The sequence below is a fragment of the Microbacterium sp. SWDP-B6 genome (assembly GCF_059803615.1).
In genome coordinates, this window is the sequence record NZ_JAPFGV010000009.1 from 56,957 (window position 1) to 112,932 (window position 55,976).

52 protein-coding genes (2 of these 52 running past the window's edge) are annotated in these 55,976 nt (G+C 68.7%); 26 read left to right on the forward strand and 26 right to left on the reverse strand.

The window, feature by feature from the left end; translation table 11 throughout:
• The 3 genes from OPU70_RS12525 to OPU70_RS12535 all read left to right on the forward strand — a co-directional run.
• Positions 1–322: the 3' end of a serine hydrolase domain-containing protein gene (locus OPU70_RS12525; RefSeq protein WP_498557938.1), read on the forward strand. 590 nt of this gene lie to the left of the window's left edge; 322 of the gene's 912 nt are visible here — the last part of the coding sequence; the start codon falls outside the window, past its left edge; its stop codon occupies positions 320–322.
• 68 nt (positions 323–390) lie between these two features.
• Positions 391–1,626, forward strand: a complete 1,236-nt coding sequence (locus tag OPU70_RS12530) for a sensor histidine kinase (protein WP_498557939.1) — start codon at positions 391–393, stop codon at positions 1,624–1,626.
• Positions 1,623–2,282: a response regulator gene (locus tag OPU70_RS12535; protein WP_042537151.1), complete on the forward strand. Its 660-nt coding sequence runs from the start codon at positions 1,623–1,625 to the stop codon at positions 2,280–2,282. The genes OPU70_RS12530 and OPU70_RS12535 overlap by 4 nt, the downstream gene beginning before the upstream one ends.
• 70 nt (positions 2,283–2,352) lie before the next feature.
• Here OPU70_RS12535 and OPU70_RS12540 read toward each other — a convergent pair whose 3' ends face one another.
• The 3 genes from OPU70_RS12540 to OPU70_RS12550 form a co-directional block, all read right to left on the reverse strand.
• Positions 2,353–2,793: a GNAT family N-acetyltransferase gene (locus OPU70_RS12540; RefSeq protein ID WP_042537206.1), complete on the reverse strand. Its 441-nt coding sequence runs from the start codon at positions 2,791–2,793 to the stop codon at positions 2,353–2,355.
• Between the two features lie 194 nt (positions 2,794–2,987).
• Positions 2,988–3,665 (reverse strand): LuxR C-terminal-related transcriptional regulator, encoded by a 678-nt coding sequence (locus tag OPU70_RS12545; protein ID WP_498557940.1) that lies wholly within the window; start codon positions 3,663–3,665, stop codon positions 2,988–2,990.
• Entirely contained in the window at positions 3,640–4,932 is a 1,293-nt protein-coding gene (locus tag OPU70_RS12550; RefSeq protein ID WP_498557941.1) for an ATP-binding protein, read from the reverse strand. Before OPU70_RS12550 ends, OPU70_RS12545 begins: the two co-directional genes overlap by 26 nt.
• A 114-nt stretch (positions 4,933–5,046) precedes the next feature.
• Between OPU70_RS12550 and OPU70_RS12555 the strand changes: the two genes are divergently transcribed.
• A complete protein-coding gene (locus OPU70_RS12555) occupies positions 5,047–6,591 on the forward strand; it encodes a PspC domain-containing protein (protein WP_475123464.1) in 1,545 nt (514 codons plus the stop codon).
• Positions 6,588–6,953 (forward strand): hypothetical protein, encoded by a 366-nt coding sequence (locus OPU70_RS12560; RefSeq protein WP_475123465.1) that lies wholly within the window; start codon positions 6,588–6,590, stop codon positions 6,951–6,953. The genes OPU70_RS12555 and OPU70_RS12560 overlap by 4 nt, the downstream gene beginning before the upstream one ends.
• 116 nt (positions 6,954–7,069) lie before the next feature.
• Here the strand turns inward: OPU70_RS12560 and OPU70_RS12565 are convergent, their stop codons facing one another.
• Genes OPU70_RS12565 through OPU70_RS12575 form a run of 3 tightly spaced genes read right to left on the reverse strand, consistent with a single transcriptional unit; the run spans position 7,070 to position 11,003 of the window.
• A complete protein-coding gene (locus tag OPU70_RS12565) occupies positions 7,070–8,290 on the reverse strand; it encodes an acyl-CoA dehydrogenase family protein (protein WP_498557942.1) in 1,221 nt (406 codons plus the stop codon).
• Positions 8,290–9,516, reverse strand: a complete 1,227-nt coding sequence (locus OPU70_RS12570) for an acyl-CoA dehydrogenase family protein (protein WP_455904310.1) — start codon at positions 9,514–9,516, stop codon at positions 8,290–8,292. The genes OPU70_RS12565 and OPU70_RS12570 overlap by 1 nt, the downstream gene beginning before the upstream one ends.
• Entirely contained in the window at positions 9,513–11,003 is a 1,491-nt protein-coding gene (locus OPU70_RS12575; protein ID WP_498557943.1) for an LLM class flavin-dependent oxidoreductase, read from the reverse strand. The genes OPU70_RS12570 and OPU70_RS12575 overlap by 4 nt, the downstream gene beginning before the upstream one ends.
• 182 nt (positions 11,004–11,185) lie before the next feature.
• On the opposite strand from OPU70_RS12575, the gene OPU70_RS12580 reads away from it, so the two are divergent.
• The 4 genes from OPU70_RS12580 to OPU70_RS12595 all read left to right on the forward strand — a co-directional run bounded on the left by OPU70_RS12580 (position 11,186) and on the right by OPU70_RS12595 (position 16,028).
• Positions 11,186–12,526: an ABC transporter substrate-binding protein gene (locus OPU70_RS12580; RefSeq protein ID WP_498557944.1), complete on the forward strand. Its 1,341-nt coding sequence runs from the start codon at positions 11,186–11,188 to the stop codon at positions 12,524–12,526.
• Positions 12,519–13,445 (forward strand): carbohydrate ABC transporter permease, encoded by a 927-nt coding sequence (locus OPU70_RS12585; protein WP_309686106.1) that lies wholly within the window; start codon positions 12,519–12,521, stop codon positions 13,443–13,445. Before OPU70_RS12580 ends, OPU70_RS12585 begins: the two co-directional genes overlap by 8 nt.
• Positions 13,438–14,256, forward strand: a complete 819-nt coding sequence (locus OPU70_RS12590; RefSeq protein ID WP_498557945.1) for a carbohydrate ABC transporter permease — start codon at positions 13,438–13,440, stop codon at positions 14,254–14,256. The genes OPU70_RS12585 and OPU70_RS12590 overlap by 8 nt, the downstream gene beginning before the upstream one ends.
• A gap of 137 nt (positions 14,257–14,393) precedes the next feature.
• On the forward strand, positions 14,394–16,028 hold the full coding sequence (locus OPU70_RS12595) for an Ig-like domain-containing protein (RefSeq protein ID WP_498557946.1): 1,635 nt from the start codon (positions 14,394–14,396) through the stop codon (positions 16,026–16,028).
• A gap of 72 nt (positions 16,029–16,100) precedes the next feature.
• Here the strand turns inward: OPU70_RS12595 and OPU70_RS12600 are convergent, their stop codons facing one another.
• A complete protein-coding gene (locus OPU70_RS12600; protein ID WP_042539404.1) occupies positions 16,101–16,643 on the reverse strand; it encodes a hypothetical protein in 543 nt (180 codons plus the stop codon).
• A 156-nt stretch (positions 16,644–16,799) separates the two neighbouring features.
• Between OPU70_RS12600 and OPU70_RS12605 the strand changes: the two genes are divergently transcribed.
• The gene (locus OPU70_RS12605) at positions 16,800–18,023 is read left to right on the forward strand and encodes a sensor histidine kinase (protein WP_042538904.1); all 1,224 of its coding nucleotides are present in this window, start codon (positions 16,800–16,802) and stop codon (positions 18,021–18,023) included.
• Positions 18,020–18,622: a response regulator transcription factor gene (locus tag OPU70_RS12610; protein WP_042538906.1), complete on the forward strand. Its 603-nt coding sequence runs from the start codon at positions 18,020–18,022 to the stop codon at positions 18,620–18,622. The genes OPU70_RS12605 and OPU70_RS12610 overlap by 4 nt, the downstream gene beginning before the upstream one ends.
• A 207-nt stretch (positions 18,623–18,829) precedes the next feature.
• Here the strand turns inward: OPU70_RS12610 and OPU70_RS12615 are convergent, their stop codons facing one another.
• Together OPU70_RS12615 and OPU70_RS12620 are read right to left on the reverse strand one after the other, a co-directional pair.
• On the reverse strand, positions 18,830–19,513 hold the full coding sequence (locus OPU70_RS12615; RefSeq protein WP_309686124.1) for a cation efflux transmembrane domain-containing protein: 684 nt from the start codon (positions 19,511–19,513) through the stop codon (positions 18,830–18,832).
• The gene (locus tag OPU70_RS12620) at positions 19,513–19,845 is read right to left on the reverse strand and encodes an ArsR/SmtB family transcription factor (protein WP_156145890.1); all 333 of its coding nucleotides are present in this window, start codon (positions 19,843–19,845) and stop codon (positions 19,513–19,515) included. Before OPU70_RS12620 ends, OPU70_RS12615 begins: the two co-directional genes overlap by 1 nt.
• A gap of 119 nt (positions 19,846–19,964) precedes the next feature.
• Between OPU70_RS12620 and OPU70_RS12625 the strand changes: the two genes are divergently transcribed.
• Complete coding sequence (locus tag OPU70_RS12625) at positions 19,965–20,441, forward strand: GNAT family N-acetyltransferase (RefSeq protein ID WP_498557947.1); 477 nt, start codon at positions 19,965–19,967, stop codon at positions 20,439–20,441.
• Between the two features lie 6 nt (positions 20,442–20,447).
• Here OPU70_RS12625 and treZ read toward each other — a convergent pair whose 3' ends face one another.
• Genes treZ through OPU70_RS12645 form a run of 4 tightly spaced genes read right to left on the reverse strand, consistent with a single transcriptional unit; the run spans position 20,448 to position 27,038 of the window.
• Entirely contained in the window at positions 20,448–22,205 is a 1,758-nt protein-coding gene (gene treZ, locus OPU70_RS12630; RefSeq protein ID WP_498557948.1) for a malto-oligosyltrehalose trehalohydrolase, read from the reverse strand.
• A complete protein-coding gene (treY, locus tag OPU70_RS12635; RefSeq protein WP_498557949.1) occupies positions 22,202–24,550 on the reverse strand; it encodes a malto-oligosyltrehalose synthase in 2,349 nt (782 codons plus the stop codon). The genes treZ and treY overlap by 4 nt, the downstream gene beginning before the upstream one ends.
• Positions 24,547–26,757, reverse strand: coding sequence for a glycogen debranching protein GlgX (glgX, locus tag OPU70_RS12640; RefSeq protein WP_042538916.1), 2,211 nt, complete (start codon positions 26,755–26,757; stop codon positions 24,547–24,549). The genes treY and glgX overlap by 4 nt, the downstream gene beginning before the upstream one ends.
• Positions 26,754–27,038: a hypothetical protein gene (locus OPU70_RS12645; protein ID WP_056375657.1), complete on the reverse strand. Its 285-nt coding sequence runs from the start codon at positions 27,036–27,038 to the stop codon at positions 26,754–26,756. Before OPU70_RS12645 ends, glgX begins: the two co-directional genes overlap by 4 nt.
• A 177-nt stretch (positions 27,039–27,215) precedes the next feature.
• Here OPU70_RS12645 and thrC point away from each other — a divergent pair, with 177 nt between their 5' ends.
• Positions 27,216–28,619 carry a threonine synthase gene (gene thrC, locus OPU70_RS12650; protein ID WP_079112290.1) on the forward strand — a complete coding sequence of 468 codons (1,404 nt, stop codon included), beginning with the start codon at positions 27,216–27,218 and terminating at the stop codon, positions 28,617–28,619.
• Positions 28,620–28,731: 112 nt separating this feature from the next.
• On the opposite strand, the gene OPU70_RS12655 is transcribed toward thrC, so the two are convergent.
• The 4 genes from OPU70_RS12655 to OPU70_RS12670 all read right to left on the reverse strand — a co-directional run bounded on the left by OPU70_RS12655 (position 28,732) and on the right by OPU70_RS12670 (position 31,014).
• Entirely contained in the window at positions 28,732–29,142 is a 411-nt protein-coding gene (locus OPU70_RS12655) for a VOC family protein (protein ID WP_042538920.1), read from the reverse strand.
• A 95-nt stretch (positions 29,143–29,237) separates the two neighbouring features.
• Entirely contained in the window at positions 29,238–29,504 is a 267-nt protein-coding gene (locus OPU70_RS12660) for a thioredoxin domain-containing protein (protein ID WP_498557950.1), read from the reverse strand.
• A 62-nt stretch (positions 29,505–29,566) separates the two neighbouring features.
• The gene (locus OPU70_RS12665) at positions 29,567–29,965 is read right to left on the reverse strand and encodes a DUF1801 domain-containing protein (protein WP_042538924.1); all 399 of its coding nucleotides are present in this window, start codon (positions 29,963–29,965) and stop codon (positions 29,567–29,569) included.
• Positions 29,966–30,003: 38 nt separating this feature from the next.
• Positions 30,004–31,014, reverse strand: a complete 1,011-nt coding sequence (locus OPU70_RS12670) for an FUSC family protein (RefSeq protein WP_498557951.1) — start codon at positions 31,012–31,014, stop codon at positions 30,004–30,006.
• Between the two features lie 98 nt (positions 31,015–31,112).
• Between OPU70_RS12670 and OPU70_RS12675 the strand changes: the two genes are divergently transcribed.
• Positions 31,113–32,456: a M20/M25/M40 family metallo-hydrolase gene (locus OPU70_RS12675; RefSeq protein WP_498557963.1), complete on the forward strand. Its 1,344-nt coding sequence runs from the start codon at positions 31,113–31,115 to the stop codon at positions 32,454–32,456.
• Between the two features lie 58 nt (positions 32,457–32,514).
• Positions 32,515–33,969, forward strand: coding sequence for an MFS transporter (locus tag OPU70_RS12680; protein WP_056375663.1), 1,455 nt, complete (start codon positions 32,515–32,517; stop codon positions 33,967–33,969).
• A 2-nt stretch (positions 33,970–33,971) separates the two neighbouring features.
• Here OPU70_RS12680 and OPU70_RS12685 read toward each other — a convergent pair whose 3' ends face one another.
• The 5 genes from OPU70_RS12685 to OPU70_RS12705 all read right to left on the reverse strand — a co-directional run bounded on the left by OPU70_RS12685 (position 33,972) and on the right by OPU70_RS12705 (position 37,904).
• A complete protein-coding gene (locus OPU70_RS12685; protein ID WP_498557952.1) occupies positions 33,972–34,787 on the reverse strand; it encodes an acyl-CoA thioester hydrolase/BAAT C-terminal domain-containing protein in 816 nt (271 codons plus the stop codon).
• A 17-nt stretch (positions 34,788–34,804) separates the two neighbouring features.
• Positions 34,805–35,095, reverse strand: a complete 291-nt coding sequence (locus tag OPU70_RS12690) for a hypothetical protein (protein WP_079113911.1) — start codon at positions 35,093–35,095, stop codon at positions 34,805–34,807.
• Positions 35,096–35,252: 157 nt separating this feature from the next.
• Positions 35,253–36,422, reverse strand: coding sequence for an RtcB family protein (locus tag OPU70_RS12695; RefSeq protein ID WP_079112295.1), 1,170 nt, complete (start codon positions 36,420–36,422; stop codon positions 35,253–35,255).
• Positions 36,423–36,698: 276 nt separating this feature from the next.
• Positions 36,699–37,103, reverse strand: a complete 405-nt coding sequence (locus OPU70_RS12700) for a VOC family protein (protein ID WP_042538932.1) — start codon at positions 37,101–37,103, stop codon at positions 36,699–36,701.
• Between the two features lie 33 nt (positions 37,104–37,136).
• The gene (locus OPU70_RS12705) at positions 37,137–37,904 is read right to left on the reverse strand and encodes a siderophore-interacting protein (protein WP_079112296.1); all 768 of its coding nucleotides are present in this window, start codon (positions 37,902–37,904) and stop codon (positions 37,137–37,139) included.
• Positions 37,905–38,006: 102 nt separating this feature from the next.
• Here OPU70_RS12705 and OPU70_RS12710 point away from each other — a divergent pair, with 102 nt between their 5' ends.
• From OPU70_RS12710 to OPU70_RS12725, 4 genes are read left to right on the forward strand one after another with little or no spacing between them, the layout of a single operon-like run.
• Positions 38,007–38,999 (forward strand): siderophore ABC transporter substrate-binding protein, encoded by a 993-nt coding sequence (locus OPU70_RS12710; protein WP_079112297.1) that lies wholly within the window; start codon positions 38,007–38,009, stop codon positions 38,997–38,999.
• Positions 39,000–39,051: 52 nt separating this feature from the next.
• Positions 39,052–40,041 carry an iron chelate uptake ABC transporter family permease subunit gene (locus OPU70_RS12715; protein ID WP_498557953.1) on the forward strand — a complete coding sequence of 330 codons (990 nt, stop codon included), beginning with the start codon at positions 39,052–39,054 and terminating at the stop codon, positions 40,039–40,041.
• Positions 40,034–41,059 (forward strand): iron chelate uptake ABC transporter family permease subunit, encoded by a 1,026-nt coding sequence (locus OPU70_RS12720; RefSeq protein ID WP_498557954.1) that lies wholly within the window; start codon positions 40,034–40,036, stop codon positions 41,057–41,059. Before OPU70_RS12715 ends, OPU70_RS12720 begins: the two co-directional genes overlap by 8 nt.
• On the forward strand, positions 41,056–41,811 hold the full coding sequence (locus OPU70_RS12725) for an iron ABC transporter ATP-binding protein (protein ID WP_042538942.1): 756 nt from the start codon (positions 41,056–41,058) through the stop codon (positions 41,809–41,811). Before OPU70_RS12720 ends, OPU70_RS12725 begins: the two co-directional genes overlap by 4 nt.
• 3 nt (positions 41,812–41,814) lie before the next feature.
• Here OPU70_RS12725 and OPU70_RS12730 read toward each other — a convergent pair whose 3' ends face one another.
• The 3 genes from OPU70_RS12730 to OPU70_RS12740 are packed head-to-tail and all read right to left on the reverse strand — an operon-like array spanning position 41,815 to position 43,749.
• Positions 41,815–42,012 (reverse strand): hypothetical protein, encoded by a 198-nt coding sequence (locus OPU70_RS12730; RefSeq protein WP_042538943.1) that lies wholly within the window; start codon positions 42,010–42,012, stop codon positions 41,815–41,817.
• A gap of 37 nt (positions 42,013–42,049) precedes the next feature.
• Positions 42,050–43,009 carry a DNA-3-methyladenine glycosylase family protein gene (locus OPU70_RS12735; RefSeq protein ID WP_498557955.1) on the reverse strand — a complete coding sequence of 320 codons (960 nt, stop codon included), beginning with the start codon at positions 43,007–43,009 and terminating at the stop codon, positions 42,050–42,052.
• A 35-nt stretch (positions 43,010–43,044) separates the two neighbouring features.
• Positions 43,045–43,749, reverse strand: a complete 705-nt coding sequence (locus tag OPU70_RS12740) for a winged helix-turn-helix domain-containing protein (protein ID WP_042538945.1) — start codon at positions 43,747–43,749, stop codon at positions 43,045–43,047.
• Positions 43,750–44,078: 329 nt separating this feature from the next.
• Here OPU70_RS12740 and OPU70_RS12745 point away from each other — a divergent pair, with 329 nt between their 5' ends.
• From OPU70_RS12745 to OPU70_RS12765, 5 genes are all read left to right on the forward strand, one after another.
• Complete coding sequence (locus OPU70_RS12745; RefSeq protein WP_056375674.1) at positions 44,079–44,387, forward strand: GNAT family N-acetyltransferase; 309 nt, start codon at positions 44,079–44,081, stop codon at positions 44,385–44,387.
• Positions 44,388–44,439: 52 nt separating this feature from the next.
• Positions 44,440–44,907, forward strand: coding sequence for a DIP1984 family protein (locus tag OPU70_RS12750; RefSeq protein ID WP_042538948.1), 468 nt, complete (start codon positions 44,440–44,442; stop codon positions 44,905–44,907).
• 329 nt (positions 44,908–45,236) lie between these two features.
• The gene (locus OPU70_RS12755) at positions 45,237–46,682 is read left to right on the forward strand and encodes an MFS transporter (protein WP_475433828.1); all 1,446 of its coding nucleotides are present in this window, start codon (positions 45,237–45,239) and stop codon (positions 46,680–46,682) included.
• 109 nt (positions 46,683–46,791) lie between these two features.
• Positions 46,792–47,946, forward strand: coding sequence for an exonuclease SbcCD subunit D (locus OPU70_RS12760; protein WP_042538950.1), 1,155 nt, complete (start codon positions 46,792–46,794; stop codon positions 47,944–47,946).
• A 72-nt stretch (positions 47,947–48,018) separates the two neighbouring features.
• Positions 48,019–51,015, forward strand: a complete 2,997-nt coding sequence (locus OPU70_RS12765; RefSeq protein WP_042538952.1) for an AAA family ATPase — start codon at positions 48,019–48,021, stop codon at positions 51,013–51,015.
• Positions 51,016–51,064: 49 nt separating this feature from the next.
• Here the strand turns inward: OPU70_RS12765 and OPU70_RS12770 are convergent, their stop codons facing one another.
• Complete coding sequence (locus OPU70_RS12770; RefSeq protein ID WP_042539416.1) at positions 51,065–51,622, reverse strand: phosphorylase family protein; 558 nt, start codon at positions 51,620–51,622, stop codon at positions 51,065–51,067.
• Between the two features lie 112 nt (positions 51,623–51,734).
• Here OPU70_RS12770 and nadE point away from each other — a divergent pair, with 112 nt between their 5' ends.
• Complete coding sequence (nadE, locus tag OPU70_RS12775) at positions 51,735–52,553, forward strand: NAD(+) synthase (RefSeq protein ID WP_042538954.1); 819 nt, start codon at positions 51,735–51,737, stop codon at positions 52,551–52,553.
• Positions 52,554–52,624: 71 nt separating this feature from the next.
• Positions 52,625–55,976, forward strand: partial view of a TM0106 family RecB-like putative nuclease gene (locus OPU70_RS12780; RefSeq protein WP_475433834.1) — the 5' portion only. The gene runs 119 nt beyond the window's last position; the window shows 3,352 of its 3,471 coding nt (coding positions 1–3,352); its start codon is at positions 52,625–52,627; its stop codon lies beyond the right edge, outside the window.

Below are 55,976 nucleotides of genomic sequence, written 5' to 3' on the forward strand. Positions count from 1 at the left end.
GCTGAACGGCGAGCTGCTGAGCGGTGCCGGGCTCGAGACGATGAAGACCACCGTGCCGGCAGGCGATGAGCTCTGGCCCGAGGCGGAGTACGGACTCGGTCTGCAGCGGTACCCGCTCAGCTGCGGAGGATTCGCCTGGGGGCACGGAGGCGACATCCCCGGCACCCAGACGCGCAACGCCGTCGCACCTGACGGCACCGCTGTCACGATCGCAGTGACCGCGCTTCCCTGGGCGGTGGTCTCCCCGGATGACGACGAGGTGCTGCTCGAGCAGTATCGGATCGTCGTCGAGGCGCTCGATGAGACACTGTGCGATCGGTGATCACACCTCGATCGATCCCGGGTCCTGCCTCCCGACGGGGGTGGGGCCCGGCGTGGTTGACTGGGTCCATGTCCCCTGCGGAGCCGCCCTCCCGGCGCGCCGAACGCGTGCGCCGCGCGATCCCGCCGATTCTCGTGCTCGCTGCGGCGGTCGGCTACATCGGAGCCGACCTGTGGATCGACGAGCTCCCCGCAGCGGTGCCGGGCGATGTGTCGCCGTTCGCCCACGCCGCTCTGGTCGCCCTGCAGGCCGTCCTGCTCGTCTTCCGCCAGCGCGCACCCATCAGCGTCTTCGCCGGCGCCGTGCTCCTCGATGCCGTGATCCTGGCGACCTCGGCGGGGGAGCTGGGGGTCGGCTCGCTAGGCGTGATCCTCGCCGCCTATGCGATGGCTCGGCGCAGCCCGCGCAACCCGGCGCTGACGGCGCTCGCCCTCGGCGCGCTCATGACCACCGGCGTCGGCGCGAGTGCGCTGCTCCTGGGGTCACGCGAATCGGCGCTCGTCCTGATCCTCACCGTGATCGCGCGCATCGCCCTGCAGTACGCGGCACCGGCGGCCGTCGCCGAGTACGTGCACGGGCGCGAGCGTCTCGCGGATGCGCTGCAGGAGCAGGCGAGGATGGCCGAGCACGAGCGGCGCGAGCGCGCCGAGCGCGAGGTGCGTGCCGAGCGCGAGGCCCTCGCGCGGGAACTGCACGACATCGCCGGGCATCACCTCTCGGGGATCATCGTGAGCGCCCAGGCCGCCACCGCTCTCACCCGCAGCGATCTCGACCGGGCGCGGGAGATGATGCAGACGGTCCAGGACGATGCCCGCATCGCGCTCGCCGACCTCCGACGGACGGTCGGGCTCCTGCGCAGCGATGACGACGCACCTTCAGGTGCCCCGAGCCCGGTGCCGACCATCGCCGGCATCCCTGCGCTCGTGGATATCGCGCGGGAACGGGGCCAGCGCGTCGCACTCGCCGCCGTCGGGGATGCGCGTCCGGTGGGTGCGCTCGCCGAGACAACCGCGTACCGGATGGTGCAGGAGTCGCTGGCGAACGTCGCCAGACATGCGCCCGGCGCGGCGGGAGCCGTGACCGTGCGGTTCGGAGCCGATGCCGTGGAGATCACGGTCGCCAACGAGCCCTCCGCCGAAGTCCGGACGCGGGAGACCACCGACAGTTCGGGCGCCGGCTACGGACTATCCGGCATGGCGGAGCGGGCCGAACTCATCAAGGCGCACCTGTCAACAGGGCCCGACGACGACGGCGGATGGACCAATCGCCTGAGCATCCCCTACGACGGACGGAGCACCCCATGATCCGTGTTCTCATCGCCGACGACCAGGCCGTCGTGCGCGCCGGGCTCGCCGTCATCCTCGGAGCCGAGGCCGACATCGAGGTGATCGGCGAAGCGGTCGACGGCGCCGACGCCGTGAGTCTCGCCCGCAGCCTCCGCCCCGACGTCGTCTGCATGGACATCCGGATGCCGGGAACAGACGGCATCGCAGCCACACGCGAGATCGTCGGAGACGCAGCCCTGGCGACCGACGTGCTCATCCTCACCACCTTCGACGTCGACGCCGATGTCTTCGCCGCTCTCGAGGCCGGCGCCGCCGGGTTCCTCCTCAAGGGCGCCGACGAGCACACGCTGCTCGCCGCGGTCCGCTCGGTGGCCGCCGGCGACGGAACCCTCGACCAACGCCTGACCCGACGCATCCTGCACGAGTTCGCCGACCGCCGTCGAGCGAGCAGCGCGCAGGTTCCGGCCGAGGGGCCTCCGCTCACCGAGAGGGAACTGGATGTGCTCCGACTCCTCGCCGAGGGGCTGTCGAATGCCGAGATCGCCGACCGTCTCTTCGTGGAACTGACGACCGTCAAGTATCACCTCGCCGGCATCCTCCAGAAGACCGGAGCCCGCGACCGCCTGCAGGCCGTGCTCTGGGGGATCAGGGCCGGGGTCGTCGAGGCGGGATGACTGGGGCCGCACCGTGGCCCTCAGATGAACGTGCTCAGCGCGTGCCGGTCGCTGTCCTGTCGTCCCGCGTCTATCCGTTCTGCCCATCGTCCCGCGGCGCTGGCTCGATGAGCCTGAACAGCCCGGTCATGTCGCCGGGGCCGAAACCGCGAGAGGTGTAGAGGTCGGTGCCCGCGGCGGTCGAGAACAGTCCGACGAAGGCCGTTGCCGGGGAGACCATGGCGATTCGCTCCGTCAGGCGGTCCAGCATGCGCGCCCCCAGGCCGGTCCCCTGAAAGGCCGGGAGGACGGCCAGATCCTGCACGTAGAAGTACTTCACGCCGTCTCCGACGACGCGCCCCATGCCTACAGCCGCGTCTCCGGCATACGCGACCACGCCGAACGTCGAGCCGGCCAGGGAATCCGCGATCGTCGCCCAGTCGAAGGCGTCGTGCCAGCCCACCGATTCAGCGATCGATCGATGCTCGGCAGCCGTCGCCACCCGGTCGAGGATTGTTGTCGCTTCAGCCATCTCTGTCCGTTCGCGTGTCGGGGCGTGACGATGTCGCACTCGGATCGACGTGATCGAGCATCGCCGAGCATTCTGCCACGGCCAGCGCTGCACGACCTCAGCGAGCTCGAGCGTCTGCTCGGAAAGCTCACGGCCGACCCCGGCATACGCTGAGTCGCACGCTGCCCGAGGCATCCCGAGGAACAGCCCCCCCGCTACAGCAGTCGACGCTGCGAGGCCCACACCGTGAGTTCGTGGCGCGACGACAGCTGCAGCTTCCTCAGCACCGATGAGACGTGCGTCTCGACCGTCTTGATCGAGATGAACAGCTCTGCGGCCACCTCCTTGTAGGCGTATCCGCGGGCTATCAGCCGCATCACCTCCTGCTCGCGTGCCGACAGTCGATCGAGTTCGTCGGTCGTCGTGGCGATCTCGCCGGCGACCGCGCCGAACGCGTCGAGCACGAACCCGGCGAGCCGCGGCGAGAACACCGCATCCCCGTCGGCGACGGCGTGCACGGCGCGGCTGACCTCCCCGCCGGATGAGCCCTTGGTGATGTAGCCGCGCGCACCGGTGCGGATCACCCGCACGACGTCGGCTGCGGCATCCGACACGCTCAGCGCCAGGAACCGGGCCGTCGTCGGCAGCGAGCCGCGGATCACCGACTCGCCGCCGGTGGAGTCGTCGCCGCTGCCCCCCGGAAGGTGCACGTCGAGCAGCACCACATCGGGCACGGTCTCGCGGATCATCGCGATGGCGGACGGCACGTCGGCTGCCTCCCCGACCACCTCGACGCTCGCATCGAGATCGGCGCGGAGCCCCGAGCGGAAGATCGAATGGTCGTCGACGATCACGATCCGGATGCTGTCAGCCACGAGCGTCCTCGCCTTCATCCGTGTTCGCCGGCGCGTTCGGCGCCTGCGCGTTCGCCGCGCCCCGCGGCACGGTCGACAGTCGCAGGTGCACCTCGGTGCCGCTCTCATCGCTGCGCACGGTGCCCGAGCCCCCGGCTCGACGCATCCGACCGATGATCGACTCCCGCACGCCCAGGCGGTCGCCCGGCACGTCGTCCAGTCGGAAGCCCGGACCCCGATCACGCACGAAGACGTCGACGTCGGTCGCGTTGCCCTCGATGTAGACAGACACCTCGCCCGTCGCGTGCCGTGCGGCATTCAGCATCGCCTCTCGCGCCGCCGCGGCGAGTTCCCCGCTCGCACGCTCGGTGGAGAGGCCCGCCGAGACCACCTCGATCCGCACCGGGTAGTCGAGCTCCAGGCCCCCGGCATAGTCGCGCAGGTCGGTCGCCAGATCGCTGTCGACCGGGGCATCGCCGTCGTACAGCCAGGCTCGCAGCTCACGCTCCTGCGCCCGTGCGAGTCGAGCCGCCTCGCTCGATGCGCCCGCCCTGTTCTGGATCAGCGCGAGGGTCTGCAGCACGGAGTCGTGCAGGTGCGCGGCCATCTCACTGCGCTGCTCCTCACGGATGCGCCGCACGCGTTCGCCCGCCAGGTCGCGCCACCGCGGAATCAGGGTCGACAGCAGCACGGCGAGGATGCCGGCGAGCGGGACGAGCACGAGTGCGACACCGGTGCTGCCGACAGGCCGGGTCAGGAGCAGGCCGAACAGCATCGCGAGGAGCGTGATCGAGAGGATCCTGACCAGCATCGTGTGTCGAGGTCCGCGGGCGGTGTCGGTGCGATCGATCAGGGTCGCCCACAGCCCGGCCCCGGTCGCCGCCCCCACGGTGCCGAACACGACCACGGCCGCCGCATCAGGCGGAATCGTTCCCGAGAGCCAGTCGCTGCCGCCGCGCCAGAAGAGCACGATGAGCATGCCGACGCTCGCAGGGGCGAGCAGCATCCAGGCCACGGGCACCCGTCGCGACGGGGTGCCGTCGCCGTCGGCCCAGGGCGTGAACGCCCAGCACCATGCGTAGAGCAGGATGCCGGCCCCGCCGCACATCGTGAGAGCGATGAAGAGCGCACGGACCATCCACACCCGCACGCCCAGGTGACGGGCGAGACCCGCGCTGACGCCTGCGACCAGGCAGTCTCTGTCGCGTGTCAGGGCCTGACGCGGCTCGGGCTGGAGGTCTCCTCCCGCTCGCGACGACACGGCGGAGCGAGAGGGTCGCGCAGACGCGGTCGCGGAAGAGGACATGTCGACATCCAATCATCCGGCGCGCGGATCCGTGACCTCCCCTGGAGAGAATCAGGGGTCGCTCAGGGGTTCACCCCATGGCAGGGATCCGACCGGGGGAGACAGGATTGACACATGACGATTCCGACCGCGCCACCGCCTCCCGCCGACCAGGCCAGCCCGCCGAGGACGGCCGTTCCGCACGGCGCCGAGCGATTCCTCCTGTGGGTCGCCGGTCTCGGAGTGGTCCGCTCCGACGGATGGCTCGGTGGGGTCGCCGCCGGCATCGCCGCCCGGTTGCGGATCGACCCGCTGATCGTGCGCGGCGTCCTCGTGGTCGCAGCGCTCTTCGGCCTGCCGGTGATCTTCCTCTACGCCCTCGCCTGGGCGCTGCTGCCGGATCTCGACGGCCGGGTCCACGTCCGCGACCTGCTGCGGCGGGACTACCAGCCCGTCCAGCTCGGTCTTCTGGGCATGGCCGTCGTCGGGCTGATCCCGACGGCTCCGCTCACCGGACGCCTGTTCGGGTTCGGATACGAGAGCTGGTCGGCGCTGGCGGTCTTCAGCTGGATCGTCGGGCTGGTCATCGTTGGAGGCCTGCTCTTCCTGATCGTGCGTGCTGCAAGCCGCACCCCGGGTGCTTCCGCGCCTGATCTGCCGGTGGCTTCCGCAGATCCGGCGGCCCCGGAGGCATCCGTCCCCCTCGGCGGTTCGGGTACCGCCGAGGGGGCGGATGCCACATCCGCCGCCTCGTCCGAGGTGTACGCCGCACCGGCCGCGTTCATCGACGACGCACCGCCCGCACCACCCGCGCCGCTTCCCTCCGGGGTGCAGGACCCGGCCGAGGTCGCCGCGTGGCGGATCCAGCACCGGGCGTGGAAGGAGCAGGACCAGGCGTGGCGCCGGCGGCAGCAGGATGCCGAACGCATGGCGCGCGATCAGGTCAGACGCGAGCGTCAGGCGGAGGCCGCCGTGTTCGCCGCCGAGGCCGCGGAGCGCCGCCGCATTCGTCGCGCCTCCCGCCCACGCGCGGGTCTCGCGATCGTCGCCTCGGTCATCGGCCTCGCCATCGTCGTCGGCGCTCTGGTCGGGCTCGGCACCGGCGACGCCGCAGTCGGCGGTGCCCTCGGCCTGCTGTCGGCCGCACTGGTGCTCGCGATCGGGATGATCGTCGCCGGTGCCCTCCGACGGCGCAGCGGCTTCCTCGCCTTCGCGACCGTGCTGACGCTCGTCGCCGGATTGGTGGCCGGCGGGTCCTCCGCCTTCCAGGGCGTGAGCATCGGCTGGGCATCGATCTCGAACAATGAGGCCGCGCACGTGCGCCAGCCGTTCGGTGACCTCTCCATCTCGCTCAACCGGCATGACGACGCTCCGCGGCCGATCGTCGTGGAGAAGGGTGCCGGCAGCACCTGGATCTCCGTCGACCCCGGTGTGCAGCTGCAGCTGCGGGCGACCGTCGGAACCGCCGACGTGAGCTGGACGCGGGTCGAGGCAGGCACCGGCGCGATCATCGACAGCGGCACATGGACGGCGACGGAACGCGACGGCGAATCGGTCGTGGCCGAGACGATCTCGGCCGAGAACGCACCGACGACGACCGTGCAGCGTGTGACCATCGCGCAGACCAGCGGCGAGATAGACATCACCCTCATCGAGGCTGAGGAAGAGGACGAGCGATGAGCACTCAGACGACCACCGAGGCGGGCGCAGCAGGGGCGACCGCTGCATCCGCACCCCACGCCGAAGCGGTCACCCCGCCTCGCACCCGCTGGGCGGCCATCGTCTGGGGCGTCCTGTTCGCCGCCGTGGCGGCGACCTCGCTCTGGCTCATCGCCGACGATGACCGCCGCTCGGGCGTCGCCGACTGGGCGCTCACCCTCACACCCGTCACGATCAGCACTCTCATGATCCTGACCATCGGTGTGCTCCTGCTCGTCACCGGCGCGACGGCGTTGCTCCGCACGGTGCAACGCCGGACGGTGCAGCGCCGAACGAGCGCCAGCATCTCGCCGCATTCCGTCGACGATCTTCCCATCGAGTAGCTCGAGGGGCGTGGTTCACGAGGCACCCGGCTCATGCGGCTTCGGCCAGAGAACCGGGTGCCTGCGTCGTTCCCTCCGCCTCGAGACGGGCGAGGTGGGCAGCCTCGGTGAACGTCTCAGCGCTCGGCCGTGCTCGCCTCCAGAACCTTCGCCTGCCCGACCGACCAGACGAACTCGGGCGTCCGGCCGTTCACGGCGTGGTCGCCGAGCTGTCGGGCCTTGAAGATCCACGGGTTGTGCGATGACACGGTGCGAGCGTTCCGCCAGTGGCGGTCGAGAGCGGTGCCCGACCTCACGGCAGATGCGCCGAGCGTGTCGAACAGCCGAGAGGCGGCGCGGGGCACCAGGTCGGTGAGCACGATCTGCGCCTGCGCCGAGCGGAGTTCGGCCGCGATCACGGCATCCTCCGTCTCCGGTGTGCCCAGCACGTCTGCTGCGTGCTGGACCGCTCGAGCGACGTCGAGCACGAGCGCCCTGGCCGTCGCACTCGTCGCCGTCAGCTCGCCGACGATCTGCAGGATCTGAGGGTCGTCGGCCACTCGCTCGGCGCTGCCGTGGCTGTAGGTGCGAGTGCGTGCCCGCACCTGAGCGACGGTGTCGCGCTCGATCGCGGCGGCGATCCCGGCCAGCACCGACAGCAGCGTCAGCTGATAGACCGCCGTCTGGAACGGGAACCGCGACGTGAACGGCTCGACGTCGTCTTCATCGACCGAGGCGTCCGTGAACACGGCAGTGCCGGTGCCCGTCAGCGGCTGTCCGAAGCCGTCCCAGTCGTCGGAGATCTCCACTCCGTCCTGATGCCTGCGGATGAGGGCGGTCACGGTCGTGCCGTCGAGGTCGACGGTCGCGTCGATCCACTCCGCGAAGATGCTGCCCGTCGTGTAGAACTTGCGTCCGTCGACGCGCCAGCTTCCATCGGGACGTCGGGTCACGCGCGTCGCATTCGTCCCCACGGCGGCGGCACCGTTCTCCGACCACGCGTTGCCGACCAGCTCTCCGTCGGCGATGCGCTCGAGCCAGCGGGAGCGCCGCTCACTCGGCGTCGCAGCCAGGATGTGCTCGACGTAAGCGATGTGGCCACGGAAGATCTGCGGGAGGTTCGAGTCGGCCGCGGCGAGCTCGATCAGCACCTCGGCGAAGGATTCCCAGTCCAGCCCGAAACCGCCGTGCTCGATCGGCAGCCGGAGCCGACCGAAGCCCGCTGCGCGAAGGGCGGTGACCTGGGCGAACGGCAGCTCGTGATCCTTCTCCCGTGCGACCGTGCCCGCCGCGATCTCTGCGAAGACCGGGCGCAGGCGCTCCCGCACGGCATCGAGCCGCCGCGTCTGCTCGCCCATCAGGTGTACAGCGAGATCGGCTGGAGCTCGCCGTTCAGCGTCCAGGCGCCGACCTCGAGCTTCTTGTAATCGATCGGATCGTGCAGCGAGTGCGTGCGGATGTTCCTCCAGAACAGGTCCAGCCCGACATCCGCACGCGCGGAACTCGAGCCGGTGATCTCGAAGATCCTGTTCGCGACCTCGATGCCGACCTCGGTCGAGACGACCTTGACCTTGGCGATCTCGATGGCCAGTTCCCCTCGGCGCGCCGCCGTGACTCCGTCTCCCTCATCCACGACCTCGTCGAAGAGACGCCCGGCGCGGTCCGCCAGCGCCTCGACCGCCGCGATCCGCGAGGAAAACTCGCCCACGACGCGCTGCACGAACGGGTCGTCGCGGTACGAGTCGGCCTGGCTGAGGAACCAGGCGCGCGGGCGCGCACGGACGATGTCGAGTCCCCGGGCGAGTGCTCCCTCGGCGACACCGAGGTAGAGGTTGCCGAAGGCGAGCTGGATGCCTGGCGTGATCAGCGTCGAGAAAGGCTCGTCCCCGAGTTCGCCGAGCACGTCGTCGGCAGAGACGCGCACGTCTTCGAAGCGGACGGACCCGCTCGCCGACAGCCGCTGTCCCAGTGCATCCCAGTCGCCGAGATATCGGATGCCGTCGCGGTCGTGGTCCAGCACGACGAACAGCACCTGACCGTCGCGCTCGCCGCCGCGCACGAGTGCGGCCGCCAGCACGACGTCACCGGCCGAGGCGCCCGTCGAGAAGCGCTTGAGACCGTTGAGTCGATACCCCTCGCCGTCGACGGTCAGTTCGAGGTCGGGGTCGGTCGGGTTCACGGAGTCGCCCCACACCCATCGGCCCTCTGTGGTCTTGCGGTGCCATCTCTCCTGCACCGACGGGTCGGCTGCGAAGCCGATGTTGCCCGAGTTGATGTAGTGGTACGCGAGAACCTGGGCGACCGACGCATCGGCGCGCGACAGGACGCGGATGACGAGGAAGGCCGTCTCCCAGTGCGCGCCGCCACCCCCGAACTCGGCCGGCTGCAGAAGCGTCACCAGCCCCGCCTCGCGGAGCAGGTCGAGCTCGATCGTCGGGTCCTGATTCGCTCGGTCGCGCTGCAGCGCATCGCTCTCGAGCTCGGCGGCGACGCGCTCGGCGATGCCGCGCCAGTGCGCGCGCTCTTCGGCATCCGCCGTTCCCGTCCATCGGCTGCGGTGGGTGGTCTCTGCGATGACGCTCATCGGGCGCCCTCCTTCTCGGTGAGTTCTGTCAGGTCGTCGAGTTCCGCCGGAGCGGAAGCGGGCGCTGCATCCACCAGCGGCCCGCCGAGCGTGCCGTCGAGAGCCGACGCGCCGCCCTCGTAGGCGCCGCGGTAGGCGTGCGCGGGATGCCACTCGGGCACCACGGGGGAGCCGTCGCCGCTGAGTCGTCCACGCAGCGTGCCCTCGGGGTAGTCGTCCCAGGTGCGCCCGCGGCGGCGGAGCTCGGGCACGAGGTGGTCCACGATGTCCTCGAACGACCCGGGTGTCACGACGTAGGCGATGTTGAAGCCGTCGACACCGCCGACCTCGACCCATCGTTCGAGCTCGTCCGCCACGGTCTGCGGGCTGCCCACGATGACGGGACCGATGCCGCCGATCCCGACGTAGTGGGCGATGTCGCGAGGCGTCCACTTGCGCTCCGGATCGGCCTTGGTGAAGACCGAGAGGGCGGATCGCCCGGCATCCGTGTCGACGTATTCGAGGGGGACGTCGGGGTCGTACTGCGACAGGTCGAGTCCCGTCCATCCGGCATAGAGTGCCAGCGCGCCCTCGACCGAGACATAGCGGCGATAGTCATCGAGCTTCGCCTGAGCCTCCTCGTCCGTCGCCGCGACGACGACCGTGACCAGGGTCAGGATCTTGACCGAATCCCGCGGGCGCCCGAGAGCTTCGGCGCGATCGCGGATGTCGTCGGTGACCGGACGCGTCGCCTCCGGACGCAGCCCGTTGATGAAGATCGCCTCGCCGTGCTTCGCGGCGAACTGGCGTCCGCGAGGGGAGGCGCCCGCCTGGAACATCACCGGCGTGCGCTGCGGGCTGGGTTCGGCGAGATGGATGCCGGGCACCCGGTAATGCCGCCCCTCGTGGCCGATCGGGTGCACGCGCGACGCATCCGCGAAGACGCCGGCCTCCCGATCGCGCAGCACGGCGGTGTCCTCCCACGAGCCTTCCCACAGCTTGTACGTCACGTCGAGGAACTCCTCGGCGATCTCGTACCGGTCGTCGTGCGCGATCTGCGTGTCGAGCCCGAGGTTTCGGGCGGCGGAGTCGAGGTAGCTCGTCACGACGTTCCATCCCACGCGGCCGCGCGTGAAGTGGTCGAGAGTCGAGAACCGGCGCGCCAGCGCGTACGGCTGCTCGTAGGTCGTGGCGACGGTCACACCGAATCCGAGATGCTCTGTCGCGTGTGCCATGGCGGAGATCTGCACGACGGGGTCGCCGAGGGGAACCTGCGTCGCATCACCGAGCGCCGTGGCGGCCGAGTCGCGATAGACGTCGTACGTCCCGAGCACGTCAGCGATGAAGATCGCATCGAACCTGCCCCGCTCGAGGGTCTTCGCGAGATCCACCCAATAGTCGAGATCGTGGTACCGATCGGCCTGGTTCTCAGGGTGCCGCCAGAGTCCTGGAGCCTGGTGAGTCACGCAGGTCATGTCGAAGGCGTTCAGGATGATGCGGCGAGACATGGTGCTCCTCAGGAGATCGGGGACGTCGCGACCATAGCCACTCGAGCAGTGCGGCGACCCGCCGGATGACTCTTCGCGTCGCTCCACGACGAACTGTTACGTCCGTGATGCGGCGGTCGTCCCTCGGCTCCTAGCGTGAGCGCCGATCTGCTTCCCCGACCCGACGCCTTGAGGAGCCCCCCATGTCATTCCTTCCGAGCCGCCGTCGCCGCCGCGCCTTCCTCGGTGCCGCCGCTCTGACGGCCGCGACCATCGCGGTCGCCGGTTGCGCGACCCAGAGCCCCGAGTCCGGTGGCGAGGGCGCAGGCGGCGACTTCTCTGGCCAGACCCTCAATGCGCTGCTCATCACGTCGCACGAGGGCGCAGGAAACTGGCTCAAGGAGCACTTCGAAGAGGAGACCGGCGCTGAGGTGAACCTCACGATCGTGCCCTACGACGAGATCGGCTCGACCCTCGCCCTCGACCAGCAGTCGGGCGCGAACACGTTCGACGTCGCCGCTCCCTGGTACGTGTCGATCGGGGACCTCGCCGAGGGCGGCTCCATCCAGGACCTCACCGACTGGATCGACGAGACCCCGTCGCTCGAGGAGGACGACTTCATCCCCTCGATCAACGATCCTTACACGCTGGTCGGGGACCGCCGCTACGGCCTGCCCTTCGACGGCGACACGCACGTGCTCTTCTACAACAAGGAGATCCTCGAGCGGAACGGCATCACCGAGCCCCCCGCGACCTGGGACGAGTACCTCGCAGATGTGAAGACCATCACCGAGAACGAGGGTGATGACGGCGTCTACGGATCCGCGATCTTCGGTCAGAAGTCGCCGCTGATCCTCGGCGCCGCCTACGCGAACCGCCTGGCGGGCTTCGGCGGCGAGTTCGTCGACGAGGACGGCAAGCCCACGATCAACTCCCCGGAAGCGGTGGCCGCTGCCGAGGCGCTGGTGGATGCGGTGCCCTACGCCTTCCCGACGGCTGCCGAGACCGACTTCGGCGTCGGCAACGGCGCGTGGTACGACGGCAAGGTCGCGTTCATCGAGAACTGGACCGACCTGGGCGTGGGCTCGGAGACCAACCCCGATTCGAAGGTCGCGGGCAAGTGGGGCGTGACCACGTTGCCCGTCGGCGGCGAGAACACCGAGGCGCGCGCCTCGCTGGTGGCCGGCTTCACATGGGTCGTCGCCGCGAACACCGAGAAGACGGACCTCGCCAAGGCCTTCATCGAGTACGCCTCGTCCAGCGAGGTCAACTCCGAGCTCATCGTCGCCGACCCGCAGACGGGCATCGACCCGAACCGCGAGTCCTCGCTCGAGAGCGAGGCGTATGGCGAGACCTACCCCGACCTGCAGCGGGTCAACCGCACGACGCTGAGTGGCTCGCTGGCCTGGCCCACCGGTGAGAACGCCTCGCAGGCCGCGCAGATCCTCACCGACGAGCTGGCCAAGCTCATCGCGGGTGAGGGCGGCACCGCCCAGGACACGCTCGACCGAGTGCAGGCCGAGTGGGAAGAGATCCTTGGCTGACGCCTCGTCGATCCGCGTGCGCATCGCCCGCGCGTCCGGCCCCGTGCCGCGACGGGCGGGCGGTCCGTCGCGGTCCCGCACCGCACGACTGCTGACCGCGCCGACCATCCTGTCGATCGTCGTGCTCGGTGCGTATCCGCTCGTCTTCATCCTCGCCGCGGCCTTCACCGATTCGACACTCGGGAGACCGTTCCAGGAGTGGGTGGGAACCGCGAATCTCGAGACGATACTCGCGGATGCCGACGTCGTCGCGTCGTTCGCTCGGACGGTCGCGTATGCCGTCGTGGTGGCCGTCGTCAGCGTGGTGCTGGGGGTCGCGATCGCCGTCGCGCTGGAGCGTGCGACCCGCGCAGGCGCCGTCGTGCGCACACTGCTCCTGCTTCCTCTGATCACACCTCCGGTGGTGGTCGGAACCCTGTGGAAGCTCGTGTTCAACCCCGGCGGCGGACTCCTCGCCACCGTGCTTCCCGGCGTCTCGCTCGCGCCGCTGTCGACCACGGCATGGGCGCTCCCGGCGATCGGCCTCGCCGACGTCTGGCAGTGGACGCCGCTGATCGTGATCCTCGTCTACGCCGCGCTGCTCACGCAGGACCCCTCCGTGCGAGAGGCGGCGTCCCTCGACGGAGCACATGGAGCCGGTCTGTTCCGGCACATCACCTGGCCGGCCATCGCTGGCACGGTGATTGCCGCACTCTTCATCCGGCTCGTCATCGCGCTGAAGGTCTTCGACCTCGTGTTCGTGATGACGTCGGGCGGACCCGGTCAGGCCTCGACCGTGACGACCTATCTCATCCAGCAGGTCGCCCTCAAGGAGTTCGACATCGGTCGGGCGTCCGCGATCACCCTCGTGTTCGCGGTCATCGTGACCGTGGTGACCCTCGTGGTGGCGGTCTTCGCACGAAAGGCCCGGCATGACTGAGTCGCGCACCCGTCTGCGGCCGGTCGCGAGCAGTGTGCTGTTCGTGGCGCTCGCCGTCACCCTCGTCCCCCTCGCGTATCTGTTCTCGGTGTCGCTGATGGGGCGTGACGAGACGGTCTCGGGAGTCCTGTGGAGCGCCGCCCCGCACTGGGAGAACTGGGGCGACGTGCTGTCGACCGACATCCCGCGTTCGATCCTGAACTCCCTGGCCGCGGCTCTCGGCGGCGATGCCGTCTCACTCGTCATCGCAGTCCCCGGCGCGTGGGCCATCGTGCGCCACAACGCAGGTGGCCGCACGCTCGCGGCGACACTGATGAGCCCGTGGCTGCTTCCGCCGATCGTCGCCGTGGTGCCGCTGCTGACGCTTCTGCGATCCGTGGGGCTGAACAACACGCTTCTCGGACTCACGCTCGTCTACGCACTCGTCAACGTCCCCGTCGCCGTCTGGCTGCTGGAGGGCTTCATCCGCCGGCTCCCGGTCGAGATCGAGGAGGCGGCGCGCATCGACGGAGCGGGCACTCTGCGGATGCTGTGGTCGGTCGTCGTGCCGCTGCTGCTGCCGAGCCTCGTCGCGATCGGCATCATCGTCGCGATCCTCAACTACAACGAGTTCCTTCTCGCGACCTTCCTCACCCAGAGCGTGGACTCGCAGACCTTCCCGGTCGCGCTGTCGCTCTTCTACGGAGACCGCACACCGCACTTCGGCAAGATCGCGGCCGCGTCGTTCATCGGGGTGATCCCGGTCTTCGCCGCCGCGGTGTTCTTCCAGCGCTGGCTCGTGGGGGGACTGAGTGCCGGGGCTGTGCGCTGAGGCGGGAACCACGCACTGCCAGTAACCCATTCCGGTATATCGAGGTTGTATACCGGTTGCCGCGTAATCCCCGGGCATTTTCCTGATCTCTTAGATGGGTCGCGACTGGGAGCGACTCGAATCGGATGGGGAAGACGATGACTGGGGAGCGTGGTTTCGTGCGTGCGCGCAGAAGGACGACAGGCGAGGCGAAGACGACCGGGGGAGCGAAGACGCGAGGTCGGGGCATCGCGGCGATCATCGTGGGGATGGTCATGGCGGTGACCGGACTTCTGGGGTCTGCTGTTCCGGCCACCGCGGCTCCGACGGTGACGTATCCCGGCGCGATCAGCGGTGTGTCCCTCGAGAATCAGCACGGTGGCGGGCCGCTCGTGCAGTGGCAGAACGTGAGGATCTCCGGCAAGTGGACAGTGCCGGCCGGAGCACAGGCGGGGGAGACCTTCGGGATGACGCTCCCCGCTGAGTTCAGTCGGCAGTCCGCCGGGGAGTTCACCATCGCCGATCCCGTGACGGGTCTGGTCATGGCGAACTGCGCCGTGGCGGCGGGTGGCGGGCCCGACATGGTCTGCACTCTCACCGAAGCGGTCGAGGGTCTCGAGAAGGTCGGAGGCACGTTCTGGATGGAGGCACGGGCCTCGCAGACGACGACCAGCGAGACGGTCGAGTTCGACCTGGGCGACACGGTCGAGATCGTCGATCTCCCCGGCGACGGCGGAGTGGTGCCCGAAGACCCGGCCGAACAGGAAGAGCCCTACAAGTACGGCGGGGAGACCGCGACCGATGGACTGTTGAAGTGGGTCATCGGGATTCCGAGCGGCTATGTCGATGATGGGTCGTTCACGATCACCGACTGGCTCGACGCGGGACTCACGGGGCATCACTACACCGGCGACGTGAAGCTGGTTCAGCGTGCGGTCGTGAACGGCGCGCTGGTCGGGGACGCGAGCGAGGTCGACCCTTCGGCCTACGTGATCGACCTGGCAGACGACGGGCGCTCGTTCGAGTTCGTGGCGTCCGGTCTGCCGGCCGGAGGGTTCGCATACGAGCTGGTCTACTTCACGCAGGCAGACGCACCCGTGGCCGAGGGTGACATCTTCGGCAACCACGCGATCGTCGACACGTTCGAGACGTCGGCGACCCACACGGTCGTCGAGTCCGGTGGGGGCGACGGCAGCGGTGTCGCCTACACGACGTTCTCGATCACGAAGCAGATCACCGGTGCACAGGCGGACGCCGTGCGCGACGCGACCTACACGGTGCGGTACTCGGTCAAGGGATCGGATGCCCCGCCCGCCACGATGTCGGTTCCCGTGGGGCAGCCGGTGGTCAGCGCGCGTGCGCCCCTCGGATCGACCTTCGTGATCGAGGAGATCGATCTGCCGGAGATCCAGGGCGTGACGTGGGGTGAATGGACGATCGCCGGCGAGGGCGTCGTCGACGGCGGCGACGGCACCTACGAGGTGACACCGCAGACCACTGCCGGTGTCGAGCTGACCCTGACCAACATCGCCAACCCGGTGCCGGTCGTGACGCCGACGCCGACTCCGACACCGGTCGTGACGCCGACACCGGTCGTGACCCCGACTCCGACGCCGTCACCGGTCGTGACGCCGACTCCGACGCCGAGCCCGATCGCGGCCCCCGGCGGGCTGGCGCTGACGGGAGGCGAATCGGGTGCAGCGTTCCTGTCCCTCGCATTCGCGCTGATCGTAGGTGGCGGACTGGCCACAGGCATCGCCGCCAAGCGACGGTCGAGCACCGGACGTCGCTGACGTGAGACACGCACAGCAGAAGCCCACTCGCTCTCCGCGGGTGGGCTTCTGCTGTGCGTCCGGCGCCTGGGCTCAGCGGATCGCGTACACGGCGCCGCCGACGATCACAGCCACGACCGTGGTCCAGCCGATGATCGCGACAGCCTGCCAGACGAGGATACGGACCTTTCCGACGCCCGACGCGGCGAGCATCGTGGCCGTGAAATGGGTGGGCAGGAGCAGCGGGCCGAGCAGGCTGACGCCCGGCACTCCGTAGCGCTCGAAGGCCCGCTGGAACTTCTCGCGGCGGGCACTGCCGCGGTCGGAATCCGCGGAGTCGGCGGGAACCGTCTCGACGGCTCCGCCGCCGGCGACCACCGCCTGCCGGCTGCGCGACCGGTTCACGATCGCTGTGCGCGCCCCCGAGCTGGCGATGACGAGCACAGCGACGCAGAGGAAGTTGCCGATGATCGCCGCGATCGCCGCGACCACGGGGTGGATGCCGCCGATGATGCCGATCGACACGGCACCCTCACCCTCGATGAAGGGGATCGCCCCGGCGAGGGCGACGATGAGCGGCTGGACGAGTTCGGGCACCTGGGCGACGAAGCCCTGGAAGGTCTCGATGAGATTCATGGGGTGGCTCCTGCCGGTCTGAGCGACGGTGTCTCCGTCGCGATGCATCCAGTCCACCGCCTTTCGCCCGACCGCGGCAGTGTCGCAGCGTCACTGCTTTCCGGGTGGTTCGCCTGCGGCATCCGTGACATGTGTCACGCCCGTACTCTGGGGGGCATGAGCAGCACTTCTCCGGTCGCCGACCACTCTGGCGACCCGCCGCCCGGCGCGCGCCAACTCGCCCGGGGCATCACCGCGACCTGGTGGTACACATTCTCGGCCGTCGTCTTCCTCGAGCTGTTCCTGGTGCTGATCTGGACGCTGCAGGCCCTCGCCGTACCGGGCGACGTGGCGGCTCCGTTCATCGTGGGGCTGGGAGGCCTCGTCTGGTGGGCTTCGACGATGGTGCTGCTCGCCGGGTACCGCCACCGGCTCGATGCGGAGCCCGGAATCGCGTGGACGCGCATCGCGCTGCCTCTGCTGACAGCGGTCGGCTACGGAGCCGTCGCCGGACTGGTGATCGACAGCTGGCTGCTCGCCCTCATGCCCGTCGCTCAGTCGGTGGTGCTGCTCAACTGGCCCAAGGGCATCCGCCTGCGGATCGTCGCGCTCGCCACCCTGCTGCTCGTTCTCGTCGCCTTCGTCGACGCGGCGAGGGGCGCTGCAGACATCGGCGTCGCCGGCTGGATCCCCGCGCTGTATGCGATCATGATCCCGGCGATGTCGGTGAGCTCCCTCTGGTGGTGGGATGTGCTCGTCACCGTCGACCGCGCCAGGGCATCCGAGTCGAGACTCGCTGCGACGCAGGAGCGGCTGCGCGTCGCCACGGATGTGCACGACCTGCAGGGGCACCACCTGCAGGTGATCGCCTTGCAGCTCGAATTGGCCGAGCGACTCATGGGGATCGACCCCGATGCGGCTCTGGAGCAGCTGCAGGCAGCCAGAGTGAGTGTCGACGAAGCGCGGCAGGGCACCCGCGACCTTGCGACGCGCTTCCGTTCGGTGCCGTTGGGCGACGAGGTCGCGAATGCGCGAGATCTTCTCGCCGCGGCCGGACTCGACGTCGAGGCCGATATCGCACCGGACGCCGACGACGCGCCATCGTCGGCTCTCGGACCCGTGATCAGGGAGACCACGACCAACGTCCTGCGGCACGGCGCCGGGCGCCGCGCGCGTCTCGCCCTCCGCCGGGTCGCCGACGGCTGGCGTTACGAGGTTGCGAACGATGTGGCGGCCGGCGCCGGGGGAGAGCCGGTGGGGTCGGGGCTCGACGGGGTCAGACGACGCATCTCGGAAGCAGGCGGAACCCTGGAGATCCGCGAGGACGCCGGTGAGTTCATCGTCTCGGTCACGGTGCCGGCATCTGAGATGCAGCCTGCTGACGAGGAGGGCACGCGATGATCCGGGTGCTCCTCGCGGACGACGAGGGCATGATCCGTTCGGCTCTCGCCGCGCTGCTGCGCCTCGAGGGAGACATCGAGGTGGTGGCCGAGTGCGCCGACGGAGAGCAGGCGCTCGCTGCCGCGCTCAGGTTGACCCCCGATGTCTGCCTGCTGGACCTCGAGATGCCGGGGCTCGACGGCGTCGAGGTCGCCGAGCGGCTGAACCGGGCGATCGTCACGCGCTGCGTCGTGGTCACCCGTCACGCCCGCCCAGGGGTGCTGCGGCGCGCGCTCGCATCGGGCGTCGCAGGTTTCCTCCCGAAGTCCCGAGGCGCCGATCAGGTCGCCGATGTGATCCGCAGGGTCGCGGCGGGAGCTCGCTATGTCGATCCCGAGATCGCGGCCGACGCGCTGAGCGATGAGCGTTCGCCCCTCACCGATCGTGAGCTGGACGTGCTGCGTGCGGGGCGTCGTGGTGAGACCACGACCCAGATCGCGAGGGCGTTGTCCCTCGCCCCGGGCACGGTGCGCAACCACATCTCCGCGGTGCTCGCGAAACTGTCGGTGGGCACACGGCAGCAGGCGGTGCTGATGGCCGAGGAGCGCGGCTGGATCTGACGCAAGCGCGCCGACCCCGTGACGAGCAGGAGGGCGGGTGGGGCTGTGGGAGGTGCCCCACCCGCGAGCCGCTCAACAGGGGAGAGTGCGGCTCAGACCGGAAGCGGGCTCATGTTCCCCCAGGCCGACTTCGGGTCTCATGTGCAAGACCCCGAAGTCGACCGAAAGTGACGCTGAGGTCAGGATCTCGCTGAACTTCTTCCGGAGTCAGTGCTCATGACGTGCGTCGTCGTGCGTGTGACGAGCGTGCTCGTCTTCCAGGATCATGCCGACCGAGGTCGCGCAGGCGTCGCCCTTCCATGCCTCGAGGCCCTCTCGAACGGCGAAGATCGCGATGACGAGTCCGGCGACGGCATCCGCCCACCACCAGCCGAACAGGCTGTTGAGGGCCAGTCCGATGAGCACCGCGGCCGACAGGTAGGTGCAGATCAGCGTCTGCTTCGAGTCGGCGACCGCCGTGGCGGATCCGATCTCGACACCCGCCCGTCGCTCGGCGAACGACACGAGCGGCATGATCACCACACTGAGCGCGGTCAGCACGAGACCGACAGCGCTGTGCTCGGGCCGGTCTCCGCCGAGCAGAGACAGCGCAGACGACGCCGTGACATAGACCGCGAGCGCGAAGAAAGCCACGGCGATCACCCGCAAGGTGGGCTTCTCCCAGCGCTCGGGATCGCGGCGGGTGAACTGCCAGGCGACGGCGGCGGCCGACAGCACCTCGATGCTCGAGTCGAGTCCGAACCCGATCAGCGCGGCAGACGAGGCGGCCGACCCCGCGGCGATCGCGACGACGGCCTCGATCACGTTGTAGACGATCGTGAAGGCCACGATGAGCCGGATGCGGCGATGCAGCGTCGCGCGCCGCTCGGGGGTGAGGGCGGTCACCGACATCAGCAGCTGCACCCGTCTCCGTCGCAGCAGCCGGGGTCGACGATCAGCATGACGCGCATCAGCTCGTCGAGGGCTGTGGCGAGGTGCGGGTCTGCGAGCGCATAGCGGCTGCGGCGTCCGTCGGGGGCGCTCTCGACGAGGCCGCATCCCCGCAGACAGGCGAGGTGATTCGACAGGAGCTGACGGCTGACTCCGAGCTCATCCGCGAGGTCGGCGGGATAGGCGGGGGCCTCTCGGAGGGCGAGCAGGATGCCTGCCCGAGTCGCGTCCGACAGTGCATGCCCGAGGCGGGCGACCGCGGCGGTATGGGTGAGCGAGGCGGTGAGGGTCACGCAGCAACAGTACACAGAAATCTGAATTCAGAGAATTCTGAATCGGTGCTGATCGGCAACATCTGCGAAATCTCCTCTCGATATCGTGAACGGCGCTGGCACCGAATCGAAGGGACGACATGGACGTGACGGTCGAGCGAGTGGCGTGGTCGCATCCGGACGCAGAGCGGCTCAGAGCCGCTCAACGCAGCGAGCTGGACGCGCGGTACGGCAGCGATGACCACGAGCCGGGCGTCGTCCCCTCGGCCGACGATGTGCCGGTCTTCCTCGTGGTGAGGGACGGTGGCGGTCACGCCGTCGTGTGCGGCGGTCTCAGACCCCTGCATCCGGAGGTCCTCGGATCGGATGTCGCAGAGATCAAGCGGATGTATGCGGCACCGTCCGCCCGCGGAACAGGGGCGGCCGTCGCCCTGCTCCGCGCCCTCGAGACGGAGGCGCGACAGCTCGGCATCCGGTCTCTGGTGCTCGAGACCGGCACCGCTCAGCCGGATGCCGTGCGCTTCTACCAGCGCGAAGGGTACGTGCCGATTCCGCTGTTCGGGCACTACGTCGGCAGCGATCTCTCACTGTGCTTCGAGAAGGTGCTCGGCGCCTGAGACGGTTCAGCGCGGCGGCGCGACGATCGCCGCTGACTCGGGCGGCAGCGCGATGGTCCGTGCCACCATCCGGCCGGGTGCCGTCTCCAGCAGGATCCGCGAGTCGGGGCCGAGGTCGAACTCCACCTCCTCCGTGGTGAGGTTCACGAGCACCGCGAGCTCGCCCCGCTCGATGCGGTAGGCCCGGTGCTCTGGTGCGCCCTCGAGATGAGAGACCGAGACGACGTTGTGCGACATCTCGGGGTCGGTCAGTTCGGGCACCTCATGTCGCAGCGCGATCAGACGTCGATACAGATCGAGCATCCGAGCATGGTGCGGCGATTCGAGCTCGCTCCAGTCCAGCCGCGACCGCTCGAAGGTCGCAGGGTCCTGGGGGTCGGGCACAGCGGCCGGGTCCCATCCCATCTGCGCGAACTCGGCGATCCGCCCCTCCGCCGTGGCCCGGGCGAGCTCGGGTTCCTTGTGAGACGTGAAGAACTGCCAGGGAGTCGATGCTCCCCATTCCTCGCCCATGAACAGCATCGGGGTTCCCGGCGCTGTCAACGTCAGCACCGCGGCCACGGCGAGCCGGTCGGATGACAGCGATGCCGTCAGCCGGTCTCCGGCCGCGCGGTTGCCGATCTGGTCATGATCCTGCGCGAACGTGACCAGACGCCAGGCGGGAACGCTCGGCGGCAGCGGGGTGCCGTGCGCTCGCCCGCGGAACGACGAATACGTGCCGTCGTGGAAGAACCCGTCCTGCGTGACCTTCGCGACAGCATCCGGTGCCGCGAAATCGGCGTAGTACCCGTCGGTCTCGCCGGTGAGCGCGACGTGCACTGCGTGATGCCAGTCATCCGACCACTGAGCGGTGAGACCGTATCCGCCGGCCTCGCGGGGGAGGACCATGACGGGGTCGTTGAGATCGGACTCGGCGATCAGGCTCAGGGGGCGATCGACCTCGCGCGACAGTGCATCCACGCGCTCGGACAGCTCATGCAGGAGATGCGGTGTGCTGTCGTCGTGCAGGGCGTGCACGGCGTCGAGACGCAGACCGTCGACGTGGAAGTCACGCAGCCACATCAGGGCGTTCTCGATGATGTACTCGCGCACGGCCGGTTCATCGAGGTTCACCGAGTCGCCCCACGCGGTGTGCTCGCCTTCGCGCAGGTAGGGGCCGAACTCGGGCAGGTAGTTGCCGCTCGGGCCGAGGTGGTTGTAGACCACGTCCTGGATCACCGCGATGCCGCGTGCATGAGCGGAATCGACGAACCGCTGATACGCGGCCGGGCCCCCGTACCCCTCGTGTACGGCGTACCAGAGCACGCCGTCGTATCCCCAGTTCCACTCACCGCTGAACGCGTTGACCGGAAGAAGCTCGACATGGGTGATGCCGAGCTCGACGAGGTGATCGAGATGCCCGGCGAGCGAGTCGAGTGTCCCCTCGGGCGTGAACGTGCCGACGTGCAGCTCGTAGATCACACCGCCGTCGAGCGGCCGTCCGCTCCAGCCGGTGTCGGTCCACTCGAAGCGGGCGGGGTCGAACAGGGCCGAGGGCCCGTGCACGCCTCGAGGCTGTCGGCGCGACCGAGGGTCGGGCCGCAGCTCGGTGCTGTCGCCGAGCAGAAAGCCGTAGCGCTCGCCCTCGGCCATCGCCACATCCGTGCGCCACCACCCGGACCCGTCATCCGCCGGGTCGAGATCGTGCTCCGAGATCGTCGTGCAGGCGGGGGTGAGACGCCGCAGCTGCACCCTGTCGACGCGCGGAGCCCAGACCGAGATCATCGCTCATCCACCAGGAGCGCCACCGGATAGGTGTCGAGAAGGTCGGCGAGACGGATCGGCCCACGGTCGAACCGACGCCCCGTGATCGCGTCGGTCGCGGGCAGCTCCCGGCGCAGCAGCACGGTGTCGCCCCAGCCGCCTCGACGGGCGAGTCCTGCGGGCAGACGCGTCGCGACGGCGAGCACGCCGCCCCGGTCCATGGCAACCGCATGATCCGATGCCTCCCCGGCGACGCCACCGGGGCGATACCGGTAGAACAGCTCGCGGTTGTCTCTGCGCAGACGCAGCGCGCGAGAGGTGACGAGCATCTTCGCGAGACCCGAGTCGTCGACAGGGGGGAGGACGCCGCGGGCGACGTCCTCATCGAGTCGCCGGAGCATCGCCGATCGTTCGGCGAAGTCCACAGGCCGCCGGTTGTCGGGGTCGACGAGGGAGTGATCCCACAGTTCGGTGCCCTGATAGACGTCCGGCACACCGGGGGCTGCGAGCTGCAGAAGCTTGGCGGACAGCGAGTTCACCCGGCCGTGATCGACGATCTCGGCCACGAACCCCTCGAGGATCGCGCGGGCGTCTCCGTTCGCCGCGTTCGCGATCGATTCGATGCCCTTCTCGAACTCGAGGTCGGGATGCTGCCATCCGGTCGACTCCGCGGCTTCGCGCGCCGCCTTCAGGCCGTACGCGAGCAGTCGCTCCGATGAGATCGGCCAGGCTCCCACCGCCGCCTGCCAGAGCAGCGAATCGAGGGGGCCGTGTCCGGTCGACGCGACGGCCCGAAGATCGGTCAGGACCTCGGCCCATCGATCCGGAACCTCTGCGAGCACCGAGAGGCGTGCGCGGACGTCTTCGGATCGCTTCGTGTCGTGGGTCGACAGTGCGGTGAGAGAGTGCGGCCACGACGCCAGCCGCGCTCGCTGCGCGTCATGGAACCCGTCGACCGAGACGGAGGTGATCGACGGGTCGCCGCCGACCTCCGTCAGGGTTCCGAGGCGGGTGTGGCGGTAGAACGCGGTGTCCTCGACGCCCTTCGCCATGACGGCGCCCGTCACCTGCGGGAAGCGCTCCGACACCTCGAGAGTCGTGTCGAGCAGCAGGGGCGTCAGCTCGGCGATCGATGCCGCGAGGTCGGGTCGTCGTCGGGAGGCGTCGTCGATCGCGTGTTGCAGGTGCTCGCGCCCCGCCGGCAGATACGCCCTGTAGACGGGGAAGCCGGCGACGATCTCGGCCAGCGCATCCTCGGCGCCGACCACACCGAACGGCAGCGCCCGCACCAGGCGGCGCACCTCGGACTGCAGCAGCTCGTCGGCGATCATCCGCTTGGTCGTGTGGATCAGGTCGTGCCACGGCTCCGCTGCGGGCAGACCGGTTTCCGTGCGCAGCCGCGCGTCGAGTCGGTCGAGGGCTGCGACTCCGTCGCCGTCGATCAGGACACGGTCGATCTCGCCCATCGCGTCGTACCCGGTCGTGCCGTCGGTGCGCCACCACGAGGGCAGCTGCTCGCCGGGCTCGAGGATCTTCTCGACGACCGTGTATGCGCCGCCGGTGATGTCCGCGAGTCGCTCGAGGTAGCCGCCGGGGTCTGTCAGTCCGTCGGGGTGGTCGACCCGCAGGCCGTCGGCCAGACCGTCGGTGATCCACCGTGCGATCTCGACATGCGACTCGTCGAAGACATCGGGGATCTCGACGCGGATGCCGGCGAGCTCCGAGACGGCGAAGAAGCGGCGGTAGTCGAGGTCGGTGTTCTGGTCTTCCCAGAACCGCAACTCGTAGTGCTGGGCCTCCAGGAGCCTCGGCAGGTCTTCCGCGAACTCACCGGAGCCCGGCGCCAAGGGCAGCACATGGTCGAAGTACGACAGCGTTCCGTCGGGGGCGTCGTCGGCGGGAGCGGTGTCGACCACGATGTCACCGGACTCGAGGACCTCTGAGAGCGACGAACCCAGGATCGGCAGACGCACCCGCCCCTCCGACAGCCGTCGGTCGATGTCGAACGCCACCGCGTGACGTGACGCGCGTCCGAGTCTCAGCAGATCCCACCACCAGACGTTGGCGCGGGGGATCGCCACGCCGACGTGGTTCGGCACGATGTCGACGAGGATGCCGAGTCCGGCTGCTCGCGCGGCGGCGGCGAACCGCTTCAGGCCGGCGGGGCCGCCGCGGTCGTCATCCACTCGGGAGTGATCGACGACGTCGTAGCCGTGGTCCGACCCGGGCACGGCGGCCAGGAGCGGTGACAGGTAGGCCCACGATGCCCCGAGATCGGCCAGATACGTCGTGACCGATGCCGCGTCGTCGAGGGTGAAGCCTGAGCGGATCTGCAGACGGTAGGTCGAGAGCGGGCGATACGTCATCGAGGCAGCTCCGGGGTGGGGGCCGGCGCCGGGGCCTCGGCCTGCTCCGTCTGAATGCGCAGCGACGCTTCGACCGAATTGTCCGTCGACACCACCGTCCGGTCGACGTCGCGCAGCACGAGGAGCGAGTGGGCCTCGAGCGGGACTGACGCACCCGGATCGAGTGATCCGCCGTCGGCTCGCTCGCCCGCGGTGTCGATCATGACCTCCCACGCATGGCCGTGCCGCTCATCGGGCAGCGCGAGCTCGACGGCATCCGTCCCGCTGTTGAAGTAGACGAGGAAGTTCTGATCGGTGACGGGGCGACCCCGTCGGTCCTTCTCGCGGATCCCCTGACCGTTGAGGAAGACTCCGATCGCGAGACCGAATCCGGAATCCCAGTCCTCCGGTTCCATGCGGCGGCCATCCGGACGCAGCCAGACGACGTCGGGCACGCGCTCGCCGTCGTCCGACCGCACCGGACGCCCGTCGAAGAAGCGGCTGCGTCGGAACGTCGGGTGGTCGCGGCGAAGCCTGGCCACCGCTGCGGTGAACTCCACGAGCGGCAGGTCGGCCGATTCCCAGTCAACCCAGGTGAGCTCGTTGTCCTGTGCGTAGCCGTTGTTGTTGCCGTCCTGGGTGCGGCCGAGCTCGTCGCCGTGCGCGATCATCGGCACTCCCTGCGACAGCAGTAGAGTCGCCAGGAAGTTGCGCTGCTGACGAGCACGTATGCGGTTGATCCCCTCGTCCTCGGTAGGACCCTCCGCGCCGTGGTTGTCGGAGCGGTTGTGGGACTCTCCGTCGTTGTTGTCCTCGCCGTTCGCGTCGTTGTGCTTCTCGTTGTACGACACGAGGTCGCGCAGCGTGAAGCCGTCGTGCGCGGTCACGAAGTTGATCGACGCCACAGGGCGGCGACCGGAGTGCTCGTAGAGGTCGGCCGACCCGGTGAGGCGGGAGGCGAACTCGCCGAGCGCCTGAGGCTCGCCACGCCAGAAGTCGCGCACCGTGTCGCGGTACTTGCCGTTCCACTCCGTCCACTGCGGGGGGAAGTTGCCGACCTGATATCCGCCCGGACCGACGTCCCACGGCTCGGCGATGAGCTTCACCTGCGAGACGATCGGATCCTGCTGCACGAGCTCGAAGAAGGCCGCGAGTCGATCGACGTCGTAGAACTCGCGCGCGAGGGTCGAGGCGAGGTCGAAGCGGAAGCCGTCGACGTGCATCTCGGTCACCCAGTACCGCAGCGAGTCCATGATCAGCTGCAGCGCATGCGGGTTGCCCGCGTTGAGGCTGTTCCCTGTACCGGTGTAGTCGGTGTAGTAGCGGCGGTCCTCTTCGAGGCGGTAGTACGCCTCGTTGTCGATGCCCCGCATCGAGAGCATCGGCCCCATGTGGTTTCCCTCGGCGGTGTGGTTGTAGACCACGTCGAGGATGACCTCGATGCCTGCTGCATGGAGCGCGCGCACCATGGCCTTGAACTCCTGCACCTGCTGACCGTGCTGCCCGCTGGAGGAGTAGTCGTTGTGCGGCGCGAAGAACGCGAGGGTGTTGTAGCCCCAGTAGTTCGTGAGGCCCTTCTCTTCGAGCGTCGAGTCGTAGATGAACTGGTGCACCGGCATCAGCTCGATCGCGGTGACTCCGAGGTGCACGAGATGCGCGATGACCGACGGGTGACCGATCGCCGCATATGTGCCGCGCAGCTCCTCGGGGACATCGGGGTGCAGCTGGGTGAGTCCCTTGACGTGCGCTTCGTAGATCACGGTCTGCGCGTAGGGGATCTTCGGAAGGCGGTCGCCCGCCCATTCGAAGAACGGGTTCACGACCACGCCCTTCACCATCGTCGCGCCGGAGTCCTCGTCGTTGCGGGAGTCGGGGTCGCCGAAGTCGTAGCCGAACAGCGGCTGTCCCCACTCCACACGACCTGCGACCGACTTCGCGTAGGGGTCGAGAAGGAGCTTGTTCGGGTTGAATCGCTTTCCCTGGGCGGGGTCGTAGGTGCCGTGCACGCGGTATCCGTACAGCTGCCCCGGCTGAACCGAGGGCAGATACCCGTGCCACACGTACGCGTCGACCTCTTCGAGCGCTATCCGCTCTTCGTTGCCGTCGTCATCGAACAGGCACAGCTCGACCTTCTCGGCGCCTTCGCTGAACAGGGCGAAGTTCGCGCCCTGGCCATCGAAGGTCGCACCGAGCGGGTAGGGGGAACCGGGCCAGATCTCGCGGCTCACTGAGCGCGCCGCTTCGAGACGGCGCGGTGCAGAACAGTCCGCACAGCGTCGTGGAAGTCATACACCTGAGCGATCTCGTCGGCGTGATGATAGGGGTGGCCCACGTAGCAGACGAAGACCGGATGCACGTGCTCGACGTATCCGACGGGACCTTCGTGGAGCACGACGTACCGATCGAGGTCGACACGTTCGTAGAGGGGCTCGGCCGGCGTGGAGGCTGTCGTGGGAGCCTGGCCGTCGGCGGGCTTGTGGTCATGCGCGGTATGGGTCTTCGCAGTCATGAGGGCTCCTGTTCTGTTGATGGGGTCCACGCTAAGAGAACCGAGCTCACAGGGAAATACCATTGCCTCCGCGCGACGAACGCGCTATGTCGTGAGTGCGCGTGGTGGCCGTGCAACCACCCCGCGGCCACCTGCGAGAATGGAAGCCCCGTGCCGATCCCGAACCGAGGAGCTCCCGTGCAGTACATCTCCACCCGAGGCGGCATGCAGCCGCTGCCGTACTGCGAGACCCTGCTCGAAGGGCTCGCGACAGACGGCGGGCTCGCCGTGCCCGAGACCATGCCGACGGTCGACGGTGAGACCCTCGAGCGCTGGCGGGCACTGACCTACCCGCAGCTCGCGACCGAGGTGCTCGCGTTGTTCGCGACGGACATCCCCCGTGCCGATCTCGCGCGCATGACCGCGGCGGCATACGATCAGTTCCCCGAAGAGGTCGTGCCGCTGCGCTCGATCGATGACGACCTCACGCTCGTGGGTCTCTCCGAGGGCCCGACGCTCGCGTTCAAGGACATGGCCATGCAATTCCTCGGCCAGGTCGTCGAGTACGCGCTCGAGCGCAAGGGCTCCGTCCTGAACATCCTCGGCGCGACCTCCGGAGACACGGGATCGGCTGCCGAGCACGCGCTGCGCGGCAAGGACCGCATCTCGGTCTTCATGCTGTCTCCGAAGGGACGCATGAGCGCGTTCCAGCGTGCGCAGATGTTCTCGCTCGCCGACGAGAACATCCACAACATCGTGGTCGACGGCGTGTTCGACGATTGCCAGAACCTCGTCAAGTCGCTCGCGGGCGATCTCGACTTCAAGCGGGCCCAGCACCTCGGCGCCGTCAACTCGATCAACCTCGCCCGCATCACCGCTCAGGTCGTCTACTACTTCTGGGCATGGCTGCGCGCGACGGATGCCGGCGGCTGGACCGAGGTCTCGTTCACCGTGCCGTCGGGGAACTTCGGCAACATCCTCTCGGGGTTCTTCGCGAAGCAGATGGGCCTCCCGATCCGTCGGCTCGTGCTCGCCGCCAATGAGAACAACGTGCTCGACGAGTTCTTCCGCACCGGTGTCTACCGGCCCCGCAGCGCGGCGCAGACGCTCGCCACCTCGAGCCCGTCGATGGACATCTCGAAGGCCTCGAATCTCGAGCGCTTCATCTTCGAGCTCGTCGGGCGCGATGCCGCACGCGTGGTCAAGGCCTGGCAGGATCTCGACACCCAGGGCTTCTTCGATTTCACCGCCGACCTGGCTCGTTTCGTCGACGAGTTCGGCATCGTCAGCGGCACCTCGACCCACGCCGACCGACTCGCGACCATCAAGGCGGTCTACGAGGCGACGGGCGACATCATCGACCCTCACACCGCGGACGGGGTCAAGGTCGCCCGCGAGAATCTCGAATCGGGTGTGCCGATGCTCGTGCTCGAGACCGCGAAGCCGCAGAAGTTCGCCGAGACGATCCGCGAGGCGATCGGCGTCGAGCTCGAGTACTCCTCGGAGCTGCGCGCCATGCTCGATGCTCCGCAGCACCGGACCGAGATGGCAGACGACGAGCAGGAGCTCCGTGCGTTCATCGAAGCGAAGGCCCTGAGCTGAGCTGAGTCGAGCCGCCCCGTGGCGACCCGGGCGACCTGACATCACGGAGACCCCCTCCTGCGGACGCCCGCAGGAGGGGGTCTTCGCAGTCAGCGGATCCGCAGCGTGCGACTCACTCGGGGTCGCCGTGCAGCATCCAGGGGATCCCGAATCGATCGACGAGCATCCCGAAACTGCCGCCCCACGGCGCAGCGTCGAGCGGCATCGTGATCGCCGCGCCGTCGGACAGCGCATCCCACACCTGCTGCGTCTTCTCCTGCGTATTGCCGCTCAGGGACACCGAGAACCCCTGAGGCGGCTCGAAGGGGATGCCGTCGGGGGTGTCCGACGCCATCAGCACGAGGCCGTCGGGCGTCGTGAGCTGCGCGTGCATCACGAGGTCGTTCTGATCGGGGTTCTGCACCATGTCGGGGAACTCGCCGAACACGGTGATCTCGAGGTCCCCGCCGAGGATGCCCTGATAGAACTCCATCGCCTGTCTCGCTTCGGTGCGGAACGAGAGATACGGATTGAGTGTCGCCATGACTGCCCCCAGCTATGTCAGGCAGGGCCCTCGTCGGCCCCGCTGCGGCTCATTCTGCGCCGGGGGTCGGACATCCGCAAGAGCGGGGTCGTCGCTCAGTCGGGGAGCGCCTTCACCGCCGCGGTCAGCACCTGAGGCACGGTCGGCACGCCTTCTGCCCGGAAGACCTCCGCACCCGCGGCATCGCGGATGATGACCGTGGGGGTGAACCGGATGCCGAGCGCCTCCGCCGCATCCGGCTCGGATGCGACGTCGATCTCGGTGACGGTCGCATCGGGAAGGTAGCGCACCGCATCAGCGACGACCGCACGGGTTCGAGAGCAGGCGCCGCAGAACGCGGATGTGACCAGCGTGAGTTCCATCGCTCTCCTCTCGGCTCTCGATATGCAACCCGGCGCCGGCTCGTCGTGTTCCCGGATCGAGGTCAGAACTCGGTGCGCTTGACGAGACCCCGATTCGTGCGGATGTGCTCGTAGTCCCACTGCACGACCCGTGACTCCGACAGCCAGACGGCGAGACGGTCGGTGTCGATCTCCGAGACGTCGACGAACCTCGCCTCGGCCGCCTCGAACGATCCGGACGCGACGAGTCCGGGCTCGGCGAACGACTGGCCACTCCAGAACATCAGTCGCACGGCATCCTTCAACCGGTCGTATCCCACGATCGGATTGCCGTCGAGGAACCAGACGGGGTGCGCGTGCCACACCTTGGCGGACGCCTCGGGAAGCCCCCGGTCGATCTCGTCGGCGAGGCGCTCGCAGATCTCGCGATCTTCGGGGCGGAGTCTCCGGTGGTAGTCGTCGATCTCTGGCGCGCGGGTCATGGTGCGAGTATGGCCCGTGCGGCGGCCGCCGTCGAGGATCAGGTGCGAGGCGTCGTGGACCGAGGATGCAGCAGACCGGAGAGCGCACCGAGCGCAGCACCGACGAGGGTGTCGACGATACGTTCCCACGCGACGTCCATCGAACCGATCTCGCCGGTCGCCGCACCCGTCAGCAGCAGCACGAGCGGCGTGATGAAGACGAGCGCGAGGGCGTAGTGGCGCACCACGACGAGCTCGATCGTGAACTGCAGGGCGCCGAGAAGCAGCGCCAGCCAGAGACCCGACGGATGCAGCAGGGCGAGAAGAGCGTAGACCCCTGCGCCGACGACGGTCCCGAGCATGCGGTGCAGTCCGCGCTGCACGGCGGCGCGGCGGGCGGCTGCCACGCCGATCACTGCGACGGCCGATCCGACGATCCAGTACGTGCGCGTCGGGTCGATCGCCAGCCCGAGCAGCACGCCGATGATCGCGACGATCGCGACCCGGATCAGCAGCATGCGTGAATCGGCCGTGAACGCGGGCCCCGGCAGCAGCTCACGCAGCGGCCTGGCCGAGACCGAACGCGCACGGGGGAGCAGAAGCGGCGCCATCGCGATCAGATAGGAGAAGACGCATCCCGCCGCGAGCGCGGCGATGTAGACCATCGGTGCGATCGGTGAACTGACGATCACATGAGCCGAGAGGCCGAAGACCAGCACGAAGAAGAGGGGCCCCGGTGGACCGAGCCGGAAACCGAACGCCAGAGCCGCGCTGACGACCGCGACGACCACGACGCCGATGCTCACGAGCCAGGCGTTCGCGGAGGCAGCGACTCCGAGTGCGGCGCTGGCGATCAGGCCCGCGGCGACGAAGGGCAGGATCCTGGCCCGTTCGACCACAGGAGCGGTGCCGGCGAAGAGGACCGTGAATGCGCCCGACGCCGCGATGTAGCCGAGCGGGGGCTGACCGATCATGGTCATGACGGCGATCGGCACCGCGATGCCCAGCGCCGCCTGGGTGGCGAGGTGCCAGCGCGGACCGCGCTTGGGTGCCAGGGCGAACAGGCTCATCCTTCTATTGTCTCGCGGTGCCGAGGACCCGCGAGACGCGGCTGAGCCCTTCCGGTGCCTCCGGAGTGCCGATGGGAGGCAACGAGCCCGGCGCTACGATGGCCGACGTGACAGAACCTCGCCCCGGAATCGCCGAACGCCTCTCGCAGATGATCCGGCTGCCGACCGTGTCGGCGGAGCTGGAGGAACGCGGATCCGAGCCGTTCGAGGCGTTCGTCGCGTTGATCGCCGACCTCTACCCGCTCGTTCACGAGCACCTCGCGCTCGAGCGGCATACCGATTTCGGGCTGCTCTTCCGCTGGTCGGGCAGAGGGGCTGAGGCCGACGGGCCGGTCGTGCTGATGGCGCATTACGACGTCGTCCCGGTGGATGAGAGCGATGCATGGACGCATCCTCCGTTCGAGGGCGTGATCGCCGACGGGGTGGTCTACGGGCGCGGGGCTCTCGACGACAAGGGTCCGCTGATCGTCGTGCTCGAGGCGGTCGAGAATCTGCTCGCCGACGGGTTCGTCCCCGCGCGAGACGTCTACCTCTCATTCGGAGGCAATGAAGAGACCTTCGGTCGAGCGGCCGAGGAGATCGCGCGGGTGCTGCGCGAGCGCGGCATCATCCCGTGGCTCGTGGTCGACGAAGGCGGCGCGGTCGTCGACGCCCCACTGCCTTTCGTACCGGGCCGAGCGGCGATGATCGGCGTCGGGGAGAAGGGTGTGATGACCCTGACCCTCTCGGCGCGCGGCGAGGGCGGCCACGCGTCGGCGCCTCCTTCTCTGACCGCCGTCCGGAGGGTGGCGAGAGCCGTCGATCGGCTCGGGCCGCGGACGTTCCGACCACGGCCCTCGAAGGCGATCGGGCGGATGCTGTCGCAGCTCGGCGCTCAGACGCCCGGTCCGGCGCGACATCTGCTGCGCCTGCTCGGATCCGCGCCGCTGCTGACCGGTCAGCTGTTCGCCGCGCTCGGCGGTGAGCCCGCCGCTCTCGTGCGCACGACCGTGGCCCCGACGATGCAGTGGGGTGGCACGGCGGCGAACGTCCTCCCCTCGCAGGCGTCGGCGACCGTGAATCTGCGCATCGCTCTGGGCGAGACGACGCAGCAGACCGTGCTGCGGGTGCGTCGGCGCATCCGGGATCCGCTGGTCACGGTCCGCGTCGAGGAAGCGAGCGAACCGTCACCCGAATCTGCGACCGACAACGCCCAGTTCGCGGTGCTCGCCGACGCGCTCGCGGTCTCGCACCCCGGGGTCCCCGCCGTGCCGTACGTGATGATGGCGGCGACGGACTCCCGCCACTTCCACCGTTTCGCGCCGGCCGTCTACCGCTTCGCACCGCTCGACATGTCGAACGCGCAGCGGGCGTCGATCCATGGCGTCGATGAGAACGTCGAGATCGCTGCGCTCGAGCGGGGGGAGCGGTTCCATCGGGCTCTCCTCGAGCGGCTAGGGTGATCTCACCCCTTCGAGGGCGTCTCGGCGCCCGAGTCAGCCCTTTCACCGAGGAGCCGCGATGACGCGCACCCGCACTCTGGGAACCCTCGCCACCGTCGTCGGCTTCCTCGCCTTCGTCGAGTTCACCAGCGGCGTGCTGCAGGGCTATTACACGCCCATGCTCACCGACATCGCGCGGCATCTGGGAATCCACGACGCCGACGTGAACTGGCTCGAGGGCACGCAGCTCATGCTCTCGGCTCTCGTCGTGCCGGCGTTCGCGAAGCTCGGCGACATGGTCGGCCACAAGCGGATGCTGTTGATCTCGACGGCGCTGACCGCCGCCGCGGCACTCGTGCTGCCGTTCACGGACTCGTTCCCCGTGTTCCTGATCGGCTGGACGCTGATGGGGTTCTACGTCGTCTGGCTGCCGCTCGAGATCGCGCTCATCTGGTCGCGCTCACGCCGGATGGAGGGACGCTCCTCGATCACGGCGAAAGCGGCAGGGCTGCTGGTGGCGGCGCTCGAAGGCGGCGCGATCATCGGTGCTCTCGTCGGCGGTGCGCTGATCGATGTCCTCCCGCTGACGGTCGTGCTCCTCATTCCCGCGGTGCTGATCGTCGTCTGCTTCTTCGTGATCCTGTTCGGGGTGAAGGAGTCGCCTGATCCGACCGGCGGCGTGTTCGACACGGTCGGCGTCGTGCTGATCTCGCTCGCCCTGATCTGCTTCACCGGCGGGCTGAGCCTGCTCCGTCTCGAGGGCGGACTCGTCAACCCCTGGTCATGGGCGGTGGTCGTGCTCGGCCTCCTGCTGGTCATCCCGTTCGTGCTCTGGGAGCTGCGCTGCGATGACCCTCTCATCGACGTGCGCATGTTCCGCTCACCGGCCCTCGGGCCTGTGTTCCTCACCGCCGGCCTGTTCGGAGTGAGCGTGCTCGGGGCCCAGGCGCCGCTGTCGACGTTCGCGCGCACCGATCCGGGTGTCTACGGCTATGGACTCGGAACGACGGGTTTCGCGACGTCGCTCATCATCGGGCTGTATCTGATCGCGATGATCGCAGGTGCGCTGCTGTTCCCGCTCGTCGCTCGACTGGTGAGCCCGCGGATCACTCTCATGGGCGCGTCTCTGCTCGTCGGCATCGGGTTCCTGCTGTTCCTGCCTTTCCATGACTCCTATGTGCAGGTGGTGACCAACATGGTCATCGTCGGACTCGGCTCCGGCGCTCTCGTGGCGGCTCTCCCCGCGGCGGCTGCGTCGGCGGCGCCCGCGACGCAGACCGGTGTCGCGACGGGGCTCACCAACTCGGTCAAGACGGTCGGCGGAGCGATCGCCTCGTGCATCTTCGGGATCGCACTGCTCAACGGCGTGAGCGGAGCGGTCGAGGGCACCGCAGGGTCATTCGCCGGCTACGTCACGGTCTGGGTGGTCTGCGGCGTGACGGCGCTCGTCGCCGCCGCGATCCTCGTCTTCGTTCCCAAAGAGGCTTTCACCGACCGGACGGATGCCGAGGCCGTCGCCACGCCGATCGCCTGACGTCAGCCCGGATCGAGGCCGAGGATCCGCGAGATCTGAGGCCAGGCCTGCGCGCCGAGCGCTGCATCGGCGCGCGGTGTGCCGCCCCGAGCCATGTGCATGCCGCCGGCCGCGGGGGCCTCGCCGGGCAGGAGCAGACGATGCCCTGCGTCCGGATGCTGGACGATCGTCGTGCTTCTGCCATGGGCATGTCGGCGCCGTGAGATCGCCGTCGTGAACGCGGCGCTCGGCCAGACGCGGTCGTCACCTCCGGCGATCAGCAGCAGATCGCCGGAGATCCGCTCGACAGGAATCGTCGCCGCCGCAGTGAGTGTCGGGTCGAGGGTCAGGCTCGTCGAGTACAGCGAGAGGTACTCCGGCGGATCGCTCATCGGCGTCCACGCCGGGTCGAACACGACCGCCGGCAGCGGAGAACCGCCCAGAGTCCAGTGCGAGGACCAGCGGCCCTCCGCCAGCCCGGACCAGACGACGGACGACGGGGAGACGGCGATGGTCGGGTCGATCTCGACGGTGGAGGCGGTGACGAGGGCCGCCTCGGCGCCGAACGACGTTCCGAAGATCGCCACGCGATCGTGATCTCGTCGCAGCAGCTCGATCTGATCGATGAACATCTCGATCGGCACCTCATGGGGCGCCGGTCGCTGGCCGATGCCGCCGAACCAGCGGATCGCTCGCACCCGAGTGCCCCGATGGCCGAGCAGATCGGCGCGAGCGGACTCGAGGCGCCCACTCGAACCCGCGAGCAGCAGCACGGCTGTGCCGCAGGGTCGCTCGGGGAATGCGTCGTAGACGTCATCCGAGGCGATGGACGAAGGCATGAGGTGGTGGGCCGATGTCAGTCGCGGTCGAGCCCGAACGAGCGCTTGACCACGGCCTGCATGTCGCGGTCGAGTCCGTCGATGCGCGTGTTCACGGTGTCGAAGCGGGCGTTCATCTCGCCGCGGAGTCCGCCGATCTGGGCGTTCATCTCGCCGCGGAGACCCCCGATCTGGGCGTTCATCTCGTTGCGGAGGCCACCGATCTCGGTGCGGACGACCCGGATGAACAGTGTGGAGACGACGGTCAGCATGCCGAACATGAGCGCGGTGAAACACCCGATCATGGTCCAGATCTGAGCGTCGGTCATGAGGTGCACCATGTCATCCTCGCATCGTTCCTCGCCGAGCAGCGGAATCGAGGTCGCTGTATACCGTCATCCCGAGCAGTGGGAGGAACTGCGGGGCGCAGGGTGGTCGTGCAGGAGGGGTGGGCGGGGATTTCTCATCACTCGCCCACCCCCGTGCTCAGTCGCCCTTGACGTTGACGAGCTGACGCAGCGTGTGCCTGATCTCGACCAGGCTCGCGGCATCCGTCATCACCTGATCGATCGGCTTGTACGCCTGCGGGATCTCATCGATGAAGGCGCTCGTGTCGCGGAACTCGATCCCCTCCATCGCCTCACGCAGCTGCTCGTGAGAGAAGGTGCGCCGAGCCGCCGACCGCGAGTACTCCCGGCCGGCGCCGTGCGGTGACGAGTTCAGCGACTGCGGGTCACCGAGCCCTTCGACCACGTACGACGCCGTTCCCATCGAGCCCGGGATGAGTCCCGGACGACCGGCATCCGCCTGGATCGCACCCTTTCTCGACACCCACACCCTCTTGCCGTAGTGCTTCTCCGACTCGGTGAAGTTGTGGTGGCAGTTGATGCGCTCCTGCTCCTCGACGGGGGTTCCGAGGAACTCCGACACCTGCCGTGCGACCCGATCCATCATCTCCTCGCGGTTGAGCAGCGCGAAGTGCTGGGCCCACCGCAGCTCGCGGATGTACCGGGTGAACTCGGGAGTGCCTTCGACGAGGTACGCGAGGTCGGGGTCGGGCAGCTCGATCCACCACTGCTTCGCCAGCCGCTGCGCGACGGCGATGTGGTGACCGGCGATCCGGTTGCCGACGCCTCGAGAACCCGAGTGCAGGAAGAGCCACACGCGGTCGAGCTCGTCCACCGACACCTCGATGAAGTGGTTGCCGGAGCCGAGCGTTCCGAGCTGCAGTCGCCAGTTCCTGGCGTACTTCTCAGGGTCGAACTCGCTCTGCTCAGCGAGCGTCTCGAGCTCTGCGATGCGCGGTTCGGCACTCGCGACGATCTTGTTGTTGTAGCGCCCCGCCGACAGCGGGATCGCGCGCTCGATCTGCTCGCGCAGCTCGGCGAGATCGCGACCGGCGAGGTCACCCTTCGTGAACTGGGTGCGAACCGCGATCATGCCGCAGCCGATGTCGACACCGACTGCGGCGGGGATGATCGCGCCGAGCGTCGGGATGACCGAGCCGACCGTCGCTCCCTTGCCGAGGTGCGCATCGGGCATCAGAGCCAGGTGCGGGTGGATGAACGGCATGCGCGCGGTGGTGTGCGCCTGATCGAGTGTCTTCTCATCGATCATCGACGCCCACGAGAGCAGCCGTGTGGAGAGCCTCTCCATGATTCCTTTCCTTGTGTGATGTTCAGCCACAGGTCGGGAGTCTCGTGAGAAACAGAAATGCCCCGAACCTGACGGTGCGGGGCACGGGAACAGCGGATGCTGTCACACGGCGCGCGCCGGAGGGTACGACTCGTAGCGGTCATTGCGCTTCTGCTGAAGCGGCAAGACCGCGGCGAAGGGGAAGTTCCGCAGGGCGGTCATCCGTCGTCTCCTCGGCGTGAATGCTGTGCGCGATCGGCACAGCTTTGCCACACTAGGGCGCGACACGCCCGGGAGTCAAGCGGAATCGCGCGGGGGGTTGTGCATGAACTCGACGCGGATGCCGTCGGCATCCTCGACGAAGGAGGCGTAGTAGCGGTCGGTGTACCGCGGGTACTCCTTCGGGTCTCGGACGGCCGTCCATCCGGCATCGAGCGCCACTGCATGCAGGCGATCCACCTCATCGCGCGAGGGCATGGCGAACGCGATGTGCTGCCAGCCGACCCGGCCGTGGCGGTGAGGGCCGGAGTCCTCATCCCATGCGTACAGGATGATCTCTGTCTCGTCGCCGTTGTTCCATGAGATGGAATGGTCGTCCTCGCCGCCGCTCACGTAGCCGAGCGCCATGAGCACGGGGTGGAACTGGGCTCTGCCCCGTTCGAGGTCGTCGACGGTGATGCCCAGATGATCCAGAAGTGCCATGCGTCCAGTCTTCCAGTCGAGGCACGCGCGGCACTAGTGCGGCGCGTGGTACTCGGCTTCGCCGCGCTTCCAGTAGCCCTTGACCACGGCGTTCGCGGAGTCGATGCCCCAGCGGTCCAGCAACGCGCGTCCCGGTTTGACGATCGACTGTTCGGCCGCGATGAACACGAACGGGTCGTCGCCGATCGCATCTTCCACCGCCAGGTCGTCGAGGAACGAGACGAGCGCGGAGCCAGAGGGAGCATCGCCGCGATGCAGCCATTCGATGTCGACAGGGGCTTCGATGTCGATCTCACGCCCGGCCGAGACCGTCTCGACCACGATTCGAGCGGCGACGCCGGCGGGGATGAGCGCCGCGAAGCGTCGGATGGCGGGGATGGCCGTCTCATCTCCGGCGAGCAGCCAGGAGCCGGGGGTGCCGTTCAGCACCGCCGACCCGCGGGGCCCGCCGACGCCGATCGATGACCCGAGAGCAGCAGTCGCCGCCCAGGGGGCTGCGACACCCGAATCGCCGTGCACGGCGAACTCGACGTCCAACCAGTCCGCGCCCCAGGCCAGAGGTGTGTACTCACGACTCGGTGCAGCCCGCATCTCCTCGACCGATCCCACCGGGCCGGAGGGGAAGAACAGACGCATGTGGTCGTCGGAGCCCGGGGAGTCGAAGCCCTCGAGGTCGCCGCCCGTGAGGCGCACACGCACGAAGTCGGGTGCCAGCCATTCCCGGGCGCTCAGCGTGACGGTGCGGAAGCGCAGATCGAGGCCTCGGCGCTCGATGGAGAAGCCGGATTTCGTATCGCTCATAAAGTAAGGCTAACCTATCTTGGAGGCGGAGTTAGGGGAGCCTAACTCCGCCTGTCCTGCGCCGCCCGCGCGCACTCACCACCGCAGAACAGGAGTCTCTCCATGTCCATGCCCAGAATCCTCAGCGCCACGAGCGTCGGTCTCGTCGGCCTTCTCGCCCTCGCCGGCTGCGCCTCCGGAGCCGAAGCCGAGCCGGCCGAGACCGCGCCGGCCGCCGACTCAGTCACGATCGAGGACAACACCGGATCGCACGAGATCGCCACGCCTCCCGCATCCGTCGTCGCACTGGACAACCGCACGTTCCAGACGCTCTCCGACTGGGGAGTCGAGCTCTCGGCCGGTGCGGTCGCGCTCATGCCCGACACGGTGTCGTACCTCGACGACGACTCGATCGTCGACATCGGCCTGCACAGCGAGCCCGACCTCGAGGCGATCGTCGCCGTCGAACCCGACCTCATCATCAGCGGACAGCGCTTCACGCAGCACAACGAGGCCATCGCCGAACTCGTGCCTGAGGCGACGATCATCGATCTCGAGCCTCGCGAGGGCGAGCCCTTCGACGACGAGCTCAAGCGACAGGTGACCGTGCTCGGCGAGATCTTCGGCAAGCAGGACGAGGCGCAGTCACTGGTCGACGATTTCGACGCGGCGGTGGAGCGGGCGAAGGCCGCCTACGACGACGCCGACACCGTCATGGCCGTGAACACCTCGGGCGGCGAGATCGGATATCTGGCACCGACCGTGGGCCGCTCGCTCGGACCGATCTACGACATCCTCGGCCTGACGCCGGCGCTCGAGGTCGCCGATGCCTCGGACGACCATCAGGGCGACGACATCTCGGTCGAGGCGATCGCCGCCTCGAACCCCGACTGGCTTCTCGTGCTCGACCGCGACGCCGTGTTCGCCGCAGAGACCCCCGACTACGTGCAGGCATCCGAGATCCTCGAGAGCTCCGAGGCGCTCGCCGGCGTCACGGCAGTCGCTGACGAGCAGATCGTCTACATGCCCACCGACACCTACCTCAACGAGGGCATCCAGACGTACACGACGTTCCTGAACGACCTCGCCGACGCCCTCGAGGCCGCCCAGAAGTAGTCCGCTCGGCGGCATCCGCTCGAGGGCGGATGCCGCCGGCCGGCGTCTCACGATGTCTCGCACCGCGTTCTCCACCGAGCCGCCCCGGTCTGCCGGGCGGCTCGTCGACGTCAAGCTCCTCGTCGGCATCCTCGTCGTCCTCGCACTTCTCGTCGTGTCCCTGTTCACAGGCGTCTACGACATCGCGGGAGCCGCCGACGGTGCCGAGATGTTCCAGATCACCCGGGTCCCGCGCACGGTAGCCCTCGTCCTCGCGGGCGCCGCCATGGCGATGGCGGGGCTGGTGATGCAGCTCCTCACTCAGAACCGCTTCGTCGAGCCGACCACCACCGGCACCACCGAATGGGCGGGCCTCGGTCTGCTGACGGTCATGGTGCTCGTGCCGAACCCCTCGATCCCGCTGAGGATGGCAGGCGCCATCATCGCGGCCTTCATCGGCACCATGGTGTTCTTCGCCTTCCTGCGCCGCGTCTCGCTGAAGTCGTCTCTCATCGTCCCGATCGTCGGCATCATGCTGGGTGCCGTCGTCGGATCGGTGTCGACCTACTTCGCACTCGTGACCGACTCGCTGCAGGCCATCGGCGTCTGGTTCGCGGGCAGCTTCACATCGGTGCTCCGAGGGCAGTACGAGATGCTCTGGATCGTGGCGATCGTCGGAGTCGTCGTGTTCGTCGTCGCCGACCGTCTCACGATCGCCGGGCTGGGGGAGGAGATCGCGACGAACGTCGGGGTCGACTACAACCGGGTGATCCTGCTCGGAACAGTGCTCATCGCCGTCACCACGGGCGTGGTCACGGTCATCGTCGGCAACCTTCCCTTCCTCGGGCTGATCGTGCCGAACATCGTCTCGATGGTCCGCGGCGACGATCTGCGCAGCAACCTGCCGTGGGTCTGCCTGCTCGGCATCGCGATCGTCACCGTCTGCGACATCATCGGACGGACGATCATCATGCCGTTCGAGGTGCCGGTGTCGCTGATCCTCGGCATCGTCGGCGCGATCGTCTTCATCCTGCTCCTGCTGAGGCAGCGTCGTCGTGGCTGAGGCGATCGCGGCCGGCACCCGCACCTCCGGATCCTTCACGACTCCGCGCGCACGACGGCGATATGTCATCGTGCTCGGCATCCTCGTCGCCCTCTCCGTGGCCTTCGCCTTCGCTCTGCTCGCGTGGGAGAACCCGATGCCGATCGGATCACCCGGATTCTGGCGCATCGCGAAGCTGCGCGTGACGAACGTGACCGTGATGGCCGTGGTCGCGGTGGCGCAGGCGATCGCCACCGTGAGCTTCCAGACGGTCACCAACAACCGCATCATCACGCCGTCGATCATGGGATTCGAATCGCTGTATCGCGTCGTGCAGACCACCACGGTGTATCTGTTCGGCGTCGCCGGTCTCGTGGCGATCCAGGGTGTCTGGCAGTTCGGCCTGCAGGTCGTCATCATGGTGGGGCTTGCGATGGCGCTCTACGGATGGCTGCTGTCCGGGCGCTACGGCAACCTGCAGATCATGCTGCTCATCGGGATCATCATCGGCGGCGGTCTCGGAGCGATCTCGACCTTCATGCAGCGGCTGCTCACGCCCAGTGAGTTCGATGTGCTCGCGGCGCGATTGTTCGGCAACGTCTCGAACGCCGACGCGTCGTACCTGCCGCTCGCCATTCCGCTGTGCATCGCGGCCTCGGCGCCGCTCTGGACGAGGTCCCGGAGGCTGAACCTGCTCGCGCTCGGGCCCGACGTGTCGCGTTCGCTCGGCCTCGACCACAAGCGCGAGCTCTTCATCGTGCTCTTCCTCGTCGCCGTGCTGATGGCGACATCGACCGCGCTGGTCGGTCCGATGACGTTCCTCGGATTCCTCGTCGCGACCCTCGCGTACCAGTTCGCCGACACGTACGATCATCGACTCATCTTCCCGGTGGCCGTGCTCACGGCCTTCACGATCCTCGCCGGGGCCTATTTCGTCATGAAGAACGTCTTCTACGCGCAGGGGATGGTCTCTATCCTCATCGAGCTCGTCGGCGGAACCGTCTTCCTCATCGTCATCCTCAGAAAGGGCAGGCTGTGATCACACTCGAGGGCGTCCGCCGCGACTACAGCGACCAGGTCGCGATCGGCCCCGTGGATCTCCGGATCCCCGCCGGGGGCATCACGGCGCTGATCGGTCCCAACGGCGCGGGCAAGTCGACGCTGCTGACGATGATCGGCCGGCTCGGCGGCATGGACGCCGGGGCGATCGAGATCGCCGGATACGACGTCGCGACCACGAAGTCGAAGGACCTCGCCAAGATCGTCTCGGTGCTCCGCCAGGAGAACCACTTCGTCACGCGGCTCACCGTGCGCCAGCTCGTCGGTTTCGGGCGCTTCCCGCACTCGCAGGGCCGCTTGACCCGCGCTGACGAGGAGATCATCAGCAGGGCGATCGACTTCCTCGACCTCGGCGACCTGGAAGGGCGCTACCTCGACGAGCTCTCCGGAGGCCAGCGGCAGCGAGCCTACGTCGCGATGGTGCTGGCGCAGGACACCGAGTTCGTGCTGCTCGACGAGCCGCTCAACAACCTCGACATGAAGCATGCCGTGCAGATGATGAAGCACCTGCGTCGTGCGGCCGAAGAGCTCGGGCGCACGATCGTCATCGTCCTGCACGACATCAACTTCGCAGGTCATTACGCCGACCATATCTGTGCCATGAAAGACGGTGAGGTGGTGGAGTTCGGCCCTCCCTCCGCGATCATGACCGGTGAGGTGCTCACCCGCGTGTTCGACACGTCCGTGCAGGTGGTCGAGGGGCCCTCCGGTCCTCTCGCCGTCTACTACTGACGCTCAGAGCTCGACGCCGTGGTCCTCGTCGTTGACGCCGGCATTGCGGCCCCGGCGGGATTCGTAGCCGATGAACCAGCCCAGCCAGACGATCGCGGCGAGCAGGATGCCGAGCCAGACGTTCTGGAAGATCAGGCCGATCACGACACCGACGATGAGAAGACCTGCGGTGACGGAGAAGCGGAGTGCGTTGCGCGACATGGGCTCAGCCTAAAGGCGATCCGCCCGCCACGGGAGGTCAGCGAGTGCGGTGATCTTCGGGAGAGAGCCGTGGCCCTCGTCGGGGCTCGCTCACCCTGCTCGCGAAGATGAGGCGGATCACGCGCTGCCGGTGCCCCGCCCACGGGGCGAGCAGGTCGAGCATCCCGTCGTCATCGGTGCGGTGGCCGGTGAGGGCGTATCCCACCTGATGTGCGAGGTGGTAGTCGCCGACGCTCACCGCGTCCGGATCGCCGAGTGCCCGGATGCGCGTCTCGGCCGAGGTCCACACACCCACGCCGGGGAAGCTCGTCAGGACGCGGTCACGCTCGTCGCCGCCGGATGCTGCCAGAAGCGCGCGGGCGATGCTGTCCGCCCGCTCGGCGACGCGCACGACGGTCTTCGACTGCGGCGGCTGCACCGCGACCCGATGCCAGTCCCACGAGGGGATGCGACGCCATTGCTCTGCGGTCGGGGCGGCGTGCATCGGCCGCGGGGTCGGACCGGGTGCGCGCTCGCCGAACTTCGTGACGAGCAGCCTCCAGGCGCGGAACGCCTCGAGACCCGTCACCTTCTGCTCGATGATGGCGCAGGCGAGAGCGTCGAACACGACGCCGGTGCGAGCCAGGCGGATGCCGGGCGCACGGCGGGCCACCTCGGAGATCAGGGGATGGAGCGAGGGATCGAAACCCGACGGGTCGTCTCGGGCGCCGCACAGGTCGGGCACGGTATCGAGTGCGTGCTCGGCTCCGCGGCCCCACGCGGTGGCCTTGATCTCTCCGCTCTGCGCGCGCAGCGCCAGCGTCGCAGGGCCGAGCGGAGTTCGGAGAGTGCGCCAGATCACCGGACCGTCGAAGACCATGGTGGGGTCCCCGGGGCCTCGCCGCAGCATGCCGACCGTCGCGCGGAGATCGACGGGTGCGGTCGGCCGATACACGGTCTCTCGCGGTGCGCTCTGAGAAGCCGCGTCGGCGGCTCCGGCATCCGCGGTCAGGGTCATGCGCCCCACGATACGTGGCGGGGCTGACACTCGGATCAGAAGCGGTCGGGCGAGGGTGTGCCGTGGCCGTAACGGATGACGACGTCGGCGTGACGGTCGAAGCGGTAGCCGATGCCGCGCACGGTGCGGACGATGTCCTCGTAGCGGCCGAGCTTCGCGCGCAGACGCCGCACGTGCACGTCGATGGTGCGCTCGCCGGGGGTCTCGTCGTCCTGCGCCTGCCACAGTGCGGAGACGAGTTCGCTGCGCTCGATCGTGCGTCCTTCGCGGAGCACGAGGTACTGCAGCAGCTCGAACTCCTTGTAGGTGAAGGCTGCGGATTCGCCGTCGATCAGGACGCGCTTGCGCGAGATGTCGACGACGACGCCGCCCTCCTCGTCGGTGGTCTCCTCCTCTGCGGCGGCCTTGGTGCGGGCGATCGCACCGGGCTCGTGCAGTGCGAGACGCACGACGTCGAGGTCGCGGCCTCCCGAGCCGTGCGGGGCGAGCGCGACGGTGGCGTGCGTCTCGGCGCCGGGAGCGAGCTCGGCGAGAGTGCGACGCAGCGCGTCGACGAGGAGCGGGAGGCTGACTCCGGCTTCTGCGGCCTTGATCTCGTCGAGGCCGACATAGAGGGCGAAGCCGCGGGGCGAGCGGACAGCGGGAAGATCTGCATCGAGCGGGGCTGCGGCGGGCGCCGGAGCGGCGGTGCGGACGGCGGCGGTGGCGGCGGGACGCTCGAGAAGTGCGGTGTTCGACATGATGATGAAGTCCTCAGGACGTGAGCCGGGAAGAGGCTCTGATGCGTTGCATGAATGACCGGGCGAGCCGGAAGAGCGAGCAAAGGGTGGATGCTCGATGACCCATACCTCGCAGATCGCGAGAAGTCAGGTCAGACGGAGTGGCTGTTCGTTCAGCGACACATTCGGCAACACATGCCAACGCGACCGGGCATCATCATCCCGGCAGTCCTGTTCGCCTCCTGGGCGGACAAAGGGCTTGCGTTGGTAGTCATGGGGGGATTATGTCGGAAGAAGTCCGGGCGTGTCAAAACGGCCGACCGTGCCGGAGGCGGGCGTAACGTTGAGAGATGACCACTTCGACCCTCGCCGCAGGCTTCCTCCTCACCGATGAGAAGGACGCATCGCGGTACACGTTGATGAGAGACGGGCAGCTCGTGAGCGTGCTCGACTACCGCGACGACGGACACACGATCGCCCTGACGAGAGCCTTCACGATCCCCACTTTCCGCGGCCACGGCTATGCGGGTGTCGTCGTCGAGGGCGCTGTCGCCGACATCGAGGAACGCGGAGATCGCAAGGTCGATGCGGTGTGCTGGTACGTCTCCGACTGGTTCCAGGCGCACCCGGAGCACTCGGCTCTCCTGCGCTCTCGCTGACGCAGCTCGTGTGACGCTGTGTTACACGGTGGCGCCCTGACAGGATGAAGTCATGAAACTCGCAGAGGCACTCACCGCCCGCGCAGACCTGCAGCGCCGCATAGAGCAGCTGCGTGCGCGCATCACCGCGAACGCCAGGTACCAGGAGGGCGAGGAGCCCGCCGAGGATGCCGCCGCGCTTCTCGTTCAGGCGGATGCCGATCTGCTGCTGCTCCGCGACCTCATCAGGCGGATCAACGCGACGAACTCGCGTCTGGATCTGGGTACCGACGGAACCATGACCGATGCCCTCGCCGCCCGCGACGTGCTCCGGCTGCAGCACTCGCTGCTCGCGGACGCCGCCGCGGCGGCATCCGGGGCGAACGACCAGTTCCTGCGTCAGATGCGGTCGGAGCTGCGTCAGATCTCCGCGCTTCCCGTCGCCGAGCTGCGCTCGCGCGCGGATGCGGTCGCGCAGGAGCTGCGCGAACTCGACAATCGGATCCAGCAGGCGAACTGGCTCCACGATCTGGAGGAGTAGAGCGGAAGTCGGTAGTCATGACGAGGCGGGCACAACCCCAGCCGGAGGGGCAATTCCGGCTCATGTTGGGCGGAGGGCAGCCCGGATCCGCATCGCGCAGCCCCGCACGCCGCACATGTGATCGCGCATCGCGCATCTCGCATCACCACGTGTCGATCATCGTGACGAGGGTGGGTCAGGGGACCTTCCGCTCGCGATCCCACAGCCTCATCTCGGGTAATATGGTTTCTCTGCTCAGCCCCGTCGGCTGAGGTGGTCAGGCGCTCATGAAGCGCGCTGGTCCGAGGCTCGAAACCTCCGGCATCGTCCCCGACACCGGAGGTTCTTCCATGTCATCGTCCTTGCGCGCCCGCCCCCAGACCCGGTGGTGGGCGCTCGTCGTCATCTCCCTCACGCAGCTGATCGTCGTCCTCGACGGCACGATCGTGAGCATTGCCCTGCCTCAGGCCCAAGCGTCCCTCGGCTTGACCGACGGCCAGCGTCAGTGGGTCGTCACGGCCTACGCCCTGGCCTTCGGCGCACTGCTCCTGCTCGGTGGTCGCATCGCCGACTACGTCGGGCGCAAGCGTGTCTTCATGATCGGGATGGTGGGCTTCGGCGCTGCATCCCTCTACGGCGGCCTCGCACAGTCGGGCTGGGAGCTCATCCTCGCCCGCGGCCTGCAGGGCGTCTTCGCCGCACTTCTCGCACCGGCGGCTCTCGCGCTGCTCACCGTGACTTTCCCCTCGGGCCGCGAGCGCAACACGGCGTTCGCCGTGTTCGGGACCGTCGCGGGAACCGGCGCAGCGGTCGGCCTGCTGCTGGGCGGATTCCTCACCGAGTTCACCGATTGGCGCTGGTGCCTGCTGGTCAATCTGTTCTTCGTCGCGATCGGCCTCGTCGGCGGAGCGCTCTTCCTCACCGAGAGCAAGGCCGAGGGCGACAACCGGTACGACGTCTGGGGCGCGATCACCGTGACTCTCGGTCTCGGATCGCTCGTCTACGGTTTCAGCCTCGCCGAGAACGGCTGGGGCGATCCGCTGACGATCACGTTCCTCGCTCTGGGGGTCGTGCTGCTCGGCGTGTTCGTGTGGGTCGAGAGTCGTGTGTCGCAGCCGCTCCTCCCGCTGCGGGTGGTGGCCGATCGAGTGCGAGGCGGAGCGTTCCTCATCCAGGGCGTGGCCGGGGCGATCATGATCGGCGCGACGCTCTACCTGACCTTCCACCTCCAGTTCGTGCTCGGCATGGGCGCGCTCCCGGCGGGAGCGGCGACCCTGCCGCTGCCGATCGCGACGATGATCATCGCCCCGATCGCGACGAAGCTCCTCACGGTGATCGGGCCGCGGCCGATGCTGATCGTGGGGCCGCTCGTCGCGGCGGCCGGTCTGTTCCTCCTCTCCGGGATCACCCCCGATGGGGCGTACATCGTGCAGATCGCGCCGGCGCTTCTGCTCCTCGGCATCGGCATGGGCTTCGTGTTCATCCCGCTGCAGAACCTGGCACTCACCGGAGTCGCACCGCATGACGCGGGCATCGCATCGGCCGTCGCCAACTCGGCCATGCAGATCGGCGGATCGATCGGGCTGTCCGTGTTCACGGCCGTGTACGCGGCGTCGGTGGGCGGGCATGCGCAGACGGAGGTCTCCCCGACGCAGCTGACCGACGCCTACGGCTGGGTGTTCATCGTCGCGTCGATCCTCATGGTCGGCGCTGCCGTGATCGCCGCCGTCATGGTGCGCGGTTCGAAGGACGAGCTGATGCCGTCGCAGCCGGGGCTCGCGGTCGGCGCGCACTGAGACGCTCGCGGCATCCGTTCCGCCCGGAATCCCACGGATTCCGGGCCCAGGAACGGATGCCGCGGCACGCCTGAGGCCGAATGTCGGTGGGGGTTCGTAGCGTGTGAGTATGCGAATCCTGCACACCTCCGACTGGCACATCGGCCGCACCTTCCATGGCAACTCGACCATGGACGCGCTGGCCGAGGTCCTCGGAGCGCTCACGGTGCAGGTTCGTGAGAACGCGGTCGACGTCGTCATCGTCGCCGGTGACGTCTTCGATTCGGCGACGCCGGCCGGCCCCGCGTACACGCTTCTCGGCGACGTGCTCGTCGCGCTGCATGAGACGGGTGCCCGTGTGATCGTCACGAGCGGCAACCACGACTCCGCTGCGCGTCTCGGGTTCCAGGCGCGGCTGCTCCGTGACGGCATCCACGTGCTGACCGATCCGCTCGCGATCGGCACGCCGGTGACGCTGGCAGACGCCGATGGTCCGGTGCATTTCTACGGCATCCCGTACCTCGAGCCCGCCATCGTGCGTCAGCACTGGATCGGCGCCGATCTGCGCACGCAGGCGCAGACGCTGTCTCATGCGATGGGTCTCGTCCGGGTGGGGATGCAGGCCCACCCGGGGCGATCCGTCGCGATCGCGCACTGCTTCTCCGCCGGAGTCGACGCCACGGTCGGTCTCGAGCGCGAGGTGCGGCAGGGGGGTCTCGACGTCGTGCCGCTGTCGGTCTTCGACGGTCCTGACTACGTCGCTCTCGGGCACATCCACGGGCGCCAGAAGATCAGCGAACGAGTGCGCTATTCGGGCGCTCCGCTGCACTACAGCTTCGGCGAGCAGAGCAAGCCCCGCGGTTCGTGGCTGGTCGACCTCGATGCCACCGGCCTCGCATCGGTCGAGTGGCTCGATCTTCCCGTCCCTCGTCGCCTGGTCACCCTCACGGGCACCCTCGATGAGATCCTGTCTCCCGAGAACATCGCGGCGCACGCCGACGACTGGGTCTGTGCGGTGTACACCGACGCACTCGCCCAGACCGAGCCCATGCGTCGACTCCGAGAGCGCTATCCGCACTGCGCGATGGTGCAGCATCAGCCCTCCGACACATCCGCGGCAGTCGAGCGCTCCTATGTCGATCGGCTGAGCGGTGCCGTCAGCGACCCCGAGCGCATCGAGGCCTTCCTCGAGCACGTCCGCGCGGGCCACGGGGCGACCGAGCGCGAGCGCGAGCTGATCCGCGAGGTCCTCGATGACCGCGTCCGCGCCGAAGCCCTCATCTGATCCGGTGACGACTCGATCCAGCCCGGCGATGCGTCACCGCGATCATTCTCCGACAGTGAAGAAGACTCTCTGATGCAGTTGCACCGACTGGAGGTCGAAGGGTTCGGTCCGTTCCGCGAGCGGCAGACCGTCGACTTCGATGCTTTCGCCGACGACGGCATCTTCCTGATCGCCGGTCGCACGGGCGCCGGCAAGTCCAGCATCCTCGATGCCGTCTGCTTCGGTCTCTACGGCGGAGTCCCGCGCTACGAGGGTGGCGAGAAGCGGCTGCGCAGCGATCACTGCGAGCCCGACGACGTGACCGAGGTCGTGGTGGAGTTCAGCACTCCGGCGGGCCGATTCCGCGTCAGGCGTTCACCGGAATACGAGCGCCCCAAGAAGCGCGGCGGCGGCATGACGGTGCAGCCGGCGGCCGTGCAGCTCGACACCTCGGTCGGCGGCGAATGGATCGGTCTCGCCGCGAAAGAGCGCGAGGCGGCCTTCGAGCTCGACGAGATCCTGCAGCTCAGTCGCGAGCAGTTCCTGCAGGTGATCCTGCTCGCGCAGAATCGGTTCTCGGAGTTCCTGCTGGCGGGGAGCAAAGAGAGACAGTCGCTGCTGCGGCGGCTGTTCGGCACCGAGCGTTTCGAAGACGTGCAGGCGCGTTTCGATGAACGACGCAAGGCGGCCGAGCAGAGTCTCGGGGCACGCCTCGCAACGGTGTCTGCCCGCCTCGACGAGGGCGAGAGGCTCGTCGGCAGCGCCGGCCTCGGGCACGACGGCGAGGTGCAGGGAGAAGACGCGGGCGCGGCCGACTCAGAGCCTGTCGCGGTGACGACAGAGGAGCGCCTCGACGGTCTGCGTCGCGCGAAGGCTCGTGCGGATTACCGCGCAGAACGTCGAGCGGCTGAACGGATCGAGGCGGAGAAGCAGTCGGACGCAGCAGACGCGGCCCTCGCGATCGCGCGTGAGGAGCAGCGGGCGCAGCTCGAGCGGGATCGGGCCAGAGCCGCGCTCGCACGTCTCGAGGCTGATGAGCCGCACATCGCCGCCGCGCGCAGTGAACTGCAGAAAGCCAGGGCCGCGGAGCTGCTGCGGGGCCCGATCTCCGCCGCGACGACGGCGACATCGGCGCTCGACGCCGCGATCGAGGCCGAGACACGCGCACGGGCGGCCTGGGAGGCTCACGGCATCGTCGCGGACGATCTCACGGAGTGGGCGGCCGAGCGCACGGCGCAGACCGGTCTGTGGCAGCGTGCGGCAGAGCTGGAACGCTCCGCGTCGGCGCTCGATGCCGAGCTTGCGGCGACGTCCGATGCCGTGGCGGCGGCGACCGCTCGCATCGACGCGGCCGAGGCCGATCGTGTCGCGCTTCCCGCAGAGCTCGAACAGCTCACACTCGCGCGCGACGCGGCGAGGCAGCTCGCTGATCGCGCCGGAGATCTGGCCGCAGCACGGGATGCTGCCGCAGCGCGGCATGCGGCGGCGGTCGAGACAGTCCGTCTCAGAGCCGCTCATGACGACGCCGAACGGCAACTCGCTGACGCCAGCGCCGCGCTCGCTGCAGCTCAGACCGCGCTCGCTCAGCTCAGACAGCGCCGACTCGACGGATTCGCGGGGGAGTTGGCGACCTCGCTGCACGAGGGCGAGGCGTGCCCGGTATGCGGATCGCACGAACATCCGGCTCCCGCCGTGCATGCCGACCCCGTCTCGGCGGAAGACGTCGACGAGGCTGAAGCCGCACGTGATGTCCTCGCGCAGCGCGAGCGAGATGCGGCAGAACGGACATCCTCACTGCGCGCCGACCTCGCCGCGGCGATCAGCCGCGCCGACGGTCGAGAGGTCGACGAGGCTGTCGCAGAACTCGACACCGCGGCAGCGGCGCATGCACAGAGCACAGACGCAGCCGACCAGCTGGTCACACTCGATCAGCAGCGCGAAGCCCTCCTCGCGCGCATCCGCCGTCTCGACAGCGACCGCGACCGTGATTCCACGGCGCTGGCCGCGGCACGCGAAGCGCACTCGCTCGTGGCGCAGCGGGTCGCCGATACGCGAGAGACGATCGCAGAAGCGAAAGGGCACTACGAGTCCGTGGCCGAGAGGCTCACGGCGACGCGTGTCGAAGTCCAGGCTGCTCTCGCGCTCGTCGAGGCGGCGGCAGAGCGGGCACGCAAGGCTGAGGCCGCGACAGCTGCGAAGGCCGAACTGGATGCGGCGCTGGAAGCATCCGAGTTCGATGGCGTCGCGGCGGTCGAGCTGTCGCTCCGCACGGCCGCAGCGCAGGCGGCTCTCGAGAATCGAGTCACCCAGCACGCCGTCCAACGCGAGAAGGAGCGCGCGATCCTCCTCGACCTCGAGCTCCGCACGCTGCCGGAGGAGACGATCGATCTCGGTCCTGCCGAGCAGTCTTCCTTCGCCGCGCGGCAGCGCTGGTCCGTCGCGGTCGACGAGGCGGGGCGGGCGGCAGGGGTGTCAGAGCAGCTCGCCGCGGTCATCGAGGCCGCGACATCAGAGCACGCCCGCATCGCGGACGACGCCGCCGACTACGAGGTTCTGCGAGGACTCGCCGACGCGATCGCCGGTCGCGGGGCGAACGCCCGCAAGATGACGCTCGAGACGTTCGTCCTCGCCGCCGAACTCGAAGAGATCGTCGACGCCGCGAACCGCCGGCTCAGCGACATGTCGACGGGGCGCTATCAGCTCCGCCACTCAGACGCGCTCGCCGCCCGCGGGGCCGCGTCTGGGCTCGGCATCGTCGTGTTCGACGCATTCACGGGCCAGACCCGGCCGGCGCAGTCGCTGTCGGGAGGGGAGACCTTCCTGAGCTCCCTCGCCCTTGCGCTCGGACTCGCCGAGGTGGTCACGGCGCGAGCCGGCGGCATCCGTCTCGACACCCTGTTCATCGACGAGGGCTTCGGCTCGCTCGACGGCGACACCCTCGACGTCGCCATGCGCACGCTCGACGAGCTGCGCCAGGGCGGTCGCACCGTCGGCGTCATCAGCCACGTCGAGGCGATGCAGGAGCAGATCCCTGCGCAGCTGCGGGTGCGTGCGACGTCGAGCGGTCCGAGCGTGATCGAGGCGCGCTGAGACCCGGCGCGCCCCCCGCCGGAGCAGCGGGCTCAGCCGATGCCCGTCCTCAGACGCCGTACTCTCGGCGGATCACTTCACGCAGCTGCACGCTGCACCGTGCGATCGCCTCGCGGAAGTCGACGAGCGCACCATCCTCCGCCCGGTCGGAGATCGCGCGGAACGCGCGGATCGGCACTCCGAACTGCTCGGCGACCCAGATGTACGCATAGGTCTCCATGTCGACCAGACCTGCACCCGAGGGGCGGATGACGGCGGTGATCCCGGCATCGCCGACGAAGCTGTCGCCGGTCGCGATCAGCACGCCCTCGCGGCCGGTGGACACGCGCGCGGGCAGCGACACGTGCTGCCCTGCGACGCCGTCGAGGTCGAACACGTCGTGCTGCAGTGCGCTGCCGATCTCGTGCACGGTCGCATCGAGCTCAGGGTCGATGCCGCCGGCGGTCCCGACGACCACCACCTCGGAGTACTCCTTGGCGTCGAGCGCACGGGTGAGGGCGTACACGGCCTGCATCTTGCCCTCGCCGGTGACGAGCTGGTCGAATCCCTCGAGCTCGTCCGGGAACGCTGCGAGTTCGGATGCCATGGCTGCGACGAGAAGTTTCACTCCGCCATCCTGCCAGGTGGATCGATCGCCGCGAAGCCGAGCGCGTGCGACCGACGTCATCTCGATGTAACACTGGGGGAGGATACTGGCGTCGGGCAGACCGGAGGAACAAATGACCCTGCAGCAGCAGATCTCTGAAGCGCTCGGCGTGAAGGCCGAGATCGACCCCGAGGTCGAGGTGGAGCGCCGAGTGGCGTTCCTGGTCGACTACCTGCGGGTGACCGGAGCGAAGGGCTTCGTGCTCGGGATCTCCGGCGGCCAGGACTCGACACTCGCGGGGCGACTCGCACAGCTCGCGGTCGAACGCGTGCGCGCCGAGGGCGGGGAGGCGAAGTTCCTCGCAGTGCGGCTGCCGTACCGGGTGCAGAAGGACGCCGCTGATGCCGAGGCCGCGCTCGAGTTCATCGCACCGGACTCCTCGGTCGAGGTGAACATCCAGAACGGCGTCGACGGCGTCGAGGAGGACATCGAGTTCGCGGTCACGAGCGACATCAGCGACTTCAACCGCGGCAACATCAAGGCGCGCGTGCGCATGGTGACGCAGTACGCGCTCGCCGGACACGACGGTCTCATCGTCATCGGCACCGACCATGCAGCTGAGGCGGTCACGGGCTTCTACACGAAGTTCGGCGACGGCGCGGCCGACATCCTTCCCCTCTCGGGTCTCAGCAAGCGGCAGGGCCGGTCACTGCTGCTGCTGCTCGGGGCGCCGGATCGTCTCGCCTACAAGGTGCCGACGGCCGACCTCCTGGACGGCCAGCCCGGCCGAGCCGACGAAGACGAGCTGGGCCTCACCTACGAGCAGATCGACGACTTCCTCGAAGGTCGCGAGGTCGACCCGGACGTCGCCGGGCGGATCGAGTCCCGATACCTCGCCACGCAGCACAAGCGTCACCTCCCGGTCACCCCCGACGACACGTGGTGGCGCTGACACGCCTCTCGGCGTGATCCCGTGTCGGATGCCGCGGCTAGTGTCGAAGCATCCGAGGGAACGGGAGAATCGTGCGGATCGACACTCAGGCGCAGCGCGTCATCTGGAGCGCGAGCGACCTCAAGGCGGCCGCCGAATGCGAGTTCGCCTGGTGCCGCGCGATCGATGCGAAGCTGGGCCGCGTCCCGGCCGTGGAGGAGCCTGAAGACGCGACTCTCGCCAGGGCCGCGCTGCTCGGAGACGTCCACGAGCAGAACGTCCTCGCCCGCTACATCGACGATCTCGGGAGCGATCGGGTGCACCGGGTCGAGAAGGTGTCGTCGATCGACGCCGAGGCGCTCGCGGCTGCCGTCGACGAGACGGTGCATGCGCTCGGATCCGATGCGCTGGTCGTCTTCCAGGCGGCGTTCGCGACACCCGAGTTCGTCGGGTTCGCCGATTTCCTCAAGCGCGACGACGACGGGCGATGGCGGGTGCAGGATTCCAAGCTCGCCCGCAAGGCGCGCGTCACCGCCCTCATGCAGCTCGCGGCATATGTCGATCAGCTCGACCGGCTGGGCATTCCGCGGTCCGATGAGGTCGACCTCATCCTCGGCGACGGAACGCTGAGCACCCACGCGGTGGATGACCTCCTTCCGCTGTTCCAGGTGCGTCGAGCGCGCCTGCGCGCCCTCATCGCGGATCGCCGAGTCGACGACGGCTCCAGCGGCGCCCCGCTGGCGTGGGGCGACGACCGCGGAGACCTCGAGATCGTGGCCTGCGGACGATGCGCGACCTGCGAGGAGCAGGTGATCGCACACCGCGACCTGCTGATGGTCGCGCGCATGCGGCCCGTGCAGCGCGCCCGGCTGCGGGCGGCCGGGATCGAGACCATCGACGCGCTGGCCGACGCCGATACGCCTCCTGACGGCATGAACACCGACACGTTCGAGACGCTGCGGGCGCAGGCGAGGCTGCAGATCCGCGCGGATGCCGAGGGTGCGCCGACATACGACGTGCACTACGCCGCGGCGATCCACACCCTCCCTGTGCCCAGTCACGGCGACATCTTCTTCGACTTCGAGGGCGACCCGCTCTACACCGAGCCGGCGCCTGACGGCGAGGCTCATTGGGGCATCGACTACCTCTTCGGATGGGTCGACAACGCCGACCAGTACACGGCGCTGTGGGCCCACGACTTCGCTGCGGAGCGAGAGGCGTTCGAGCGATTCCTCGACTTCGTGAAGGTGCGCAGAGCAGCGCACCCCGGCATGCACATCTATCACTACGCGCCGTACGAGACCTCGCACCTGGTGGCGATGGCGGCACGCCACGGCGTGCGCGAGGGCGAGATCGACCGCCTGCTGCGCGAGGGCGTGTTCGTCGACCTGTATCCGCTGGTGCTGCGCACCGTGCGCGTGGGGTCGCGGTCGTACTCGATCAAGAAGCTCGAGCCGCTCTACATGGGTGAGGACGTGCGCACCAGCGACGTGCAGAAGGGCGACGACTCGATCGTGCAGTACGTGGCGGCCCGCGAGTTCGCGGCGGCAGGGGAGCAGGACGAGGCCGATGCGGTCTTCGCCGATCTCGCCGACTACAACCGCTACGACTGCGTGTCGACGAGGCGCCTTCGCAACTGGCTGATCGACATCGCCCGGAAGGAGGGGGTGAACCCCGCCCCGCCCGACGAGGCCGACGAGGTGATCTACGAGCCGTCGCCGCGATCGGTGGCACTCCTCGCCGACGCGGAGCGGGCCGCGGCGGCGGGCGGCGACGGTCAGGTGCATCGCCTCGCTGCGGCCGCCATCGACTACTTCCCTCGCGAGGCGAAGAGCTTCTGGGTGTCGCACTTCCAGCGACTGCGCGAGCCCGTCACTATGTGGGACGGCACTCGCGATGTCGTGCGCGTCGACCGCATGTCCTCGACCGTGCAGCGCGACTGGAGCGTCGGCGAGGGGCGCCGGGTGATGTCGCGCGACATCGAGATCCGGGGAGAGGTGTCACCCGGCACCACTCTCGGAGCGGGGTCGCAACCGTTCGCGCTCTATCCCGTGCCGGCTCCGTTCGACACCGAGGCTCCGTCACGCGCGGTGCACGTGCCGCATACGGTCACTGTCACCGAGGTGCTCGACGACGGCTATCTGATCACCGAGACGGCGATCCAGGGACAGACGTGGGACGAACTGCCTCTCGCTCTCACCCCCGCGGCTCCGCCGCGCGTCGTCTCGCTGCAGGGCGCGATCGACGAATGGGCCGACACGGTCCACGCGGCAGCACCCGGGTTCCCGTCCGACGCGGCCACCGACATCCTGCGCAGGATCCCTCCGCGGACGCTCTCGGGCGGCCCCCTGCCTGACCAGGGGGACGAGACGATCGATGCGATCGTGCGAGCGGTCCTCGACCTCGATCGCAGCTATCTCGCGGTGCAGGGTCCTCCTGGCACCGGCAAGACCTACACGGGCTCCCAGGTGATCGCGCGGCTGGTCAAGGAGCACGGCTTCCGGGTCGGCGTCGTCGCGCAGTCCCACGCGATCATCGAGAATCTGCTCGAGCGGGTCGTGGCCGACGGCGTTCCCGCGGCGCAGGTCGGGAAGGCGCCGAAGGATCCGTCATCCGATCCCTCGTACACGGCGATTCCCAAGAACGGCATGGCCGCATTCCTCGGCGAGCATGCCGAGCACGGAGCGGTCGTCGGCGGAACGGCCTGGGACTTCAGCAACACCGCACGCGTGGAGCGCGGGGGCCTCGACCTGCTCGTGGTCGATGAAGCGGGGCAGTTCTCCCTCGCCTCGACGATCGCCGTCGCCGCGGGCGCGCAGCGTCTGCTGCTGCTCGGCGATCCGCAGCAGCTTCCCCAGGTCAGCCAGGGGGCGCACTCCGAGCCCGTCGACACGTCGGCTCTCGGATGGGTCATGGACGGCGACGCGGTGGTCCGACCCGACTACGGTTACTTTCTGGCACGTTCGTGGCGCATGCATCCTCGCCTCGCCGCGCCGGTGTCGAAGCTCGCATACGCCGGGCAGCTCGCGTCGGCTCCCGGCACCGAACGGCGTGCGCTCGACGGCATCGATCCCGGTCTGCACATCGTCCCGCTCCGACACCGCGGCAACGCCACGCAGTCGCCGGAGGAGGCGCGCGAGGTGGTGGCACTCGTGCGAGACCTCGTCGGACGCGCGTTCACCGACAACGATGCCGATGTCACGGTCCGGCCGCTCGCGCAGCGCGACATCATCGTGGTCGCGCCCTACAACGCGCAGCGTCAGGCCGTGCACGACGCACTCGCCGAGGCAGGCTTCCCCGACGTCCCGGTCGGCACGGTCGACAATTTCCAGGGCAAGGAGGCGGTGGTCTCGATCACGTCCCTCGCGGCCTCCAGCGGTCGGGATGCCCCACGGGGTCCCGAGTTCCTGCTGCTGCAGAACCGATTGAACGTGGCGATCTCGA

What these genes read in the sequence shown, in the direction of transcription:
- OPU70_RS12530 (WP_498557939.1), top strand. Translation starts at nt 391, where the DNA reads ATGTCCCCTGCGGAGCCGCCCTCCCGGCGCGCCGAACGCGTGCGCCGC.
- OPU70_RS12535 (WP_042537151.1), top strand. Translation starts at nt 1,623, where the DNA reads ATGATCCGTGTTCTCATCGCCGACGACCAGGCCGTCGTGCGCGCCGGG.
- OPU70_RS12540 (WP_042537206.1), bottom strand. Translation starts at nt 2,793, where the DNA reads ATGGCTGAAGCGACAACAATCCTCGACCGGGTGGCGACGGCTGCCGAG.
- OPU70_RS12545 (WP_498557940.1), bottom strand. Translation starts at nt 3,665, where the DNA reads ATGAAGGCGAGGACGCTCGTGGCTGACAGCATCCGGATCGTGATCGTC.
- OPU70_RS12550 (WP_498557941.1), bottom strand. Translation starts at nt 4,932, where the DNA reads ATGTCCTCTTCCGCGACCGCGTCTGCGCGACCCTCTCGCTCCGCCGTG.
- OPU70_RS12555 (WP_475123464.1), top strand. Translation starts at nt 5,047, where the DNA reads ATGACGATTCCGACCGCGCCACCGCCTCCCGCCGACCAGGCCAGCCCG.
- OPU70_RS12560 (WP_475123465.1), top strand. Translation starts at nt 6,588, where the DNA reads ATGAGCACTCAGACGACCACCGAGGCGGGCGCAGCAGGGGCGACCGCT.
- OPU70_RS12565 (WP_498557942.1), bottom strand. Translation starts at nt 8,290, where the DNA reads ATGGGCGAGCAGACGCGGCGGCTCGATGCCGTGCGGGAGCGCCTGCGC.
- OPU70_RS12570 (WP_455904310.1), bottom strand. Translation starts at nt 9,516, where the DNA reads ATGAGCGTCATCGCAGAGACCACCCACCGCAGCCGATGGACGGGAACG.
- OPU70_RS12575 (WP_498557943.1), bottom strand. Translation starts at nt 11,003, where the DNA reads ATGTCTCGCCGCATCATCCTGAACGCCTTCGACATGACCTGCGTGACT.
- OPU70_RS12580 (WP_498557944.1), top strand. Translation starts at nt 11,186, where the DNA reads ATGTCATTCCTTCCGAGCCGCCGTCGCCGCCGCGCCTTCCTCGGTGCC.
- OPU70_RS12590 (WP_498557945.1), top strand. Translation starts at nt 13,438, where the DNA reads ATGACTGAGTCGCGCACCCGTCTGCGGCCGGTCGCGAGCAGTGTGCTG.
- OPU70_RS12595 (WP_498557946.1), top strand. Translation starts at nt 14,394, where the DNA reads ATGACTGGGGAGCGTGGTTTCGTGCGTGCGCGCAGAAGGACGACAGGC.
- OPU70_RS12600 (WP_042539404.1), bottom strand. Translation starts at nt 16,643, where the DNA reads ATGAATCTCATCGAGACCTTCCAGGGCTTCGTCGCCCAGGTGCCCGAA.
- OPU70_RS12605 (WP_042538904.1), top strand. Translation starts at nt 16,800, where the DNA reads ATGAGCAGCACTTCTCCGGTCGCCGACCACTCTGGCGACCCGCCGCCC.
- OPU70_RS12610 (WP_042538906.1), top strand. Translation starts at nt 18,020, where the DNA reads ATGATCCGGGTGCTCCTCGCGGACGACGAGGGCATGATCCGTTCGGCT.
- OPU70_RS12615 (WP_309686124.1), bottom strand. Translation starts at nt 19,513, where the DNA reads ATGTCGGTGACCGCCCTCACCCCCGAGCGGCGCGCGACGCTGCATCGC.
- OPU70_RS12625 (WP_498557947.1), top strand. Translation starts at nt 19,965, where the DNA reads ATGGACGTGACGGTCGAGCGAGTGGCGTGGTCGCATCCGGACGCAGAG.
- treZ (WP_498557948.1), bottom strand. Translation starts at nt 22,205, where the DNA reads ATGATCTCGGTCTGGGCTCCGCGCGTCGACAGGGTGCAGCTGCGGCGT.
- treY (WP_498557949.1), bottom strand. Translation starts at nt 24,550, where the DNA reads ATGACGTATCGCCCGCTCTCGACCTACCGTCTGCAGATCCGCTCAGGC.
- OPU70_RS12645 (WP_056375657.1), bottom strand. Translation starts at nt 27,038, where the DNA reads ATGACTGCGAAGACCCATACCGCGCATGACCACAAGCCCGCCGACGGC.
- OPU70_RS12655 (WP_042538920.1), bottom strand. Translation starts at nt 29,142, where the DNA reads ATGGCGACACTCAATCCGTATCTCTCGTTCCGCACCGAAGCGAGACAG.
- OPU70_RS12660 (WP_498557950.1), bottom strand. Translation starts at nt 29,504, where the DNA reads ATGGAACTCACGCTGGTCACATCCGCGTTCTGCGGCGCCTGCTCTCGA.
- OPU70_RS12665 (WP_042538924.1), bottom strand. Translation starts at nt 29,965, where the DNA reads ATGACCCGCGCGCCAGAGATCGACGACTACCACCGGAGACTCCGCCCC.
- OPU70_RS12670 (WP_498557951.1), bottom strand. Translation starts at nt 31,014, where the DNA reads ATGAGCCTGTTCGCCCTGGCACCCAAGCGCGGTCCGCGCTGGCACCTC.
- OPU70_RS12675 (WP_498557963.1), top strand. Translation starts at nt 31,113, where the DNA reads ATGGCCGACGTGACAGAACCTCGCCCCGGAATCGCCGAACGCCTCTCG.
- OPU70_RS12680 (WP_056375663.1), top strand. Translation starts at nt 32,515, where the DNA reads ATGACGCGCACCCGCACTCTGGGAACCCTCGCCACCGTCGTCGGCTTC.
- OPU70_RS12685 (WP_498557952.1), bottom strand. Translation starts at nt 34,787, where the DNA reads ATGCCTTCGTCCATCGCCTCGGATGACGTCTACGACGCATTCCCCGAG.
- OPU70_RS12690 (WP_079113911.1), bottom strand. Translation starts at nt 35,095, where the DNA reads ATGACCGACGCTCAGATCTGGACCATGATCGGGTGTTTCACCGCGCTC.
- OPU70_RS12695 (WP_079112295.1), bottom strand. Translation starts at nt 36,422, where the DNA reads ATGGAGAGGCTCTCCACACGGCTGCTCTCGTGGGCGTCGATGATCGAT.
- OPU70_RS12700 (WP_042538932.1), bottom strand. Translation starts at nt 37,103, where the DNA reads ATGGCACTTCTGGATCATCTGGGCATCACCGTCGACGACCTCGAACGG.
- OPU70_RS12705 (WP_079112296.1), bottom strand. Translation starts at nt 37,904, where the DNA reads ATGAGCGATACGAAATCCGGCTTCTCCATCGAGCGCCGAGGCCTCGAT.
- OPU70_RS12710 (WP_079112297.1), top strand. Translation starts at nt 38,007, where the DNA reads ATGTCCATGCCCAGAATCCTCAGCGCCACGAGCGTCGGTCTCGTCGGC.
- OPU70_RS12715 (WP_498557953.1), top strand. Translation starts at nt 39,052, where the DNA reads ATGTCTCGCACCGCGTTCTCCACCGAGCCGCCCCGGTCTGCCGGGCGG.
- OPU70_RS12730 (WP_042538943.1), bottom strand. Translation starts at nt 42,012, where the DNA reads ATGTCGCGCAACGCACTCCGCTTCTCCGTCACCGCAGGTCTTCTCATC.
- OPU70_RS12735 (WP_498557955.1), bottom strand. Translation starts at nt 43,009, where the DNA reads ATGACCCTGACCGCGGATGCCGGAGCCGCCGACGCGGCTTCTCAGAGC.
- OPU70_RS12740 (WP_042538945.1), bottom strand. Translation starts at nt 43,749, where the DNA reads ATGTCGAACACCGCACTTCTCGAGCGTCCCGCCGCCACCGCCGCCGTC.
- OPU70_RS12745 (WP_056375674.1), top strand. Translation starts at nt 44,079, where the DNA reads ATGACCACTTCGACCCTCGCCGCAGGCTTCCTCCTCACCGATGAGAAG.
- OPU70_RS12750 (WP_042538948.1), top strand. Translation starts at nt 44,440, where the DNA reads ATGAAACTCGCAGAGGCACTCACCGCCCGCGCAGACCTGCAGCGCCGC.
- OPU70_RS12755 (WP_475433828.1), top strand. Translation starts at nt 45,237, where the DNA reads ATGTCATCGTCCTTGCGCGCCCGCCCCCAGACCCGGTGGTGGGCGCTC.
- OPU70_RS12760 (WP_042538950.1), top strand. Translation starts at nt 46,792, where the DNA reads ATGCGAATCCTGCACACCTCCGACTGGCACATCGGCCGCACCTTCCAT.
- OPU70_RS12765 (WP_042538952.1), top strand. Translation starts at nt 48,019, where the DNA reads ATGCAGTTGCACCGACTGGAGGTCGAAGGGTTCGGTCCGTTCCGCGAG.
- nadE (WP_042538954.1), top strand. Translation starts at nt 51,735, where the DNA reads ATGACCCTGCAGCAGCAGATCTCTGAAGCGCTCGGCGTGAAGGCCGAG.